General features: G+C 40.8%; 50 protein-coding genes and 2 pseudogenes (2 of these 52 running past the window's edge). 28 read left to right on the top strand and 24 right to left on the bottom strand.

What is annotated here, in order from left to right:
• The 4 genes from RBI_RS01555 to RBI_RS01570 form a co-directional block, all read left to right on the top strand.
• On the top strand, positions 1-496 hold the 3' portion of the coding sequence (locus RBI_RS01555; protein ID WP_038670547.1) for a hypothetical protein. Its footprint begins 494 nt before the window's first position; the window shows 496 of its 990 coding nt (coding positions 495-990); its start codon lies off the left edge, out of view; it ends in the stop codon at positions 494-496.
• Positions 497-505: 9 nt separating this feature from the next.
• Positions 506-1,063: a FumA C-terminus/TtdB family hydratase beta subunit gene (locus RBI_RS01560; protein ID WP_022288361.1), complete on the top strand. Its 558-nt coding sequence runs from the start codon at positions 506-508 to the stop codon at positions 1,061-1,063.
• A 236-nt stretch (positions 1,064-1,299) separates the two neighbouring features.
• The gene (locus RBI_RS01565) at positions 1,300-1,860 is read left to right on the top strand and encodes a sigma-70 family RNA polymerase sigma factor (RefSeq protein WP_038670549.1); all 561 of its coding nucleotides are present in this window, start codon (positions 1,300-1,302) and stop codon (positions 1,858-1,860) included.
• Between the two features lie 96 nt (positions 1,861-1,956).
• The gene (locus tag RBI_RS01570) at positions 1,957-2,235 is read left to right on the top strand and encodes a zinc-ribbon domain containing protein (RefSeq protein WP_022288363.1); all 279 of its coding nucleotides are present in this window, start codon (positions 1,957-1,959) and stop codon (positions 2,233-2,235) included.
• Between the two features lie 49 nt (positions 2,236-2,284).
• On the opposite strand, the gene RBI_RS01575 is transcribed toward RBI_RS01570, so the two are convergent.
• On the bottom strand, positions 2,285-3,139 hold the full coding sequence (locus RBI_RS01575) for an AraC family transcriptional regulator (RefSeq protein ID WP_242843654.1): 855 nt from the start codon (positions 3,137-3,139) through the stop codon (positions 2,285-2,287).
• Positions 3,140-3,209: 70 nt separating this feature from the next.
• On the opposite strand from RBI_RS01575, the gene RBI_RS01580 reads away from it, so the two are divergent.
• The 4 genes from RBI_RS01580 to RBI_RS15350 are packed head-to-tail and all read left to right on the top strand — an operon-like array spanning position 3,210 to position 9,706.
• Positions 3,210-6,212, top strand: a complete 3,003-nt coding sequence (locus RBI_RS01580) for a glycoside hydrolase family 2 (protein WP_051706267.1) — start codon at positions 3,210-3,212, stop codon at positions 6,210-6,212.
• 10 nt (positions 6,213-6,222) lie between these two features.
• Positions 6,223-6,510, top strand: a complete 288-nt coding sequence (locus RBI_RS15155; protein ID WP_242843655.1) for a sugar-binding domain-containing protein — start codon at positions 6,223-6,225, stop codon at positions 6,508-6,510.
• Positions 6,511-6,531: 21 nt separating this feature from the next.
• A complete protein-coding gene (locus RBI_RS15345) occupies positions 6,532-8,394 on the top strand; it encodes a glycoside hydrolase family 2 TIM barrel-domain containing protein (protein WP_272481042.1) in 1,863 nt (620 codons plus the stop codon).
• On the top strand, positions 8,372-9,706 hold the full coding sequence (locus RBI_RS15350; RefSeq protein ID WP_272481046.1) for a hypothetical protein: 1,335 nt from the start codon (positions 8,372-8,374) through the stop codon (positions 9,704-9,706). Before RBI_RS15345 ends, RBI_RS15350 begins: the two co-directional genes overlap by 23 nt.
• A gap of 37 nt (positions 9,707-9,743) precedes the next feature.
• Here RBI_RS15350 and bsh read toward each other — a convergent pair whose 3' ends face one another.
• Positions 9,744-10,718 carry a choloylglycine hydrolase gene (bsh, locus tag RBI_RS01590; RefSeq protein WP_038670553.1) on the bottom strand — a complete coding sequence of 325 codons (975 nt, stop codon included), beginning with the start codon at positions 10,716-10,718 and terminating at the stop codon, positions 9,744-9,746.
• Positions 10,719-10,935: 217 nt separating this feature from the next.
• Between bsh and cls the strand changes: the two genes are divergently transcribed.
• From cls to RBI_RS01640, 9 genes are all read left to right on the top strand, one after another.
• A complete protein-coding gene (cls, locus tag RBI_RS01595) occupies positions 10,936-12,465 on the top strand; it encodes a cardiolipin synthase (protein WP_038670555.1) in 1,530 nt (509 codons plus the stop codon).
• A 290-nt stretch (positions 12,466-12,755) separates the two neighbouring features.
• On the top strand, positions 12,756-14,186 hold the full coding sequence (gene mgtE, locus RBI_RS01600) for a magnesium transporter (protein ID WP_051706269.1): 1,431 nt from the start codon (positions 12,756-12,758) through the stop codon (positions 14,184-14,186).
• A gap of 558 nt (positions 14,187-14,744) precedes the next feature.
• Positions 14,745-15,281 carry an RNA polymerase sigma factor gene (locus RBI_RS01610; RefSeq protein ID WP_022288371.1) on the top strand — a complete coding sequence of 179 codons (537 nt, stop codon included), beginning with the start codon at positions 14,745-14,747 and terminating at the stop codon, positions 15,279-15,281.
• On the top strand, positions 15,274-15,945 hold the full coding sequence (locus RBI_RS01615; RefSeq protein WP_038670559.1) for a DUF4367 domain-containing protein: 672 nt from the start codon (positions 15,274-15,276) through the stop codon (positions 15,943-15,945). Before RBI_RS01610 ends, RBI_RS01615 begins: the two co-directional genes overlap by 8 nt.
• An 88-nt stretch (positions 15,946-16,033) precedes the next feature.
• Positions 16,034-16,456: a hypothetical protein gene (locus RBI_RS01620; protein WP_022288373.1), complete on the top strand. Its 423-nt coding sequence runs from the start codon at positions 16,034-16,036 to the stop codon at positions 16,454-16,456.
• Positions 16,457-16,565: 109 nt separating this feature from the next.
• Complete coding sequence (locus RBI_RS01625) at positions 16,566-17,012, top strand: hypothetical protein (RefSeq protein WP_022288374.1); 447 nt, start codon at positions 16,566-16,568, stop codon at positions 17,010-17,012.
• A 15-nt stretch (positions 17,013-17,027) separates the two neighbouring features.
• Positions 17,028-18,239, top strand: coding sequence for an ABC transporter permease (locus RBI_RS01630; protein ID WP_022288375.1), 1,212 nt, complete (start codon positions 17,028-17,030; stop codon positions 18,237-18,239).
• A 1-nt stretch (position 18,240) separates the two neighbouring features.
• Positions 18,241-19,518, top strand: a complete 1,278-nt coding sequence (locus RBI_RS01635) for a hypothetical protein (RefSeq protein WP_038670560.1) — start codon at positions 18,241-18,243, stop codon at positions 19,516-19,518.
• Positions 19,519-19,531: 13 nt separating this feature from the next.
• Entirely contained in the window at positions 19,532-20,194 is a 663-nt protein-coding gene (locus tag RBI_RS01640) for an ABC transporter ATP-binding protein (protein WP_022288376.1), read from the top strand.
• A gap of 216 nt (positions 20,195-20,410) precedes the next feature.
• Here the strand turns inward: RBI_RS01640 and RBI_RS15355 are convergent, their stop codons facing one another.
• From RBI_RS15355 to RBI_RS14875, 3 genes are read right to left on the bottom strand one after another with little or no spacing between them, the layout of a single operon-like run.
• Positions 20,411-20,995 (bottom strand): AAA family ATPase, encoded by a 585-nt coding sequence (locus RBI_RS15355; protein ID WP_038670563.1) that lies wholly within the window; start codon positions 20,993-20,995, stop codon positions 20,411-20,413.
• Positions 20,943-22,271, bottom strand: coding sequence for an AAA family ATPase (locus tag RBI_RS15360; protein ID WP_038670565.1), 1,329 nt, complete (start codon positions 22,269-22,271; stop codon positions 20,943-20,945). Before RBI_RS15360 ends, RBI_RS15355 begins: the two co-directional genes overlap by 53 nt.
• A gap of 2 nt (positions 22,272-22,273) precedes the next feature.
• Positions 22,274-22,435, bottom strand: a complete 162-nt coding sequence (locus tag RBI_RS14875; protein WP_158455041.1) for a hypothetical protein — start codon at positions 22,433-22,435, stop codon at positions 22,274-22,276.
• 293 nt (positions 22,436-22,728) lie between these two features.
• On the opposite strand from RBI_RS14875, the gene RBI_RS01655 reads away from it, so the two are divergent.
• Positions 22,729-23,790 (top strand): hypothetical protein, encoded by a 1,062-nt coding sequence (locus RBI_RS01655; RefSeq protein ID WP_038670567.1) that lies wholly within the window; start codon positions 22,729-22,731, stop codon positions 23,788-23,790.
• 462 nt (positions 23,791-24,252) lie between these two features.
• Complete coding sequence (locus RBI_RS01660; RefSeq protein WP_051706274.1) at positions 24,253-25,230, top strand: reverse transcriptase family protein; 978 nt, start codon at positions 24,253-24,255, stop codon at positions 25,228-25,230.
• A 645-nt stretch (positions 25,231-25,875) separates the two neighbouring features.
• On the opposite strand, the gene RBI_RS01665 is transcribed toward RBI_RS01660, so the two are convergent.
• The 10 genes from RBI_RS01665 to RBI_RS01715 all read right to left on the bottom strand — a co-directional run bounded on the left by RBI_RS01665 (position 25,876) and on the right by RBI_RS01715 (position 33,611).
• A complete protein-coding gene (locus RBI_RS01665; RefSeq protein ID WP_022127451.1) occupies positions 25,876-26,604 on the bottom strand; it encodes a hypothetical protein in 729 nt (242 codons plus the stop codon).
• Position 26,605: 1 nt separating this feature from the next.
• On the bottom strand, positions 26,606-27,241 hold the full coding sequence (locus RBI_RS01670) for an ABC transporter ATP-binding protein (protein ID WP_022127450.1): 636 nt from the start codon (positions 27,239-27,241) through the stop codon (positions 26,606-26,608).
• A 10-nt stretch (positions 27,242-27,251) separates the two neighbouring features.
• Positions 27,252-28,007: a DUF2705 family protein gene (locus tag RBI_RS01675; protein WP_022127449.1), complete on the bottom strand. Its 756-nt coding sequence runs from the start codon at positions 28,005-28,007 to the stop codon at positions 27,252-27,254.
• Between the two features lie 11 nt (positions 28,008-28,018).
• Positions 28,019-28,909, bottom strand: coding sequence for a hypothetical protein (locus RBI_RS01680; protein WP_022127448.1), 891 nt, complete (start codon positions 28,907-28,909; stop codon positions 28,019-28,021).
• 69 nt (positions 28,910-28,978) lie between these two features.
• Complete coding sequence (locus tag RBI_RS01685; RefSeq protein WP_022127447.1) at positions 28,979-29,383, bottom strand: hypothetical protein; 405 nt, start codon at positions 29,381-29,383, stop codon at positions 28,979-28,981.
• Positions 29,384-29,551: 168 nt separating this feature from the next.
• Positions 29,552-29,977 carry a hypothetical protein gene (locus tag RBI_RS01690; protein WP_022127446.1) on the bottom strand — a complete coding sequence of 142 codons (426 nt, stop codon included), beginning with the start codon at positions 29,975-29,977 and terminating at the stop codon, positions 29,552-29,554.
• 95 nt (positions 29,978-30,072) lie between these two features.
• Positions 30,073-30,750: a DUF4367 domain-containing protein gene (locus RBI_RS01695; protein ID WP_022127445.1), complete on the bottom strand. Its 678-nt coding sequence runs from the start codon at positions 30,748-30,750 to the stop codon at positions 30,073-30,075.
• Positions 30,743-31,276 carry an RNA polymerase sigma factor gene (locus tag RBI_RS01700; protein ID WP_022127444.1) on the bottom strand — a complete coding sequence of 178 codons (534 nt, stop codon included), beginning with the start codon at positions 31,274-31,276 and terminating at the stop codon, positions 30,743-30,745. Before RBI_RS01700 ends, RBI_RS01695 begins: the two co-directional genes overlap by 8 nt.
• 25 nt (positions 31,277-31,301) lie before the next feature.
• Entirely contained in the window at positions 31,302-32,027 is a 726-nt protein-coding gene (locus RBI_RS14880; RefSeq protein ID WP_158455044.1) for a DUF6076 domain-containing protein, read from the bottom strand.
• A 651-nt stretch (positions 32,028-32,678) separates the two neighbouring features.
• Entirely contained in the window at positions 32,679-33,611 is a 933-nt protein-coding gene (locus RBI_RS01715; protein WP_022126623.1) for a site-specific integrase, read from the bottom strand.
• A gap of 63 nt (positions 33,612-33,674) precedes the next feature.
• Between RBI_RS01715 and RBI_RS01720 the strand changes: the two genes are divergently transcribed.
• Entirely contained in the window at positions 33,675-34,244 is a 570-nt protein-coding gene (locus RBI_RS01720; RefSeq protein ID WP_038672914.1) for a restriction endonuclease subunit S, read from the top strand.
• A 31-nt stretch (positions 34,245-34,275) separates the two neighbouring features.
• Here RBI_RS01720 and RBI_RS15495 read toward each other — a convergent pair whose 3' ends face one another.
• From RBI_RS15495 to RBI_RS01730, 3 genes and pseudogenes are all read right to left on the bottom strand, one after another.
• Positions 34,276-35,055, bottom strand: a complete 780-nt coding sequence (locus RBI_RS15495; RefSeq protein ID WP_337400626.1) for a type I restriction endonuclease subunit R, EcoR124 family — start codon at positions 35,053-35,055, stop codon at positions 34,276-34,278.
• 1 nt (position 35,056) lies between these two features.
• Positions 35,057-37,426, bottom strand: a complete 2,370-nt coding sequence (locus tag RBI_RS01725; protein WP_022126699.1) for a type I restriction endonuclease subunit R — start codon at positions 37,424-37,426, stop codon at positions 35,057-35,059.
• Positions 37,427-37,527: 101 nt separating this feature from the next.
• Positions 37,528-38,091 (bottom strand): annotated as a pseudogene (locus RBI_RS01730) (restriction endonuclease subunit S); the annotation flags it as partial.
• 117 nt (positions 38,092-38,208) lie between these two features.
• Here RBI_RS01730 and RBI_RS01735 point away from each other — a divergent pair.
• Positions 38,209-40,707, top strand: a pseudogene (locus RBI_RS01735) (type I restriction-modification system subunit M).
• A 1-nt stretch (position 40,708) separates the two neighbouring features.
• Entirely contained in the window at positions 40,709-41,320 is a 612-nt protein-coding gene (locus RBI_RS01740; RefSeq protein ID WP_051706279.1) for a restriction endonuclease subunit S, read from the top strand.
• Between the two features lie 802 nt (positions 41,321-42,122).
• On the opposite strand, the gene RBI_RS01745 is transcribed toward RBI_RS01740, so the two are convergent.
• Positions 42,123-42,860 (bottom strand): sigma-70 family RNA polymerase sigma factor, encoded by a 738-nt coding sequence (locus tag RBI_RS01745; protein WP_022286572.1) that lies wholly within the window; start codon positions 42,858-42,860, stop codon positions 42,123-42,125.
• Entirely contained in the window at positions 42,857-44,008 is a 1,152-nt protein-coding gene (locus RBI_RS01750) for a DUF6076 domain-containing protein (RefSeq protein WP_038670579.1), read from the bottom strand. Before RBI_RS01750 ends, RBI_RS01745 begins: the two co-directional genes overlap by 4 nt.
• A 590-nt stretch (positions 44,009-44,598) precedes the next feature.
• On the opposite strand from RBI_RS01750, the gene RBI_RS01755 reads away from it, so the two are divergent.
• The 4 genes from RBI_RS01755 to RBI_RS01770 all read left to right on the top strand — a co-directional run bounded on the left by RBI_RS01755 (position 44,599) and on the right by RBI_RS01770 (position 49,306).
• Positions 44,599-46,416 carry a DUF927 domain-containing protein gene (locus RBI_RS01755; RefSeq protein ID WP_038670581.1) on the top strand — a complete coding sequence of 606 codons (1,818 nt, stop codon included), beginning with the start codon at positions 44,599-44,601 and terminating at the stop codon, positions 46,414-46,416.
• A 476-nt stretch (positions 46,417-46,892) separates the two neighbouring features.
• Positions 46,893-47,078 (top strand): excisionase family DNA-binding protein, encoded by a 186-nt coding sequence (locus RBI_RS01760; protein WP_038670583.1) that lies wholly within the window; start codon positions 46,893-46,895, stop codon positions 47,076-47,078.
• 122 nt (positions 47,079-47,200) lie between these two features.
• Positions 47,201-48,475: a site-specific integrase gene (locus RBI_RS01765; protein ID WP_081855909.1), complete on the top strand. Its 1,275-nt coding sequence runs from the start codon at positions 47,201-47,203 to the stop codon at positions 48,473-48,475.
• 414 nt (positions 48,476-48,889) lie between these two features.
• Positions 48,890-49,306, top strand: a complete 417-nt coding sequence (locus RBI_RS01770) for a hypothetical protein (protein WP_038670586.1) — start codon at positions 48,890-48,892, stop codon at positions 49,304-49,306.
• 44 nt (positions 49,307-49,350) lie between these two features.
• Here RBI_RS01770 and RBI_RS01775 read toward each other — a convergent pair whose 3' ends face one another.
• Positions 49,351-50,859 carry an ATP-dependent nuclease gene (locus RBI_RS01775; protein ID WP_038670588.1) on the bottom strand — a complete coding sequence of 503 codons (1,509 nt, stop codon included), beginning with the start codon at positions 50,857-50,859 and terminating at the stop codon, positions 49,351-49,353.
• A gap of 279 nt (positions 50,860-51,138) precedes the next feature.
• On the opposite strand from RBI_RS01775, the gene RBI_RS01780 reads away from it, so the two are divergent.
• Positions 51,139-52,329, top strand: a complete 1,191-nt coding sequence (locus tag RBI_RS01780) for an IS110 family transposase (protein ID WP_038670590.1) — start codon at positions 51,139-51,141, stop codon at positions 52,327-52,329.
• Positions 52,330-52,544: 215 nt separating this feature from the next.
• On the opposite strand, the gene RBI_RS15065 is transcribed toward RBI_RS01780, so the two are convergent.
• The 3 genes from RBI_RS15065 to RBI_RS01795 all read right to left on the bottom strand — a co-directional run bounded on the left by RBI_RS15065 (position 52,545) and on the right by RBI_RS01795 (position 57,472).
• On the bottom strand, positions 52,545-54,035 hold the full coding sequence (locus RBI_RS15065) for a hypothetical protein (RefSeq protein WP_038670592.1): 1,491 nt from the start codon (positions 54,033-54,035) through the stop codon (positions 52,545-52,547).
• Positions 54,036-54,043: 8 nt separating this feature from the next.
• Positions 54,044-56,566, bottom strand: a complete 2,523-nt coding sequence (locus tag RBI_RS01790; protein ID WP_051706282.1) for an HsdM family class I SAM-dependent methyltransferase — start codon at positions 56,564-56,566, stop codon at positions 54,044-54,046.
• Between the two features lie 198 nt (positions 56,567-56,764).
• Complete coding sequence (locus tag RBI_RS01795; RefSeq protein ID WP_038670594.1) at positions 56,765-57,472, bottom strand: helix-turn-helix domain-containing protein; 708 nt, start codon at positions 57,470-57,472, stop codon at positions 56,765-56,767.
• A gap of 197 nt (positions 57,473-57,669) precedes the next feature.
• On the opposite strand from RBI_RS01795, the gene RBI_RS01800 reads away from it, so the two are divergent.
• Positions 57,670-57,671: a 2-nt sliver of a YfjI family protein gene (locus tag RBI_RS01800; protein ID WP_038670596.1), read on the top strand. The gene runs 1,444 nt beyond the window's last position; just 2 of its 1,446 coding nucleotides fall inside the window; only part of the start codon is in view: it crosses the right edge, with 2 bases visible at positions 57,670-57,671; its stop codon lies off the right edge, out of view.

Here is a 57,671-nt window from a genome sequence, read left to right on the forward strand (position 1 = left end):
GCTTCAGGATCAGGTTCTTGCTGACGCAAACGCACAGGCACAGAAGCTTGTTACAAATGCTCAGACAGAGGCTGATACTACACTTCAGACAGCTAAGTCAAGCGCTGCCGCAATGACAGCTGCCGCTAAGCAGGAGGCTGAAGCTGTTACAAGTGCTGCAAACAAGCAGGCTGCCGAGGTAACTTCTAAGGCTAACGCAGAGGCAGAGGCTGTTACATCAAAGGCTAACGCAGAAGCCGCTGACGTAACATCAAAGGCAAATGCCGAGGCTGCAAAGGTAGTAAGCGACGCTAAGAACGAAGCTAAGAACATCAGAGCACAGTCTGCTGATCTGAGAGAGTCTGTTAAGACACAATTCACAAGTCTGAGCGAAACTGTTCAGCAGCTCGTTACATCACTTAACGATCTGTATGGCAATAGTATCGGTGCTGTAAACACTGCAAGAGATCTTATTGACGATGGTCTTTCTCTTGTAAGCGATGATGACGCTGAATAACAGTTTGTCATGTCGGAAATAAGAAAGGTACGTTCCGAGGAGCTTAAAGCGGTGAGCGGAGAGCTTAAATGCGGTGACAAGATATTGCTTTCGGGCGTTGTGTACACTGCAAGGGACGCTGCACATAAAAGATTCAATGCTTTGCTTGACGAGGGAAAGGAGCTTCCTATCCCTTTGAAAGACGCTGTTATCTACTATGCCGGACCTACTCCTGCACCTGAGGGAAAGCCTATCGGTTCATGCGGACCGACCACTTCAGGAAGAATGGACAGGTTTGCACCGAGGTTGCTTGATCTTGGATTGGGCGGAATGATCGGCAAGGGCGAGAGATCACAAGAGGTAAGGGACGCCGTGATAAGAAATGGTGCGGTCTATCTCTGTGCTATAGGCGGTGCGGGCGCACTTGCCTGCAACTGCATAAAGTCTTGTGAGGTAGTGGCTTTTGAGGAACTGGGCTGTGAATCTGTGAAAAAACTTTACGTTGAGGATTTTCCTCTTGTTGTGGCTGACGATTGCCATGGAGGGGATATTTTCAGCGATGGCAGAGCAAAATACTGCCGTGTATAACATCAAAGTTGCGTAAATTGCGGTCAGCCGTGTATTTCGACACGGCTGACTTTTTGTTTGTTGAAAATCACAAGAATACATTCTTAAAACTGTGGTATGTTACAAATATTTTCACAGGGACGGCGGATTTCGTCAATTCTCTTGACTTTTATGGTCTAAAATGGTATTATAACATTACGCAGTGGCGTCAGAATGGGGCTTTGCGGGAATTTCTACGATTAGGTGGGCGGTATTTTTTGAGAGGCGATCGGCAGGATCAGCAGAAAAAGCTTTCAGATGAGCAGCTTGTGCTAAATGCACAGAGTGACAAAACGGCTATCGGTGAGCTTATTGCGAGATATATCTGTACGGTGGAGTTTCTGGCAAAAAAATATGGCGCCGAGGTTCATGAAGATCTTGTCCAAGAGGGGCTTATGGGGCTTCTGGGTGCGGTTAGGACCTATCGTGAAGACAAAAATGCGAAGTTTTCAACTTACGCTACAAAATGTATAAAAAATAAGATCATTTCGTCTGTTCACAGAAATGCACTTCTTTCAGGCGGCGAGGAAGCTGACCTTGAGGCTATTCTTGGCGGCGGTGGCACTGTACCTGAGGAGGTCGTAGTGGAGCGTGAGGAGCTGAATGAGCTTTATGATAAGATCACTTCTGCACTTTCGGAGCAGGAATGGCAGGTATTTCAATCGTTTTTGAGAGAAATGTCATACAATCAGATAGCATTAGGCTTGGGCACGTCGGAAAAGGCGGTAGACAATGCAATGCAGAGAGTCAGACGGAAATTGAGATCACTGTTGAGATAGGAATATGGCCGTATAGCTTAATAGCAGAGCGTTGTTTATTCAAAGGTGTCGGTGCAAATCCGACTAGGCACAATTTTATGTAATGAGGTAAGAACCATGTACGAAGACAAGACATTAGTATGTAAGGAGTGCGGAAACGAGTTCGTTTTCACAGCAGGCGAGCAGGAGTTCTATGCTGAGAAAGGTTTCGTAAATGAGCCACAGAGATGTAAAGCTTGCAGAGATGCAAGAAAAGCTGCTACAAAGTCTGAAAGACAGACTTACACAGCAACTTGTGCTTCTTGCGGCGGCGAGGCTGTTATTCCTTTCAAGCCAAGAGAGGACAGACCTGTTTACTGCAGCGAGTGTTTCGCTAAGATGAAGGAGCAGGGCTAATTTTCTGCATAATTGAGCTGCCTTTGGGCGGCTCTTTTTTTGTTTGTTGTTATTTGATCTGGCGGAAAGCGGAGGGGGTCATGCCCTCGTATCTTTTGAAAAGCTTGCAGAAATAGCTTTCTGAGCAAAAGCCTGTTTCCTCGGCTACCTGCTCGATGCTTTTTTCTGTACCGGTGAGCAGGGCTTTGGCTTCTTGGATACGACGTTTTGCGATGTATTCCATTGGACGCATACTGAGTTTTTTGCGAAAAAGCAGACAAAGGTGCTGTTTAGTTACTCCTGACACACTGCAAAGCTCGTCCATTGTGATAGGTGAAAAATAGTTGTAGTTTATATAGTCCAGTGCTTTCATAAGGGCGGAGGATACTGATGTGGCAGGGTCTTTGTAGGCGATAAGGCGGTAAAACTCCATAAGAAAATCATACAAATAGCCAGAGGCTTTGTAATTGCCGAAAATACTGTCGGTTCGCAGAGCATTGTGCATTTTGCGGAAAATATGCTCGAGCATTTTTGTGTCGCTGAGGTGAAAGGTTTTAAGCTCGGTAAGGCCGAACTGGGTAAGGATATCCTTGGCGGCATATCCGCAGGGGACTATCCAGTGGATATCCCATATATCCTCTTCTGGATAGTATTCGTGGGGCGTTTCAGCGGGTATGAATATGGCGGTATCATGTGGTATGGGAATGGCTTTGTTCTCAAAGATAAGCGTGCCGCTGCCTTTGGTGCAGTAGAGTATCTGGTCATAGTGATAGCCCTCGGGTCTTATAAGGTGATCCTGACAGTGATGATGACCCATATTTTGCAGATATAGTGGCAGGGACTTTTCGTTTCCCAGGATAGGATAATCGGCAAAGAACAAAAATATCAACTCCATATTCATATTGTTATAAATTAATAATATCATTCATTGACTTGCCTGTCAATAGCTGATAAAATAATTACAGTAATTTATAAACTTGTAAAGGAGAACATCTATGGATATTTTAAAGCTTGCGGCGGAAAATTCGCCAAGATCGAAAATGATATATCATGAGGATACTCAGGCGCTGCACATTGGCACGCTTGATAAGCACTGCTATTTTGTGCCGTTTGCAAAGGGGCAGGATCCTTTTGAGGGCCGTAAAAATTCTCAGCGAATGGAGCTTTTAAACGGCAACTGGGGTTTTCGTTATTATGACAGCATAATAGACCTAGAGGACGATTTTATTCACGAAAAGTTTGAGAACACTATCCCGGTGCCGTCAAACTGGCAGCTTTACGGCTATGACAAGCCGCAGTATACGAACGTGTGCTATCCAATACCATTTGACCCGCCTTTTGTGCCTGACGATATACCTGTGGGAGTTTATCAGCGTGAATATGATTATTCCCCTGACGGCATGGACAGGGTGCTTGTGTTCGAGGGCGTGGATAGCTGTGTTTATTTGTATGTTAACGACAGCTTTGTGGGATATTCACAGGTTTCTCACGCTACGGCTGAGTTTAATATCACACCATATCTCGCTGAGGGCAGGAATATCATTACTGCCGCTGTGCTGAAATGGTGCGACGGAACTTATCTTGAAGATCAGGACAAGATAAGGCTTTCGGGAATTTTCAGAGATGTTTATGTGCTGTCAAGACCGAAAATGCGTCTTGAAAATTATATTGTGAAAACTATTCTCGGTGAAAATGGCTCTGCAAGGCTGGAGTTTACGGTATTCGGCTGTGATGTTTTTGCAAAGCTTTGCGATGATGATGGTGTTACAATGGCTCAGTTTTCGGCTTATGACGGTGAGAGCGTTGAGATAAAGTTAGAGAACGTCAAGCTTTGGAGTGCTGAAACACCTTATCTTTACAGGCTTACTATCAATGCAGGCGACGAGGTTATCGGCGAGGAGGTTGGCTTCAGAGATGTAAAGGTGGATAAGGGCGTTGTTAAGATAAACGGCAGGGCGGTGAAGTTCAAGGGTGTAAATCGTCATGACAGCTATCCTGACACGGGATATTATGCTTCTTATGAGCAGATGAGAGCTGACCTTGTGCTTATGAAAAAGCACAACATAAACGCTGTGAGAACGTCACATTATCCTAACTCCCCTATGTTTTATCAGCTTTGCGACAGGCTGGGGCTTTATGTTATTGATGAAGCGGATCTGGAGTCACATGGCTGTGTGGAGGTCTATTATGACTACAAGTGGGACTATTCAGATTACAACGGCATTGCGATGCTTGCCTCTGACGAGAGGTTTGGCAATGCCATAAAAGATCGTGCGGAATGTCTTGTAAAGCGTGACATAAACCGCCCTTGCGTGGTGTTCTGGTCATTGGGCAATGAGAGCGGATATGGCAAAAATATGCTTGATGAAGCTGAGCTTATAAAGAGGCTTGATGATACAAGGCTTGTGCATTATGAAAGCACACACTGCCTTGACGGAACTTCCGACAGCGTGCTTGACGTAGTTTCGGGTATGTACTGGGATCTAAACGGAATGAAAGGCTATCTTGAAAAGCCTGAGGAAAACAGACCTCTTGTGCAGTGTGAATACTGCCATGCCATGGGAAATGGTCCGGGAGATCTGGAGGATTATCACAATGTGTTCTATTCCAATGAGCGTTTCTGCGGTGGCTTTGTGTGGGAGTGGTGCGACCATTCTGTACCGCTTGGTAAGACGGCTGAGGGTAAGATAAAATACGGCTACGGCGGAGATTTTGGGGAAAGACACAATGACGGAAATTTCTGCATGGATGGTCTTGTTTATCCTGACAGAACGCCACACACGGGACTGCTTGAGGTAAAGCAGGTATACAGACCTGTGCGAGTAACAAAAGGGAAAAGCGAGGGAAACTTTGTTTTTTCAAGCACGCTGGAGTTTGTGAACGCTGGGGATATTCTCGATTGTCGCTATGAGATAACGGACAAAAACGGTATTATACATATCGGCAGAGTGGATTTTGACATCGAGCCTATGGGAAGCACTGTGGTGAATGTTCCCAATGATACAGCGGAGTATGAAAATGAAACATTCATAAGGTTTATTTTCACTGCAAAGGAGGACACTGACTATTGTGAAAATGGCTATGAGGTGTGCTTTGATCAGCTTAGGATAGCAGAGGGCAAGGCTTGTAAGGTCGCTGAGGTGAAAGAAAATGTTGAGGCTGTGGAAACGCCTCTTGATATCACTGTGACAGTGGGAGATGTTGTTTACCGCTTTGACAAGCGTAAGTCAGCTTTTGTATCTGTGAAATTCGGCGGCAGAGAGCTTCTTGACAGACCTTTGCAGTATAACTTCTTCCGCGCGCCTACGGATAATGATGTCATGAAGTGCAATTGGTACAAGGTGCATCTTAATGACTTTGATGTGAAAAGCTACGGCTGTGAGCTTTCAGCGGGCGAGAACAGAGCGGAGATAAGCGTCACACAGTCTTTCGGCTGGTCCATACAACAGCCGTTTTGCAGGCTGAAAGCTGTTTATGTTATTGACGGCAGTGGGCTTGACATAAAATGCGAAGCGGAGTTTTCAAATAAGATAGATATGATTCCAAGGTTCGGTATAAGGCTTTTCATGCCAAAAGATTATTCAAGGGCGGAATATTTCGGATATGGTCCTACAGAAAGCTACATTGACAAGCGTCAGGCTTGCTATATGGGCAGATTTGCGGCTGATATTGGGGATATGCACGAGGACTATATCAGACCGCAGGAAAATTCATCACACTATGGCTGTCGATATCTCACTGTGAGCAGTGAGGACACAAGTGTGATGTTCACTGCGGGAGAGGAGTTTTCATTCAATGCGTCGCAGTTCACGCAGGAGGAGCTTGCGGCAAAGGCACATAACTATGAGCTTGAAAGGTGCGAGAGCAATGTTATCTGCGTTGACTATGCAATGGCAGGGGTAGGTTCTAACTCCTGCGGACCAAGGCTTGCGGAGAAATATCAGCTTGAAAAGCCTTTGATAAACGCACATTTTCATATTCAGATAAGTAAAATATAAAGGAGTTTTTATGGATATCTGTGAAACATACTCAGACAGAAAGCTTTTTTGCAACGATTGGGAATTTTACAAGGCGGCTTTCGGCTCTGACTACTCAGAGGACTTTGCTTTCAAGCCTGTGGACATTCCTCACGATTGGCTTATTTATAATACAAATGACCTATATGAAACTTCTACAGGCTGGTACAAAAAGAATTTCTCTTACCAAAAGAAAGAGGGCATACGCACTTTTATCCGCTTTGACGGAGTTTACATGGACAGCAAGGTGTATGTGAACGGTGCTTTGGCAGGGGAGTGAAAATACGGCTACTCTGCATTTATGTTCGATATCACCGACCTTGTCAAGGATGGAGAGAACATTATTACTGTCCGTGTGGATCACCATTCGCCAAACTCCAGATGGTATTCAGGAGCGGGCATTTTCAGAAAGGTTTGGCTTTGCGAAAGCCCTGAGATACGCTTCGGCAATGACGGCATTTATATCACCACGTCAAAGCAGGAGGACGGCTGGCAGGTGACTGTGCAGGCTGAGATGCTTCGTCCTGAGGGTACGCCTCTTGGTGGAATCCGCATCAGGAACACCATTTTTGACAAGGACGGCAAAGAGGTGGCAAGCTATGAGTCTGACGCTTGTGGGGCGGATATTTCCTGCATACCTGAGGCGGTGCGTGTGAAAGGCGTGAGCTATTCTCTCACCGCTCAGACCATGACAGTGAAAGACCCTGAGCTTTGGGATATCACCTCGCCTGTGCTTTACACTATGGTGTCGGAAATTCTTGTGGACGGCGGCTGTGTACAGCGTGTAAGTCAGAAATTCGGCTTCAGGACTATCAAATTCAAGTGCGACAGCGGTTTTTATCTCAATGGCAGACACGTTAAGCTCCACGGCTCATGCGAACACCATGACAACGGCTGTCTTGGGGCAGTTTCCAATCCTGCGGCTATAAGGAGAAGATTTAAAAAGCTACGCAAAATGGGCATCAACGCTATCAGGACTTCTCACAATATGCCTGCGGAGGAGTTTATGGACATCGCTGACGAAACAGGTATGCTCATTCTCTCTGAGGGCTTTGATATGTGGGAGAGGTCAAAGACCGACTATGACTATGCTAGATTTTTTGATGAGTGGGTAGAAAAGGACGTTGCTTCATGGGTGCGCCGTGACAGAAACCGCCCTTCTATCATAGGCTGGAGTGTGGGAAATGAGATTTTTGACACTCACGCTGACGAGAGAGGTCAGGAGGTAACGGCTTGGCTCAAAAGGCTCGTTAGGCTCCATGACCCTGAGGGCAACGGCTATGTCACATTCGGCTCTAACTATATGCAGTGGGAGAACGGTCAGAAATGCGCTGATATTCTCAAGCTTGCAGGCTATAACTACGGTGAAAGACTTTATGAGGAACACCACGCCGCTCACCCTGACTGGATGATATACGGAAGCGAAACGGCGTCGGTGGTGCAGAGCCGTGGAATTTATCATTTCCCGCTGTCTGAAACCTTGCTAACTGACGATGACGAGCAGTGTTCATCTTTGGGCAATAGCTGCACAGGCTGGGGTGCAAAGAATACCGAGGCTTGCATTATCCCTGACCGTGACGCTGAATACTGTGCAGGTCAGTTCATTTGGACAGGCTTTGACTACATAGGCGAGCCTACTCCATACAGCACGAAAAACTCATACTTTGGTCAGTTCGACACAGCAGGCTTTGCAAAAGACAGCGCATATGTTTTCCGTGCAGAGTGGACAGACTATAAGGACGACCCGTTCGTGCATATTTTCCCATACTGGGATTTCAGCGACGGTCTGCCTTGTGATGTGAGAGTTTGCTCAAACGCTCCGAGAGTTGAGCTTTTCAAGGACGGCGTTTCAATGGGTGCATATGATATCGACCACAAGCATGGCAAGGAGCTGACAGCGAACTATGTCATACCATATGAAAAGGGCGAGCTTAAAGCTGTTGCATATGACGAGAATGGAAAAATCATCGCAGAGGATATACAGCGTTCATTCGGGGACGCTGTTAGGATAGAAGCTGTCCCTGACAAGACAGAGATACTTGCAGACGGCTCTGACCTTGTTTATATTGAAATATCCGCATTTGACAAGGACGGTACTTTCTGCGCAAATGCCAACAATCGTGTGAACGTCAGCGTTGAGGGTGCGGCAAGGCTTATGTCTTGACAACGGCGACAGCACAGACTATGACCAGTATAAAGGCACATCACGCAGACTTTTCTCAGGAAAAATGCTTGCTGTTATTGGTGTGGCTGATAAGACGGGGGAGATAAAGGTAACGCTCACATCAAAGGGTCTGCCTGACTGTGTTGTTACCCTTGAGGCTGTTAAGGCGGAATATGACAGCGGCACATCATCGCTGGAGAATGTGGGCTTTGCTCCTACCGAGTGCGGCAGGACAGACGAGATACCGGTGAGAAAGATAGAACTTTATACTGATACTCTTACTCTTGACAAGGATAACCCTGAGATAACAGTGAAATATAAGGCGCTCCCTGCCAATTCGGACTATGCTGAGGATATAGAGTTCAGGGTAACAAATGAAAAGGGCATAACATCTAATCTTGCAGAGTGCGAGGTAACAGCAGACAGCATTAAGGTGAAAGCAAAGGGTGACGGAAGCTTCTGGCTTCGTGCAATGTGCAAAAATGGCACTGAGCGTTATCACATCATTTCTATGCTCAAATTCACTGCACAGGGTCTTGGAAACGCACTTACCGACCCATATCAGTTCGTTATCGGCGGACTTTTCACAAGGGCAAGCGACAACATTTCAAGCGGCATGAAGAAGGGTGTAGGCTTTGCCATGGGCAAGGTAACATCATGGGCGGCATATGATAATCTGGACTTCGGCAGTGCAGGCTCTGACACTGTTACGGTGCAGATATGGGCGAACACCCTTGACCCTGTTAAAATAAGCTTCTATGACGGAATACCTGAGGAGAGCGGAAAGCTTCTTGGCACGTTTTGTTATCACAAAGAGCCTGAGTGGATGATCTTCAAGCCTGAAACTTTCAAGCTTTCAAGAAAGCTCAAGGGTATTGAGACCCTTTGTATCCTTACTGAGGATGGTTTCCAAGTGGGCGGTTTCAACTTTGAAAAGGTGAGCCGTGAGTTTGCGGTGAATAATGCGGCTGATGCTGACAACATTTATGGTGACAAGTTCACAAAGGGCGAAAAGTGTGTGACCGAGATAGGCAACAATGTTATGCTTGATTTCGGTGAGTTCGATTTCTCTGAAAAACAGCCGAGCAGGCTCGTTATAAGTGGAAAGTCACCGCTTGCCCTCAACAGCATACATCTTATCCTGAATGGCAGCGAGGGCGAAAACCGAATACTCTGCGAGTTCAGGACAGATGACAGCGAAAATTATGCCCAGAAGAGCTTCGATATCTCAGGTATCAGCGGCAAACAGAAGGTTTCATTTGCGTTCCTGCCGGGAAGCAACTTTGACTTTGAATATTTCAGATTTGAGTAATAAAAACGCTCCGTACAGATTTTGTACGGAGCGTTTGCTAGTTCTGAAAGTTTATTATCTCGTTGGTTATCATAGGGTAGGCAATAAGCTTGGCGGAATCAAGGTCTTCTTTGTGCATATCAACAGCGGATATCTGATGTCCGTTGTAGGTGGTGTAATAGTATATGCCCTTGTCAGTATTGCAGCAGCTTGTATAAATGGTTATCTCATACTTGCCCTCTGCCACCTGGCAGCAGCCTCTTTGCTGGTCAACTGAGTTTAAGATGTGGAAAAATTGACTTACGCTGTCCTGCTCGTCTGCACCTGAGCGTGAGTTCATTTTCACAAATGCGGCTCTTACAAATCTTGACTGTGAGGATAAGTCACCTGGCAGACCCATTGCACCCATGCCACGGCTGTAGGAAGTAAGGTCAAGCTTGTCTGAAAAAGTGTTTTCAGGCTGTTTTGGAGAAAGTCCACGGAAATCGTTGAGCCTGAACATCTGCATATCGAATGGAGGATTGTTCGTGAGCACTCCCACTGGGTCGTCATAGACGTTTATGCCCTCTTTTACAGACTCGACCACTATGCAGTCGTTCTTGTCTGCTATTATCCAATGGAGCTGACCTGACGGCATTTGCGGGCTGAACTGAGTTTTGGTTATGTTTATCTTTTCTATAAGCGTCCTTGCTTCTGTCACGTTTGCACACTGACAGAGTATCCATGGGATAAACTCAAACTGCGCAACGTTGTCCCTGCCGCCGATATCATCACGGTAAAAGGCATTGCCAACAAAGTTAAGACCTGCCATGGCAAGACCTTTTTCGTTTGCGGCGTCATAGAAAAGAGGATAATCCTGAGCAACATGAGCTGTGCCTATTACCGCATAATGGGTAGCTATCCTGCCCATATTAACAAAGTTAAGGGGAAAGTTTCTTGGCATTATGACTATTTCCTCGCCGTAGGAGCTTTCATAGTCAAGGGTTCTTCCAAAATAAAAATCGTTCGTTTTATAAGTTGCCGCAGTACACATTTTGTTACCTCCAATTATATTATTATCGTAGGGGCGAACAGTTTGCCCGCCCGCTGACAAAGCTATCCGCAGGACTCGTTATATTTAATATAACACTTTTTGCAGTTAAAATCAATGGCGTTGACTTATGTTAAAAAAATTGTTATAATAGTGGTAACATCGCATAATGATAGTGTTGTGTTACCCTAAGATGATAAATGAAAGGAGCGAAACGGAGTTGACGTGGAACAATGTAAAGAAAATAGCAGGCAGAGTGGTGGCGGTGATAGTTCCTGTGGCGATGCAGTTTTTGTGGTATCTTCTTATACTTAAATGGCTCAGCAAGGCGGCAGGGCTTCTCAGCATCGTGCTTACTGTGCTGTCATTTCTGTTTGTGCTTTATATCAACACAAAGCGTGAGGAGAGCAGCTACAAGACCCTTTGGCTTATTGTGATACTTACTTTTCCTGTGCTTGGTGCAGTTATGTATATAATTTTCGGCAATAACAATACTGCGAAAAAGCTTGAAAAGAATATCACAAAGGCAAGGCTTCACATGGACTATGAGCTTCCTGACGGGGAAAAGTGCATAGGGGAGCTTGAACGTGAGGACAAAAGGCTTGCTCAATCGGTGAAAAGAATAAGCGATGCAACGGGTTTTCCTATGGTGAAGCTTGATAGCGCAGAGTATTTTTCCGTGGGCGAGGAAATGTTCGCTGATATGTGCAAGGAGCTTGAAAAGGCTGAGAAATATATTTTTGCGGAGTATTTTATTTTGCAAAACGGCAAGTTTCTTAACACTGTGGTGGATATCATGGCGAAAAAGGCGGCTCAGGGCGTTGACGTCAGGATAATGTATGACGACCTTGGAAGTATAGCAACATATTCTCTTGCAGACGCTTTGAAGCTTGGTGAGAAAGGTATAAAATGTGTGCCTTTCAATCCGTTCCTTTTTATAAAATCACAGCTCAACAACCGTGACCACAGAAAAATAATGGTAATAGACGGCAGAGTTGCATACAGCGGCGGAATAAATCTTTCGGACGAGTATATAAACATAGGCTCGAAATATGGTCACTGGAAAGATATCGGCTTTAAGATAACAGGCGAGGGCGTAAAAAGCTACACCTATATGTTTATGGAGTTCTGGAACGCTTTTTCAAATGACATGATACCTCATGACCTTGTGGGGGAGAGCTTTGAAAAAGAGGGCAAGGGTGGCGACGGCTATGTTTTGCCTTATTATGATTCCCCTATGGTGGACGAAAATGTGAGCAACACGTTTTTTTCTGAGATGCTCTATGCCGCAAGCGATTATGTGTGGTTCTACACACCGTATCTTATGCTTGGTGACAGCCTTTTTGACGCTTTTATAAGGGCGGCTAAACGTGGGGTCGACGTGCGCATCATAATGCCCGGTATCGCTGACAAAAAGGTGGTTTTCAGGCTTTCGAGAAGCTATTATCGTCAGCTTATCGAGGCAGGAGTGAAGATATATGAATACACCCCTGGGTTTGTTCACGCAAAGGGCTGTATATGCGATGACAAGCTTGCGGTGCTTGGTTCGGTAAATCTTGACTATAGAAGTCTTTTCCTGCATTTTGAGTGCAGTTCTATATTCTATGATTCGTCTATAATAAAGACTTTCAAGGCGGACATTCTGGACACTCAGAGCAAGTGCAGACAGCGCACGCTTGAGGACACAAAGCGTGGTTTCTTTGGTCGGCTCATTGACGGCGTGCTAAGGATATTTGCACCATTGCTTTAACAGCTTTTTAATATTAAAATAAGATTTTGGGTGTTGATAGATCTTTGCTAAAATGGTATAATATCAAAGGACTAAGATAATACGGAGGTGAATAAAGTGGCAAACTGCGACAGTTGCGGGTCTAACGGGCGATTATGTATATATGTGAACACAGCCGACGGGCTTCGCTTTGCGTTGCCGTTTTATTCGTTGTGATCTGATATATCTGCCCGTGTGTGACCTGTCATGCACGGGCATTTTTATGCCTGTTTGTCCCTCACGTCATAAAAAATGAAACGGAGGACAAGCAAATGAAGAAAAATGAACTGAACAAAAATGTAATTTTAAACGAGGACGCAGTAAAGAACATTCACTGCGACGAGATAACCGCTGTCATCAACAGCAATGATTCCCCGAAAGCAATGATGAACAAGCTTGACGATTATCATGGCAGTGATATCGCAGAGGTAATAAGTACGTTTTCTGTTCTCAACAGAAGGAAATTCTATCGTGTGTGCAGTCTTGAAATGCTGGCAGAGATATTTGAATATCTTGACGAAAAGCAGGCAGGGGAGTATCTCAGGGAAATGGATATCCACAAGGCTTCGGAGCTTATATCGGAGCTTGACACTGATACAGCGGTGAATATTCTGTCTGAAACAGATAAGGACAGGAGAAGCCTTATTATAGACGCTGTTGCACCTGATGTACGCAGTGAACTCAAGCTTATCGCTTCATTTGATGAGGAAGAGATAGGAAGCAGAATGACTACGAACTGCATTATCATTGACGAAGACATGACTGTAAAGCAGGCAATGAACGCTCTTGTTAGTCAGGCGAGAAAAAATGACAACATCTCAACGCTGTTCGTGGTGGACGAAAATAAGGTTTTCAGCGGAGCTATAGATCTGAAGGATCTTATCACGGCTGACAGCGAGGTGGAACTTGAGAGCATAACGGCAACTTCTTTCCCATATGTTTACGCCAACGAGCAGACTGCCAATTGTATCGAAAAACTGAAGGATTATTCAGAGTATATTATACCGGTGCTTGACGATTCAAACAGACTGCTGGGAGTTATCACGGCGCAAAATATCATCGAGGCGTCGGATGATGAAATGGGCGAGGATTATGCAAAGCTTGGTGGTCTTTCTGCAGAGGAGGATCTTAACGAGCCTGTGTTGCAGAGTGTGAAAAAGAGATTGCCATGGCTCCTTGTGCTGTTGGGACTTGGCATGGTGGTGTCAACAGTGGTGGGAGCATTTGAGAAAGTTGTTGCACAGCTCACTCTTATTGTGGCGTTTCAATCGCTGATACTTGACATGGCAGGAAATGTTGGTACACAATCCCTTGCAGTGACTATCCGTGTGCTTACAGACGGAGGCCTTACTGCAAAGCAGAAGTTTCGCCTTGTGTCAAAAGAAATGCGAGTTGGACTTCTAAACGGCACTCTTATAGGCGTGCTGTCGTTCATAGCAGTGGGGCTGTATATTTTCTTCTTCAAGGGCAAGGGGCTGGTATACTCTTTTGCAATGTCGGGCTGTATAGGCATTTCACTTATACTTGCCATAATAGTATCCAGTGCAGTGGGAACGCTCACACCGCTTTTCTTCAAGAAAATAAAGATAGACCCTGCCGTTGCGTCAGGCCCTATGATAACCACGCTGAACGATCTGGTGGCAGTTGTGGCTTACTATGGAACTAGCTGGATATTCTTGCTGAATGTTTTGAAGCTGGGGTAGAAAAATAGAATAAGATAAAAAAGCCGATCGCATCCATTTGGGTGCGGTTGGCTTTTTCGGGTTTGGCTATTAGATTCAAGGTAATGCCTATCTTATTGAATAATTTTGCATTTGGAGTTTTCTTCAATTTCTGAAAAGACCTTTTTTTGATCGATTATTGAATCATAGTATGACTTCCTTATTTCTTTGACCAAAACTAATTTGTTATTCTCAATTTTTTTGAATTGATAAATGCCATAGATCTTATGGTTGAAAAGCAAGAGTGAACCATACGTTACAAAGAAAAAAGCGGATATTAATATGTTTGCTAATACCAATTTATTTTAGTCTTACACTATAAATAATAGCGAAAGTAGTCGTTTCGTGCATCATATTGTTGATTTATATTTGAATTTTTGTAGCTTTAACTAAATTGAATGGCTCAATCATGTTAGTTTTATACAAGTATAAATTGCAAAATGTATTATAATTTCGGGTTATAAGTTTATTTGTTTGTATCTTGAAAAGTATGTCAATATGTGTTATACTTAGTAACATAAGTAACTCAGGGGGAATCAAATGTTAGCTGTATGTATGACCTTGATAGACAACGATAAGGATCAGACGTCTTTTGAAGATTTTTATTACAGAAATCGTCAGATAGCCTATGCTTTTGCATACAAGATCTTGAATAATTCTGCGCTGGCAGAAGAGGCTTGTGCAAATGCTTTTTTCAGCATCGCAAAATGTTTTAAAAAAATTCACAATTATTCTTTGCACGATATGGACGCATATCTTATTAGAACTATTAGAAACGCCTGTTATGCGATCTACAATAAGGAAAATCAAAATCCAACATCGTCTATATTTGATCTTAAGGTGGAAGATGAGCCGAGTGAGGATTTTTATGATGATATTGACTTAGATCTGCTTATAGATGCGGTAAGAAAGCTGGATGATAAACTAAAGTCTGTGATAGCATATAAGGTCTATTATGATCTGACTGCTGATGAGATCGCACAGATCATGGGCATTTCTAAGAGAACGGTATTTAATTATCTGAACAAAGCCAAAAGACAAATTTTAGATTTGATCGGTGGTGATCGTTTTGAATGATAAGTTAAGACGGGCAATAAAAACAGGCATAATTGATGAAGACTATAAGGATTATTTGGCTGTTGAGAAAATTCCACATGATTTTTCGGAAAAATATGAGCAGAGAATTGGCGAGCTGATAAAAACTAACAGAAAAAGCGGTCACAGACATATAAAGATCACTCTAAGATTTGCTGCGGCGATAATAGCTACGGTGCTTGCAGTCGGCTCTGTGACAGTTGCCGCCGTACCGCCGCTGCGTGAATGGTTTGTTGGAGTTTTTGTACAGGATAATAATAGAAACGCTGAAATAACGCATATAAAAGATAATTCTTTGGACGATTTTAGCATTTATAATTTTGTTAAGTATGTACCGACATTCGTACCTAGCGAATTTGAAATCAAATCTGTTGTCACTACCGATACAAGGCATGAAATACATTATATATCAGGCGATAAATACATAAACTATTCGCAAAGTTCTTTGACAGTGTCTAATCAGGTAGATACCGAAAATATGAAGACTGAATGGGTAGATATTAACGGCAAAAAAGCATTCATTTCATATGACAGTGAATATACAATAATTGCATGGACAGATGGAACTTATGCTTTTGAAATAGACGGTAATTTGTGCAAAGATGACATAATTCGTATGGCAAATTCAGTTAAGTCTACAAATTAAAAATATTTTCGATAATTATTGTCAAAAAACAGCGTGCTTTCATGTTTTAATTTATGTGGAAGGTTTTTATGGGAAAGGAGGTGATCTTATGTTAAAAAAATTTATTTCTACACTTGTTCTTATATGTGTGATGACTTGCTGCTTTAGTTTTAATGTTTTTGCTGAAACAACAGTTGATGATGAAATAGCATTAATGAATTTATATACGAACAAAATCAGCACAAACATCACACGTTCCAGCTCTAAGAAAATTTCATATGATTGTTCCGTTACAGGAAAATCAACGGCTACAAAGATAACAGTTTATCTTTATCTTCAGGAAAATGTGAATGGTTCATGGAGAAATGTTCACGTTTTAAGAAAAGAGGTCAACGGGAAATACTTGACAGCAACTGATTCCTACTCTAGTGCGATCTCAGGTCATAAATATCGTACGGAATTACAGGTGTATACCTACAGTGGAAGTAAGTCAGAATACTTAGAACTTCATAGTACTGTGTTGAATTTTTGATGAAATTCAAGTGGGCATGAAGATATTCTAAGTTAAGCACAGGTCATAAAATTATTAGTTGTATAATTAAAAATTCGTGATTTATTGCGAAACGAGAAAGGAAATAAGTATGATTATTAAGAAAATTGTTACGGGAATTGTTGCATTGGCTATTGTAAGCACTATGGCTGTTACTACTGCATTAGCAACTACGTCAGCAACCAAAGAGGTATATGGTCAGTCATATGCTTATTCAGGAAAGCTTGGAAATAATAGTTATGTGAGCTGGAATATTAAGGGCGATTCTTCAACTGCAATGACTACTGCGGGAAAAACAGAAAGTAAGTTTCAACGTTACATAAAGGTATCGGTTGAATGCAGAAATACAGCAAATAATGCTGTTATATCAAATCAGACAAATGAGATAACAACAAAAAATGCCGGAACAGGTATTGGAATTAAAAGAAACAAGAATAATTCATATGTTTATTATATCCATCGTGTAAAAGTTAAAACCGATAAGGATAATCAGTATACTATAGACGATGTTTATTATCGTATAAATCAAAATAAGTAATATTAAGAGGACTAAATGAAATACGTTTTTATTAACCTGAAAAATTTTGCCGTAAAGAATGTGCTTATCTTTATTCTATTTATTGTTTGCGCCGTTACTGATGTGCTTATAATATTGTTTTCACATGGTGCATTTCAGAATTTTAAAGCAAGCAAGGATTTTGAAAAGCAAAAGAAGTATGTATTTAACTATACTTTTTCATTTGGCGATATAATAGATACTCAGGAAGACAGTGATGGCAGGATCTTGTCTTATTTTGGAACAGATTCTATAACTCCTGTTCAGCTTCGGGAGGTGCTTGACAAGCTTGATGATAATTCTAAAGCGTCAATGCCGGGTATGTATTTTAGTTTAATGTTTGATCAAGACGAGCTTAAAATTGATGAGTGTTTTGACGACGGTCAACCGTATCTTATGTCTGCGGTGCGCATTCAATATGATGAGGAGCTGAATGATTATAGTTTATACGAATCGTATGTCGACAACATGAGTATACGCAAAGGCAGATATTTTACTAAGGAAGAATATGCTTCAGACGAAAATCTGGTCGTGCTGCCTAGCGGTGCAAAAGACGATATGATCGGCAAGAATGTTGAACTGCTTGGCAAAAGCTATAAGGTCATAGGCATATTTGGTAATACTGTACAAGAGGAATTTCAGGTGCCATTTAAAACGTTGGGTGATAACTGCACTATTTCAAGCATAAGTTTTCTTGATGACAATGCTCTCGATACAGAAAGCTTTTTTAAGCTGAAAAAAGCTTTCAGCGAAGTTCTAACGTGTAATGTTAATTTTCCTCCGATAGACACGATCGATATGACTGAAATAAAATTCTACAATTCCGTTATATTTATGTCCGTAGCCGTTGCGATAGCTTCTGCAATAAACCTTGCAATGCTTTTCAGATACATAATAAGATCCCGTGCTAAACAGACTGCTATATTCATGCTGTGTGGCTGCACGTCAAATAAAATAAGACGGATGTATATAGCCGAGATAGGTATGATATCAGTGACGATATATGTGATATTTGCATTGGTATTCAATTATGCGCTGCTTCCTAAGCTTACTTTGTTTTTTGAGTATATCAAGGTCGCATATAATTTCAGGGTATATATGACCATATTTGGAATATATATTATTTCTATTTATTTGTTCCTTAACATTGTGATATTGTTTACCAATAAAAGATCCCCTGTGAAAATGATGAAAGAGAGGGGAAAATAATATGATAAAATATGGTTTAAAAGAATTTGCAAGAAATATCTACAGCAATATTTTTATCGCTGTTCAGCTCGCCATTGCATTTATTATAATGACGGCGGCTGTTTCTTCTGTTCTTTCAAGAATAGAGATGTATACTCCTGTAAAGAAATACTTTCCTGATGGCAAGGGACTATATATATGTAATATATATGATACTGCTCCTCTTGACAGTGAGCTTAAAAATATTGATGATGTGGAGTCGGTGACAAGCGGATATGATACAAGCTTGTATTATTCTCCGTCATCAAAAGATCTATCTAATGGACTTGGTGACGATAGAATGAGCGTTAATGCTTTATCTGAAGATATGATAAAGTCATTTACGCCGCAGATGAGTTCGGGAAAATGGCTGCCTAATGCGTCGGCTAACGGAGATTTAATACCTGCTGTTGTGACTGAAAACAGCAACTACAAAACGGGTGACATAGTTACCATTATGCACAAAGAGAAAGTAGGGGAGATGTCCCCTGATGATGAGGATTTTGACTATGCTGATCCTTATAAGTATGAGTATGTTAAGAACAAGGTGGAAATTGTCGGTGTCATAGCTGACGGCTCACAGTTGCTGGGATTTTCATCTGCATATTTAGGCACTGAGGATAGTATAAAAGAAAAGCCTGATTTCAGAGATCTTTATGCTAATGTCAATAAGCATGGCAACATGATGCTGATAGTTCCGACAGACTGTCTTAAAGATATAAACTGTAAAATATATCCTTGCGGCAATCAAATAGTAACGTTAAAGGATAATGTAAGCAATGAGCGTTTTAAGGAGCTTGAATTATATCTGAGGGATTATGGCAGGGTTTTTGACTTTGAGGATTTCAGAGAAAATTCGCTTGTCTATATTAATGGTCAGCTTATCAAGCTTGTTCCAATGCTTATATGCGTGATAGTTCTTGTTATTGTAAGCTCAGTTTCGGCTTCGGCAGTGAACATAAAAAAGAGACTTGGAGATTATGGTATCTATTATCTCTGCGGAGCAAAGTGGAACGCATATATCAAGATAGATCTTGTGTGTGATCTTATGACCGCAGTTATGGCAGCCGCCATTGCAGTGTGTATTTCAAATGTTCTTACTATGAGCGAATTTATGGGAAATACAGTGATAAGTTTTGGTTGGCTGCACTTGATTGGCTGTGTATGTATCGTTATCTTGAACATTCTGATCTCACTTTTGATACCGGGCGTTATAATGAGACGAAATACACCAAATGAGATCTTGATGATAAATGAATAAGAGAGGCATTATAATGATAAAGCTTGATAAAATAATAAAGATATATAATCCAAAGAAAGCCAATGAATATGAGGCTTTGCATGGGGTATCATGCGAGATATCAGACGGTGAAATGGTAGCGATAATTGGAAAATCAGGCGCAGGAAAATCCACACTTTTGCATATCCTTGCCTGCATAGACAGCTATCAGAGCGGTGAGTACACAATTGACGGCACTTTGGTAAAAAATTTATCAGAGGGGCAGTATGCACAGATAAGGAATGAAAAGATAGGCATTGTAATGCAGGACTTTGCACTTGTTGAGGATTTTTCTGCCCTTGAAAACGTATTGATTCCATTGGATTTTGCAAAGAAAAAGATAAAGAATAAAAAAGAAAAAGCTCTTGAAGCATTAAAAGCTGTTGGTATGGGGGATCTTTCTAAGAAGCCTTGCAACAAGCTTTCGGGAGGACAGAAGCAGCGTGTTGCTATAGCCAGAGCAATTGTCAACGAGCCTGCCATGATACTTGCGGACGAGCCTACAGGAGCGCTGGACACAAAGACCTCGGCCGAGATAATGGAGCTTTTCAAACGCCTTAACAAAGAGGGAAAAACAGTCGTTATCGTTACTCACGATCCAAAAGTCGCAGAACAATGCAGTCGTGTTATCGAAGTGTCTGACGGTAAGATCATATAGAAAAAATCCAATTCCCGCACATCAAATGCAAAAATCACATTTTGATATCGGCTGTTTAGCGTGATATTTTGTGGGTGTGACGTATCCTAATAACATAATTCGAGCTTTTTTTATCTTTCTTTTCTTTATATCTGTTTAATAAGAGTAAAATTGTCAGAAGTAAAAAAATGACCGCACCCGTGAAAGGTGCGGTCATTAGTATTTTGTGGCGGAGCGTTAGTTTTGGTTTGGTCTGTATGTTTTTGCCATGCGTGAGAAGTTTGAAAGAAGTTTGCTGTCGATGAACTTGCTTACTGCTGTGGTGGCAGGTCTTGCACCTGATTTGATGTTGTAGGTGTCGGCTGTTATCTTATCTACTGCCTTTGCAAGCTCGTCTGCACTGAACAGGGAGTCCATATTCAGCTCAGGGCGAAGCCTTTTGATGACTTTTATCTCGCTCACAAGTCTATTTTCCACTATCTTTCTGTACACCGACCTTGATATCTCGCTGAAAGTGTATTTCTGTGAGAAGCGGTTGATAAGCTCAACGTCAAAATAGTCGGAAAGGTCGCTTATGAGCTGTGTGTCTGATGTGCTGTCTGAGTTGAAGCCAATGCTTCTGCTCTTTGCGGTACAGCTTGCATTGGTGGTGGCTATTATTATGGACTTCGAGAAGTCTATAACACTTCCTTGACTTGTGGTGAGAATGCCCTCGTCAAAGACAGACATGAATAGTCTTTGCACGGATCTGTCGCACTTTTCAAACTCGTCAAGGAGTATCACCTGATAGGGATTTGAGCTTATCAAAGGGCAGTTCAACATTGCTGTCGCTTCCAAGATAGCCTGCAGGCGAGCCTATAATGCGGTTTATGCCTGCGTCATAATAGAATTCCGACATATTCAGTGTGATAGGTTTCTCGCCTGCACAGTTTTTGGCTATTATCTTTGCGACCTCTGTTTTGCCCACCCCGCTTGGTCCGATAAAAAGCATTGTAAAAGGCTTTTTGGTCGGCCTGATGTGGAGAGAGTGGAGCTTAAGCACATTGACAAGATCGTCTATGATAGCTTCCTGACCGCAGACGGCTGAGAGGTCACGGCGAAAGGCTCTCTCGTTAAAGGCGTGGGGCGTGCTGTGACCTGATGTCATGTGGAAAGCCGTTTCTTTTATATGGCGGTCGGTGAGAGTAATTTTCATCTTCTTGTCAGAAGCGTTCTTCACCACGGCGGAAGCTATGGAGCGGTCAAGTAGCGTTATGGCATTGTCAGGGCGGTGTGAGCCTGAGTAGCAAAATTCGTCTGCGATATCAACAATGTGCTCTGCCTTGCTTCTGCTCAAAGCGAATGAGATGTTATAGTGTTTGGCAAAATGCTGGTTCATGCTGAGAAGGATCTCCACTGTCTGCTCATGGTCTGCTTCGTCAACTATTATCTTTGTCATACGCCTGCAAAAGGCAGGGTCGCTGTCGATGAGATTTGCTTCCTGGGTCGTTGTCGCTCCTATGAGCTTTATTTTCCCACGGCTCAGAGCAGGCTTCAAGATCTGAGCGACGATCCGATATGCCTTTTCCTGAAAAAGCATATGTATTTCGTCGATAAACAAAATTCGCTTCTCGTCCTGGTCGCTCATATAGTTTATGAGCATTTTGACCTTGTTTTCAAGGTCGCCCATAAGACCTGAATCTGCCACGATATCAGAGAGCTGGAGGGCATATATCCTATAGCCTTTGAGCTGTGGTACGATGTTCTCGCTGTTTTTGAGCCTGTAGGCAAGCTCCTCCACTATTTTGGTTTTTCCACAGCCTGCAGGACCGCAGAGCAGTGCGTTGGGCTTGTCCGAGCTTATGAGAACAGACATCATCATAGAGAGTATGTTCTCTCTGAATTTTGTTTCTGTCTTTCTTGCTTCGGCAAGGTCGAAAAACATTGTTTCGGGGTCAAATACCTTTGCTGTAAATGGATTTTGGCTCGTGTTTTGAATCTCCACAGGATCAGGCTCGTAAAGCTCGTCCAGTGGGTCAAAATCATCGTCCTCGGAGTCGTTGATACAATCATACGCCTCATATTTCTTGATGTATTCTATATCTTCTGTTTGTGGCATTTTTATTCCACTTCTTTCTTGGTGTTTTGTTGACGTCTTCTGCGCCTTTTGAAATTTTCACGCATACGGGCAATGCTGAACGGTGCTAATATCAGCTCCTCGAATATCATGTATGCGCAGTTGCTTGGAATAGTATCCCTCACAGTGGCGAGCATTTTGCCCACTGTACAGCCACCATGATCTTCATTTTGGTAGTTACCCGACCACGCTTTTTGATATGATAATACTCTGTACAGTCACATTCCAGACAAACCAAACCTTATGGAAAACGCAATTCAAATAGAAACTCAAGGCATTTGTCTTTTGAGTTCAATTTCATCTAAAAAACTATGATGCTGAGCTTGCTTTTGAGTGTGTTTCTTTTAGGCATAACGATTTTACCTCACTTTTTGTTGTTATGCCTATATTATATCATACTATCTGTCCATTTGTTTGGACTTTTGCTTGCTGAGAAAAAATGATAGTCATAAAGAAAAATAAGGATCGTTGGTTATATATAGACAAGAAAATAAACAGGCTTTTGGGAGAGAAAGAGATACAAGGGCTTTATGACGGGCTGTCAGGCAAAAGAAACGATCAAGAGGACTATAACTACAGAGTAGCTTTTGTGAAAGGTCAGCGCAGAAATGATATCTGTTGTACCTTATGGTATCAAGACTGCACGGCTTATGAAAAAGCACCGCTGACATACTTTGATATGTGTGTTTTTGACGCTGTTTGCACTATATGGAATAATAACAGAAAGGAGTTTTATCTCAACACCATATGGGAACTTCTCAGCGGAAACGAGGACATTAGATTTTCACGAAATGCACTTAAAGACAAGCTAAGAGAAAGCGTGGAAAAGCTCCAAAGGCTGAGGATCTTTATAGCCAGCACTGAAAATGCTCCGCAGAAAGTAAGTGACGGCATTTGGGAACGTTTTATCAACGTGCAAAGTGGCGAGGATTCCAGCGGCAGAGAGGTCTATGAGATAAAGTCCTGCCCGAGGCTGTGGACATATGCAGTGGAGGCGCAGGAAGGGCAGATAGCACGAGTGCCTTTATACAAACTAGACGGGCGGAGATATTTCAAGTTGGACAGTGGGCAGGACGGTTTCGATTGTTCTAATATCTCAGCACTGTGCGACCTTTTGAATGATCCCGATGAACGTATTAAGATCATCAGGAGAATGAAAAAAGAGTCAATACTTGACCCAGAATACAAATGCAGCATATGGAAAGTTGTTTTGCATTTTTATCTTGCCTACAGGCTGTCCATAATAAAAAGAAAGAACAAGATGAGATTTATAAGCTATGATACGATAGTGAAGCTTATGGAGGACTATTTACCTGAAAGTCTGAAAAACGGCAAGAAGAAGGAATTGCTTCGCCAGTGGAGCTTTTGCTATATGACGTGGGCGACCCTGCCAAGGCAAGAGTATCATTGGTGGGTCTGCGAGGAATATTTTGACGAAAAAACGGATAGCCCGGTGGGGATAGTGATAAAAAGGAAAAAGCTCGAGAGGTGGGGGAATTGAGAGGTGATAAAAGCAAGGCTCGGCTTTTTTTCCTATCTTCGTGTGGTTTTTTGTGTATTCATATAAAATATTGGCGCTTGGCGTAAAATGTCAGGATAACCCATTGACGTGTCGTGCATAAATTGGTAAAATGATATCAGAGTGTTTATATACAGCCATTTTTTTCGTTGTACTCTGCGAGATGCACCAATTGTTGTGCATTTCGCGTGATATAATTATCTCATAAAATAAACAAGGTGTTTATATAATGAGTACATAACATGGTTTGATAAAATATGACAAGCGTCAGCAGCGATATTGCAAAACGCATAACTACAGCGAGTCGCTGTGGAAGTTTCAGGGAATAGTAGCTTTGTCAAAAGCTTTTTCACCGAATCGGATTTAATTCCATTAAATAAAATTCGGCTCCAAAGCATTTGAATCTTGTGCTGACGCTTGTTATTATTTTTTTGAGGTGACAAAATGAATGATATTGATAATGATATCATAAGGATCTCAGAGGAGCTTGATGTTCCTTTAAAAAAGCTTTATATGCTTAGCAACAACCGAATACGCTATCATAAACGAAATCAGAAAAAGTGTTATTCAAATTACCGCAAGGTGATAATACATCGTGGCAGAGGGCATAAAAACAGGGTGTTAAAAGTGCCGAACGAATATCTCAAGCTCGTTCAAAGAAGGATACTTGAAAGGTATCTTTACACGCTGTCCGTATCTGAGTATGCCACTGCATATTGCAAAAACTCTTCGCTTTTGAAAAATGCAGAGCCGCATATTGGTCAACAGAGAGTGCTTAAACTCGATGTTTCAGGTTTTTTTGACAGCATTGATTTTGGCAAGGTCTATGGGGTCATGTGCGAGCTTGGATTTTCTAAGCCTGCCACAACGCTGCTGACAAATATATGCACTTATAATAGCATACTGCCGCAGGGTGCGCCAACATCTCCGCAGATATCGAATTTGATGATGAAAAGATTTGATGAGAGGATAGGCAAGTGGTGTGGAGAGCGTGGCATAAATTACACAAGATACTGTGATGATATGACATTTTCAGGTGGAAAAGCTGTGCTTAACGCCAAAGAGATAACGCAACTTGTGAGCAGGGCGTTGTGGAAAATGGGTTTTAAGCTGAACATGAAAAAAACGACGCTTATCGGTTCATCGCAACGTCAGCAGGTAACGGGGATAGTAGTCAACGAAAAGGCGCAGATCTCGTCGAAACAGCGTCGGGAGATACGTCAGGAAATATATTACTGTGAGAAATACGGAGTTTCCCAAAGCCTGTTTTTCAAAGGTGCTGACATTACGCCTGAGAAGTACATAAATTCGCTGCTTGGCAGGATATCCTTTGCATTGCAGATAGACCCTGCGGACGTGAAAATGCATGAGTATTTCAAGGTGGTGAAAAAACTCAAGAGTGAGGTGTGCGTGGAAAAGTAGGGCAGAACATGGAAGGTATGAAACTTCAGATAACAAAAGCTCGGAAACAACACAATGTGCTATCTCCGAGCTTTAAACTTTGGTGACCCGTACGGGAATTGAATTAAACCGCACACCTGATGTGGTCTTTAGTAAAATGCGAAAAAGCCCGATTTTGCGGCGTTTTTGAGCAATGCAATTGTAGTGATTTTAAGCCGATTTCGGTGATTTTTAGCACAAATAAGTGGCAAACAAGTGGTTGAAAGTGGCGCATTTCTACCAGGAAGAGTACCGTATGCGTAATGACAGCAGGCGGTCGTTTTTTTATTAATACTGCTTTTTTGTGAGATCAGAAACCAATTGTTTTCCATCTTCTTTCTCTTCTTCAAATAATTCCATAGCAATAGCTTCACGATCACACTTTAATTTATCAAGTATAAAACTATGTCATAATTCAAAACTTTTAATCACATCATCCCGTGTGAATGCATAAACTTCATATGTCGTTTGGATGCGGTGCAGATTTATTCGGCAGATTGTACTAAATTTTCGCAGGCATACTAGCGTATGTCATGGGAATTTTGGACAATATGACGGATAAAGATTTGCCGCAGATAAGCCAACAGAATTTAGAGATGACCACATATTAAGGAATCACTGAATAAATCACAGTACTATATTATAAGTTTTAAGTATATCGTCCTTTTTAGCGTAAAATGCTTCGATAATACTATGATCCGGCGAAAATATCTCATTATTGCAACATTCTGAATAAACATATTCTTCTTTCATAATCTTGCTCTCCGTTTCATCAAGACACAGCCAGCTTATCTGATAACCGTTTATCCTGTAAACAGTTTTTTCTTTAAAATCAAGAGTCTGCGCAATTATGAGATATTTCTTCCCTGGTACCATAAAATTCATGCCGCCAAAATCCAGCGAGAATAGTTTTTCAGAAGGTGTCTCTATCTCCATGTCCTCAGCATTCATTAACCGCTCTTTGAACTCAGCCTCTGTTTCGTAGTGAAAGCCGCCTTTGATTTCAACATCAATGCTGTCTGTTTTGATATTACCCTTTATGACCTTATCCACATCAAGGGTGCAGAAGGTACTGCCCTTTGAAAAGGAAAAGCTGTCCTGTGGAGTTCCTACAAATATGGCTGTTCCGTAAAGCCCAATGCCGTAGTCTGCATTCTCACTGTCAAACTGAGAAAAGCGATCATACAGTTCCTCTGTATCATGGATCACAGCAATATAGTCACAATTGCTGTTATGTATCTTCTCGATAGTGTCCATGCGGGTTATTCCTACATCCTCTGACAAGCCCCTTGCATGTAAGCAAAGCAGAAGGGTGACTGCAATCAAAGCCGCCTGTAAGGTCAAAAATACTTTCATATCATTCCTCCCGGACAGCGCCATTGTCAACTCTGAATATCTTATCGCTCAGAAGGGCGATATCCTCCTTGTTGTGACTTGCAACACAGACTATTGCCCCTCGCTTTGCCTGTGCAGAGATCAGCTTTCTGATTTCGTCAACACCGCTGTCATCAAGACCATTTGTAGGTTCATCGAGGAGCAGCACATCGGGTTCCTCCATAATAGCCTGTGCAATAAGTATCCTCTGCCGCATACCGAGGGAATATTTTCTGATCGGGCGCTTATCGTCGGGATCAAGCCCTACCTCCGAGATAGTCTCACGAATTTTGTCTTTGCTTATCTTCTTTTTTATCCCTGCCAGCAGCTTCAGATTTTTATATCCCGACAAGTCCGGAAATAGTCCTGCATTTTCAATAGCAATACCCACACTGGGCAGAGCGTCAATGTCCTTGTGCAGCACCTTGCCGTCTATCTCAATGCTGCCGCTTGTAAGATGTATAAGCCCCGATATCGCACGGAAAAGCATGGTCTTACCGCTGCCGTTTCGCCCTACAAATCCGTAGATATTTCCGCCCTCCAGTGTAAGAGACACATTGTCGATCACTGTGCTGTTTTTGAATTTTTTAACTGCATTTTTAACTGTTATCGTTGACATTTCTATCCCCTCACACTAATATCTCTTTGTTGTTAAGGCTAACATCAGATCTGTTCACATAGGTGCAGAATATGACACACACCGCAAATAAGATCACTCCCATTACTATTACTGACGTTACAATGCTCCGCCTGTTTTCTGACATATTAAAAATGACAGCCAAAGGGTTTATGTTTTTTATGAGGGTATTCTCAAAGCCGTACCTTGCAGATATAACAAAGGCATAATGTGCTGCCGCTCCGACAGATAATCCGATAGTACTGCCGAACAATGCCGAGAAAAGATTTGTGGTGGTAATAAGTATCCAAATGTACAGTATCATCATCATGGTTATCCCAACTATTTTTCCTATATCCCCGGGCTGATTTGCAACGCCCATTTTGGCAGTCATTAACCATATCACAACCACGTTGACAAGGACTATAACAGCGCTCTGCAAATATATACGAGCCGAGTTTTTGACGAACCATTTTGTTCTCTTGTTCTCTCGGATAAAAACATAAATATCGCTGACGTTCAGGTTATCAGACATGGTATGTCCGAACATAAAAAGATAGACAACAGCCACAGTCAATGTGTACAGCATAAAGGGCAGGCTTGCATCACGAAGTGCTGTAAAACCGAAAGCGTTTCCGATAAACAAAAGATCAAAACTCTCATCGTATTCTCCCAGACTGCGCTCTGCGAGAATGTTGAAAAAATTACGACCGTTGAATATCAGTGACAATGGGACAATAGATGCGATCATTAGAAGCATTTTCTTCATTCTCTCACTCCCTAGATATAGTCTTTTCTGCCACAGAAAAGCAGCAGAGCCGAACTCACGACTATCACCGCACCCATAGCAATGAAAAACGCTAAATAGTTCACTCCACTCCTGCCGTCACAGTAATAGTAAGTAACATATTTGAATGGATCGAGTGCGGTATATTTTTTATCTATATCATCATTCATGCTGTAGTTTTCAAGGAACTGCATTATGTTTATGATAAGAAATCCGACCCCGAAGGTCAGCACTTTGTTCCTTCTGCAAAACACCGAACAGGCAAGAGCAAGCACCCCGAACACTCCCGACATCAGAGAAAACATAAAAGCATGAAGCATACTGTACAGAAAGGGCGCAGCCGCCAGCAGTTCTCCAAAGGGAGCATTGGGGTAGTCTGTGGCACGCATAACGCCGAAGCCGTTAAAACGCCAGTTCGGGTTGAATAGATTTGCTCCCATGGAATTATCGAAGATGAGATAATTAAGACAGCCGTTTATCATCAGCGGAACGAAAAATATCAGAAATGAGCCGATAAATGCAGCTGTGATCTTTGATATGATGTACCTTCGTTTACCGCAGTAGGCACACAACAGAGTATCCGTGTTGGCTGCCTTGTCGGTAAGTATCGAAAAAGAAAAGGGCAAAGCACACAGGAATGGGAACAGCAGCTCAAGATAGCTGAGCAGTCCTGAGGGTACACAGAGGATAAATGCTTCAAAGGAAGTTATGACCGACGATGGGTCGTTCCCGGGAAAGCCGTCTCCTTCCATTCGTAGGGCGGTAACACCGTATGAACTGAAAACAACCTCTAAGAGACATATCATCATCATTGCCGAAAAGCCGAACATAAAGCCCTTTTTGTTAAGCATTATTTTTGTTTGGGTAAGTATACTTTTGATCATATATTTGCCTCCGTAGGTTTATATTAATACATAGAGGAGAAGATTCACTTCTCCTCCGATGTATTATCCTTACATAAACCTGAATTCACCAGACACCTTGCATTTGCAGCCTGAAGTCTTGTTCTTAACATATCCATAATAGGTTTTATTACCTCTGCACATGGATGAATCAAACGAATATAACTGGTTAGTGTTATATACATCAACATAATCGGAATAGCCCCCCGTCTTAACCTTAAATCGGGGTGTTCCTTTGCTATAGCCGCTTACGCTTGAAATTGATGTTGCCCATACACCATACGCATAGTCAATTGAATAGCCTGATGTAGTTGTAATAGGGTTATAGTCGTCAGAATGTGCAAGTTCATTGCTGAACGAAGCTGTACCATAAGCGTTTACACCTATAGCCGACATCGATGCCATCATCATAACAGCAGCACCCATAGCTGCAATTCTCTTAACGATCTTTTTCATATTAAACGTCCTTTCTCAATATAAGTGTAATTTTCTTTAAGTTTTGTTGCAGAGTATTTTAATTTCATCATATCACACAATTATTGCAATGAATAATTGTGCAAAATAAATATTCACATCTTCATTGGATTCACCAAACCTTTCTATTTTTATTACACCAGTTATGTATCAGAAAATCAACGTTCCGCTGTTGACTTCCAGATACTCGTATTTACTTCCGCTGTAAACATATACATGAGCTTCAGTACGATATTTTCTTCCTGATACCGCCGATGAATAGGTATCGCTGACGTATGCGCTGCGTCCGTTCACTGCTTTTGTAACAACATCAACATTACTCCAAGCACCGTTTGAATATTCCTGTAGATACAGATAAATGCTTATCTTTGTTGCTGTGGATTTGCCCTTAGCATCACATTTATAAGCTATATTTGAGCCTGAACGATATACACTTGTACTAACATTGTCTGTGTACAGATACATTAATTCTATACCCGGTTCTACATAATCGATTACGCTATTCGCCGAAACACTCATACTAAGCGAACACATCATAATGCATATAGCCATTATCGCAGAAATCATTTTCTTCATAAAAAATGTGCACTCCTTTCCTCAAAATTTTGTTCCCTTTATATACTGAGATACAAGTTTGAGTAAATTTGTACACACTTTTCGTAAAAAATATTTTATTTTGTAGGATTAACCGAATTTGCCATTTCAATTATGTCATTTTTGCACAAATCTCCGTTTATGGAATATACATAATTTCCATCATTCCAAACAATGATAGATGAGTTGTCATCATAGGATAAAAACGCTTCACAGCCTGATACGGTAACATATTCTGTTTTCCTATTTTCAGTATCAATATTATGGGTTGCCGTTAATGGACTTTGAGAATAAAAAATGATTTTATTTTTGAAACGATAATCAATGCCTAAATGTGCAATATCCTTAATTCTGCTTTCTTCTACAAATCCTTTTGGAATAAACGTCGGCTCATAATAGATAAATTCATCGTTCATATCATCTGCGGGAATAGCTCCTTGAACAGCATGCACATCAGCGTTATTTTCATTTTGCGAGACAAACAAACCTACGAACCATTCTCTTAACTGTGGAACAGCGGCAACTGTAATTGTACTCATCATTAAAACTGCCGCTATAATAAAAATAGTCTTCCTCAGAGTTGTTTTTATCAAAGGATAATACGGTCTGCTTCTGTCCTTTATCAGCCTGTTTACTTTCTTTTTGTAAGTCTCTGAAAAATCACATTCGACATCTGCGATAGATTCCATTTCTCCTGCACACGGCAGTATTACCGCTTGTTCGATAGCTCTATACAATGCTGTATTTTCATTCACTAATATCACCTCGTAATTTTTCAAACAAAATCTGTTCAGCCTTTCTCAGATATTTATATACAGCGTTCCGTGAAACTCCCATAAGTTTGGCGGTTTCATCGGCATTGTGTCCGTAATAATAAAAATATGTAATTGCGACTTTGTATTTTTCTTCCAGTTCGCTGATTGCCTTAGATAAATCGGCAACATTATAATCGTTAAATTCATCGGCGGAAGGAATATCTCTCATTTCTTCATGAATGTCATTGTAGAAATGCTTTTTTTCTTTGTTATAAAGTCTATAAGAAGCGTTTCTAATAGTTATAATCAAGTAAGCTTCCATTTTGTACACGGGTAAATTGTGAATTTTATGAAAATTATCGGCTATTCTATAAAATGTTTCCCATACAGCTTCTTCCGCTAATTCATGTGATCTTAAAATCTTAAACGACTCGGTATATAGCTTTTTTTCAAACTTTTTTACTAGTTGTTCAAAACTTTTTTTATCTTCATCATCGTTTATCAATGCCAGACAAATGGCTAACATAATATCACCCCTTTAACTTCATTTGTTAGTATATAACAAGTATATCACTAAAAGTTAAATATTTCAAGCGTAAAGATACAGAAAACTCAGACTTAGCCACATGTAAATTCTTCAGCCAATCGGAATACTCATAACGGGTAATATCCTTGCCCTGCTTGCAGGTGCGCCTATCGTCAGCCTGACCCGATCGTCCTTTCCTTGGAGGTTCCATGCCACATAACCTGTACAAACTCGCAGAGCTTAACTGTTGTTCAAATTCATCGTTTGTAAATTCCGGTGAGGTCATAGCGGAATGGTAAAGTTTCTCTGATTTAGCCAAAAGTGTTCGCTTCTCGGCATTTTTCTCTTTGGGCTTTTTCTTGGCAAAATCCATCTGATTGCACGTTCTGTTTGGATTTTCAGGCGAAGGCATATCGCAGTATTTTGTCTTATAGCCGCCGTTCACAATAAAAAATCTGTTGCAGTTCAGACACCTGCGTATCTGATGCCCGACCATAAGACCTTTGAAAAAATCAACTTTCAGAAGCGATTGCAGTCGCTTGGCGTGGTAATATTCGGCAATAAGATACTCTCCGCTGCCCTCTGCCTTCTCTCTCGGAACAAGGTTCATATCGAGATTGTCGGTAAGATCATAGCTCATCCATGGGTCATTGATTGGATTGGCTATTTTCTTGTACGAAAGGCGAAGCACCACGAGGAGTAGTATTCCGTTGACACCAAGAAGTTCACAGAGGGCAGATTTCGTTTGCATGAGCTTACCCGTGAGATGTGCCTGGAGCTGATCGAGTATATCACCCTTGATGCCTATGTGGAGGGGCAGCCTCGTGAAATCTACATCTACTACAAGCTGCTCGACGAACCTCTGAAAGATAAAAGAAGCCTATTTAAAGGCGTATTTACGTTATTTACCCAGCATATGAAAGTGTGTTACTATTTGGCAAGACGACAACGCTTTCTGTCTACAGTCATATGTTTCAGGAGTATCAGGTCAAAGCTTGCGATGCTGTTGCAAACGCTTTGAAGTTCAATAGCGGCTCATAACAGCAAAAAATCTGAAGTCGGAGCTTCGGATTTACATACTTATTTTGCAGAAAAATACTTCGATTTTGCGACGTTTTTGAGCAATGCAATTGTAGTGATTTTAAGCCGATTTCGGTGATTTTTAGCACAAATAAGTGGCAAACAAGTGGTTGAAAGTGGTGCATTTCTACCAGGAAGAGTACCGTATGCGTAATGACAGCAGGCGGTTAATTTTTAATTAAAAGCTATGCGACGAGGGCAAGCTTGTGTGCGAGATTGACAAGAGCGAGCCGCCTCGGCATTGTTATGTGGCGAGAAGGATGTAGTACTTCATAGGCATATCCATAGCAAAAGGCGGACTAAACATCCGCCTTTTTGTTTGTTATGACAGTTCAGAAAGTGATCTCATCACAAGGTCAATATCCTTGCTTTCGAGCTCTTGTATGATATGTAAATACGTTTTCTGTGTTGTTGTCATGCTTGCGTGACCAAGTCGTCTTGCTACACTTGCGATTGAAACGCCCGCAAAAAGTAAAAGCGAGGCGTGGGTATGACGAAGTCCGTGTACCGAAATAACAGGTACATTAGCTTTTTTACAGTGTCTTTCCAAAATGTCATTGACTGTTGAATTGTATATTTTCGAGCCGCATTTGACAAATATCGGTTCGTCTCCGGGCAACTTCTTAACCAATCTAGAGAACTGAATTACCGTCATCCAGTCCATCTGTATCTTACGTACGGATGACTGATTTTTGGTAGGCAGAAAACCGCCGTCACCTTTATAATTCCATGTCTTGCTGACAGATAGTGTCTGACGCGGAAAATCAAAATCTTTGGGAGTAAGTGCAAGCGCTTCCGAAAAACGCATTCCTGTCTTGGCAACAAGAAGAATAAACCAGTCCCAATTAATTTCAGGCTCAAGATTAAGAGTGTTAAGCAGTGTATGCAATTCAAACTGATTAAGGTACTTTACCTTCTTTGCTTTGGGCGGTCTGCCTTTAATAATTACTTTGCGCGTCGGATCACGCTCGATTAAACCCTCATCCACCGCGTCAAGTATTGCACATTTCAGCTGATGATGAAAATCCATCGTAGTCTGTTTCTCGTGGTAAACCGCATAATCATTTATCAACTGCTGATATGTGATTCTCGAGAGTTCATGCACCTTTAAATCGGGTGCTAAACGCTTAAGCCAGGACTGCGTCATAAGATACTTGTCCATCGTGACCTTGCGTATTGCTCCCTCCTTGTAAACTCTTATCCACTGTGCATAATATTCATGGAATAAGGCGTCCTTGGTGATTGACTTTAACATTTTATACCTCCTATTATTTCGGCTTATAGCCGTTTTTAACTGGTTTTATTAATTGAATGAATAATTGCAAACAAATTTACTGACGCTTGGGAACAGCGTAAGTTCTCGGAATTGACTGAAATTAGGTCTGCTTCAAGAGTTCATAAAGAAGAATGGCAGTCAAGCGGAGTACCATTTTATAGGTCAAGTGATGTTATGGCTGCATTAAATGGAACAGAAAATGAAAAGGCATTTATCTCAGAAGAACTATATGAAAAACTGTCAGCCGTATCCGGTAAATTAGAAAAGGGAGATATACTTGTAACTGGCGGTGGTTCTGTTGGAAAGCCTTATATAGTGCCAAATAACGAGCCTTTATATACAAAAGATGCTGACTTATTATGGGTAAAAAACAATGAGAAATTAGTTCCGTATTTTATTTATACGTTCTTCTTTTCACCTGCTTTTTCAGATTATCTTAATAGTGTCTCTCATGTTGGAACAATCGCACATTATACAATTACTCAACTTGAAGAAACTCCGATAACGCTCCCTTGTGTATCAGAGCAACAGAAAATCGGAGACTATTTCCGCAACATCGACTCCCTTATCACCCTTCATCAGCGTAAGCAAAAAAACAGGAGCCAAGAATGAATCTTGACTCCATACGGCTCACATTATGTTATTATTCATTAGTTGAAATTTCAAAGCCGCCGCTCAGGATGAACTCTCTTAAAAGTTTATCCAGCTTTGAGCGAACCTTTCGCTTGGGGATTTCGGTTTTCTCTGCTTTCTCGAAATATTCTTTTGCCACATCAATATTAACCTGCTCAACAAGCTTATCATATCTACCGAAAGCATTTATATCCTCTTCCGTAACGTGCAATGACATGAACTTCTTCAAAGCAGTTTCGTTAATGCCCAGGTTTCTTGCAAAATTACAGAACTGGTCACTTTTTGCTCTTGACTGATATTCGGTGATGTAATCAAGAATTGTTTTGTCATCATCAATAACAAGCTCAGCATTCTGAATATCCTTCAAAAGAATGTTGGCATACTTCTGCTGATCTTGCGATAGGTTGGCAAATGATTTATGCAGCTCGTTTAACATGACATTTCGTGTTTGTTCATCAGTGCCGTCACCCATCATCTTGATATACTTTCTGAAACGGGAATTCATATATTCGGCATCAATTTTATCCGTAGAAAGCGACATCAGATAAGGTTCAATATCATACGGCTCATCGTCGGAACCGCCCGATCCACCCGTGCGCAGCTCTTTGTAACGCCTCAGAAGAATGTTATAAATGTTCTCATCAAATAAAAGCGTTACAATGTCCTTGTTTCCGTTATCGTCTTCAAATTCATAGTCACGTTTCTCCCAAACAAAGCCCTGAACCCTTGCCGATTCAAGGAATTTGTTGAGCTCCTTAAACAGTTTTGAAAACTTTCTTTTCTCCGTCACATCATCGGGAAGTCTTGAAAAAATCAGGGATTCCTGCAATCTTGAATATATCATTGATATCCGAAAAAGCAGCATTCATATTTTCAAGATTTTGTATGAGCTTTGCTACGAAAATGCCGTAAGGCTTTTGTCCCGAATATTGCTCGAAAGCATATTCTATAATATTTTTCATAGTGTATGGTCTGCGATAGTAACGAATGATTCCATGGGGCTTATCATCATTGAACACACGGTTTGTTCTCGAAAATGCCTGAATAATCATTTCGATATTTGACCACTTATAAAACTTATCCATATACAACGTGTTAAGCCACTTGGAATCGTAACCCGTAAGCATCTGATCTACAACAATGAGAATGTCAAGACACTTAGACGGCTCATTTTCTACAGCGGTATAGGGTGTTTTATGTGCCAATCTTGCACACACGTCACGCTTAAATGAGGCGTATCCCGAGATATTAAAGCACGTACCGAATAGACTGTTATAGTCTTCGAGCATCTGGGCTATACCATCAATTTTTTCGATAGAGCTTTCGTTGTTTCCATCGCTGGGATCAAAAACGGCAGTTGTTTTCAAACCGCAGTCACGCTGGGCAAACAATTTGTAATACTTGATTGCCTCGGGGATGCTGCTTGTTGCGAGTATTGCATGAAACTTTCCGTTGTGGCTCTGGCTCACCCAATTATCTAGAATATCATCAATTACTGCTTTTCTGTGTTCATCACGGTTATACTGTGCATCTGTAAGACATCCCTCGATACTTTCTAGCGAATCGCCGTCATCATCAAGCTGTTCTCCCATAGGTACGTCATACATCCAATGCATATAAATTTTTTTCTTGCTGTCATTGGCAAAGACTTCGGTTTCATCCTGTGCTTTTGCCTTTTCAAGTGCAACCGCTTTTCGCAGGTCTTTGTCTTTATATGTAGGCTGAGGAACGCTGTCAAATCCGAGGACATTGCCGTCACGCATACCGTCGGCAACCGTATACCTTGTGCCCTCAAGTTCATCGCCGAATACATCAGCTGTGGTGGAATCCTTTTTCTTGTTGATTTCAAGAATCGGAGTGCCCGAAAAACCTATGAAAATCGCGCGTGGGAATGTGTATTTTATAGATGAAAGCATACGGCCGAATACACTTCTGTGGCACTCGTCAACGATGAAAACAATACGCTTGTTATTAATTTTTTCAATATCATCATTGTTTATTCCGTCTTCTGCCTTGATACGGCTCATTTTCTGAATAGAGGTTACAATCAGAGTGTCGCCTACATTATCACTTTTCAGCTTGGAAATCAGCACTTCAGTATTTTCAGTTGACTGAACGTCATCTGTTTCATCGGCAAAACCTCTGTATTCACGCAGCGACTGCATTCCAAGTTCAATTCTGTCCATAAGGAAAACTACCTTGTCGGCATCCTTGGAATTTGCAATAAGCTGTGCGGATTTGAAACTTGTCATGGTCTTACCCGAACCGGTTGTGTGCCATACATAACCGCCGTAAATGCTTTTATCGTCCCACTTCATCTCACTGACACGACGGGAAATCTTACTTGCAGCATAATACTGATAGCTTCTCATAACTTTAAGTGTGTTGTCGGTCTGATCTGCAACCGTATAGAAACCTATCATCTCGTGCGCCATAGGAATTGACAAAAGCCGCTCGGCAATCATATTCCAATCATTAATCGGATTGTTATATTTATCTGCCCAATGAAAGCAGAAAGTTTTTCTGAACTTATCATCACTTCCTGGGTTGGCAAAATAGGTACATTCTTCGGGATTCATTGCAACAAACACCTGCACAAGTGAAAACAGCCCCGTAAACACACCTTCGTAGAGATATTTACGAATCTGATACTGTGCTTCACTGACAGGTACGTTGCTTTTTTTCAGTTCAACGTGAATGACAGGCATTCCGTTAATCAGCAGACAGAAATCGCCGCGGCGATTGGGATAAATGCTGTTCTTCGCCTTGAATTTCGGCTGCTGTGCAATCTGATAACGAGTTCTGCCTGCGGCTATTTCATTGCGGTCAAAGATTTTGAGCGATATCGTCTTCTTGAAATTGTGCGTGTCATTTTCGTTGTCACGGATAATCTGCACAGTTCCGCCATTAATAAATCCGTTTAGATTCAAAGGCGTGCGAAGCTTGGCTATCTGCCCCATAATCTGTGCCATTTCACCATCTGTCATCGGGAAATCGCCCAAACGGTCAATATCTCTGTTGTTTTCAAAGATGATTTTTGCCCAGTTATCAAGCAAATCTTTTTCGGTAGGATATTTTATTACGCCGTCTTTCCAGCCCTTTTCTTCCACAAGACATTTTATCAAGGCACTTTCAAACGCTGTCTCACTGTCAAATCCCATTAGTAGTCACTCCCTTATGCAGCATAATTACTGCTTTTCTTTTTTATTTTCTATCATGCGATCAATATTGTCGTATGCATCTTCAATTTAATCGATTTTCCTTACACAAACATCTTTTCAAGGCAAGATTTTTTGATATTTTTAAGTTTTTCAAGCTTACGCTGATGAAGGGTGATAAGGGAGTCGAGATGAGAGAAATAAGCTCCGATTTTCTTCTGTTCAGCAAGACTTGGAACAGATAATGCAAAATTAGCATACTCCTGAGCATTGACACCAGGCTGTCCGGAACGCTGAGAAGTGATACGAATATAGCTATCATAACTGTCTGTCAAAGTATTCTGAAACACAAAATCCGCATCATAATCGCTTTTGATTTTTGCTCGGATAAGGAAGCCTGCAAAATACAAATCACCGTCAGAACGGCGATAAATATAGGTTTTTCCTACACTCGCTCCGGTTCTTGCAAATAGAACATCGCCCTCTTGCAGTAAATAATCATCTGCGGTTGAAAAGTCTATGTCGGGTGATGTGAGATCATCTTGCAAGAATAGATGTGTCGAATCATCTATGTCTGTAATTCGTATATATTTATGCTTGCCGTCATATTCAGTGGCGGCAGCGTTTAGACCATATTCAAATGATTCTGAAATCTCGCCCAACTTACGCTGTTCCCAAGCGTCAGCTAATAAGCACGGCTATAAAAACACTTAAAAATATATATTTAGGAGGAAACTATGAATAAACAGCAACTTGCAAACAAAATATGGGAGTAAGCAAATAAAATGCGCTCCAAAATTGAGGCGAATGAGTACAAGGACTATATTCTTGGCTTTATTTTTTATAAATTTCTTTCCGATAAGGAAGTTGAGTATCTGAAAAAGAATGACTGGGAAGATGCAGATCTGTCCGAACTCGTTGAGGAAGATACCGACATTGTCGAACAGTGCAAGAAGAATATAGGCTATTTTATTTCATATGAAAATCTTTTTTCAACTTGGCTGAAAAAAGGCAAAGATTTCGATGTTTCCAACATTACAGATGCATTATCGGCGTTTGACCGTCTGATTGACAGCACTCACAGAAAAGTTTTTGACAAGATTTTTGATACTTTGCAGACCGGACTTTCTAAACTAGGTGAGACAAGCGGTGCAAGAACAAAGGCAATCAGTGACTTGCTTGGACTGATAAAGGATATCCCGATGGATGAAAGACAGGGATATGACGTGCTTGGTTTCATCTATGAGTATCTGATTTCCAATTTTGCAGCGAACGCAGGAAAAAAGGCAGGCGAATTCTATACTCCGCACGAGGTGTCGCTGCTTATGTCCGAAATCGTTGCAAATCACCTTAAAAGCAAGGAAAATATTGCTATATATGACCCAACCTCCGGTTCAGGCTCACTCCTTATAAATATTGGACGCAGTGCCGCAAAATATATGGATAGCGAGCAGGTTCAGTATTATGCGCAGGAGTTGAAAGAGAATACATACAACTTGACAAGAATGAATCTCGTAATGCGCGGAATTACACCGGCAAACATCTTTACAAGAAATGCGGACACCCTTGAAGATGACTGGCCGATTGATTTGGACAGCTATCCGCCTGTACTGCGTGTTGACGCCGTTGTTTCAAATCCGCCATACTCTCAGCCGTGGAATCCCGAAGGAAAGGACTCCGATCCTAGATATAGTGAATACGGTCTTGCACCAAAGAGCAAGGCGGACTATGCGTTTTTACTGCATGATTTGTATCATATCAAACCCGATGGAATTATGACAATTGTTCTGCCACATGGCGTTCTGTTCCGTGGCGGTGAGTAAGGTGAAATCCGTAAGAACCTTATCGAGAAGAACCAGATCGACACAATTATCGGACTCCCTGCAAATATATTCTTTGGAACGGGTATACCGACAATCATTATGGTTCTGAAGCAACAGCGTGGCGACTGCAACGACGTTCTGATTATTGACGCATCAAAAGGCTTTGAAAAGATTGGAAAGAACAACAAACTGCGTTCATCTGATATTAAGCGTATTGTTGATACCGTAAGTGCACGCAAGAATGTGGACAAGTTTTCAAGGACTGTCAGCCGTGAAGAAATCAGAAAAAATGATTATAACCTGAACATCCCACGTTATGTGGATTCTTCCGAGAATGCTGAAAGCTGGGATATTTATGCGTCTATGTTCGGTGGAATTCCTGCCAAAGAGCTTGATGGACTTTCGACTTATTGGAATGCTTTTCCGAACCTGAGAAGTGCGCTGTTTGGTGATAACGGTGCGGAGTATGTCCACTTTTCTGTAGAGGACATAAAAAAGGCTGTACACGAACATTCCGATGTAACCGGCTTTGCAAGCTTGTTTGAAACAGCTTTTGCAGATCTTGATACTTATCTTTATGATGAACTGATCGGCTGTGACCAGACCGCAATTAACACATCTAAGGAAGAAAGCACTCTTTCTGACAATATTTTTGCAAGACTTGCTGACATTCCTCTAGTGGACGTTTATGAGGCTTACCAGATACTTGATAACGAGTGGAGCAGAATCGCAATTGACCTTGAAATCATTCAGACAGAGGGATTTGGTGCTGCAAGACAGGTCGATCCCAATATGGTTATCAAGAGGAAAGACAATAAAGAAATCGAAGTTCAGGAAGGCTGGATAGGACACGTTATTCCGTTCGGTCTTGTTCAGTCTGCGTATTTTTTCGATGAACTTTCAAAGCTGAATGAATATGAAACAAGGCTCTCCAAAATTGCATCCGAATATGAGAAACTGCTTGACGGACTTAGCGAAGAGGACAAGTCAAGGGCTTTCGTAAATGATGACAAAACTGCTTTTGTTGCGGCGGAGGTTAAAAAGTCAATAAAGGTGAGAGATGTTGAAGACGAGATCATTGCTGTACTCAAGAAATATACCGATCTTGCCAAAGAGGAAAAGACTTTGAAAAAGCAAATCAAGGAAGACAATGCGGCTTTGATTATAAAAACAAAGGCGGCGATCGAACAGCTGACCGACGAGCAGATCAGAGAATTCCTGAAAGCAAAATGGATCACCCCTGTTGTGACCGAGCTTTTTAAGCTACCCGTTAATATTGTAAACGAGTTGATTTCAAAGCTTGAGGTGCTTTCCAAGAAATATGAAACCACTTTTGAAGAGGTTGACGAAGAAATCAAAGAGACCGAAAAATCACTTTGTACAATGATTGACGATTTAGTCGGCAACGATTTTGATATGCAAGGTCTGGCAGAACTGAAAAAACTGCTGGGAGGTGTGTAAAATGACGAAAAAATCGAACGTTCCAGCAATAAGATTCAAGGATTTCACTGATACTTGGGAACAGCGTAAGTTCTCGGAATTGACTGAAATTAGGTCTGCTTCAAGAGTTCATAAAGAAGAATGGCAGTCAAGCGGAGTACCATTTTATAGGTCAAGTGATGTTATGGCTGCATTAAATGGAACAGAAAATGAAAAGGCATTTATCTCAGAAGAACTATATGAAAAACTGTCAGCCGTATCCGGTAAATTAGAAAAGGGAGATATACTTGTAACTGGCGGTGGTTCTGTTGGAAAGCCTTATATAGTGCCAAATAACGAGCCTTTATATACAAAAGATGCTGACTTATTATGGGTAAAAAACAATGAGAAATTAGTTCCGTATTTTATTTATACGTTCTTCTTTTCACCTGCTTTTTCAGATTATCTTAATAGTGTCTCTCATGTTGGAACAATCGCACATTATACAATTACTCAACTTGAAGAAACTCCGATAACGCTCCCTTGTGTATCAGAGCAACAGAAAATCGGAGACTATTTCCGCAACATCGACTCCCTTATCACCCTTCATCAGCGTAAGCTTGAAAAAGTCATTTTTGCATTCATTTCATTGTAGCATACTTTTCATATTTTTTCAATATATGTTTACATTTTTTAACGTAAATGTAACACACACCTGCCTTTAACAGTGGCTAAAACGCCAGTTGAACAGTAAAATGATTCTAATTTATCACTTCTCCCCAAATCCACCACTCAATTTTCATCACATCTGCCACTACCATTCCACGAATAATTGTGATATACCGTACTTCCAAACCAATCACGGAGGTATCAAAAATGAACTATATAAAAGACCTTTACTACGGCAATTTAGGCTTTTCGACGCAAAAATTCGGGACAATTCGCAGTATGCCAAGCTGATGAAAACCGAGGCTGATCTGTATGACCAGATAATCAAAATTCTCGGAGATGAAAACGGTGAACTGCTCAAAAAGATATGTGACACCCAGTTTTAGCTTAACGATGTAATGTCCGTGGATAACTACTCAGCCGGATTCCGTGACGGCGAAAAGCTGATGATTGACGTGCTCCTCGGCAAGAATGAAAATCTGAGTAAGGTGTAGCTCTCCGTCAAAATCTGCCGTACAAAGCTTACATTCTCGCAAGTGCCGTAAAACCCGCACTTTATGAGTAATACCACGCCTCAAAAAAAGCATACAATAGCGTACAAGCGTACTACAGCCACTCCGTTGTAATATGCTTGTTTGTTTTGTGTTATGCAAATGTAATGCGAGCCGAAACCTCGCAAAACGCTGAGAATACTGGGCAAATAGCTCTTTGTAATGCGGTAATACGGAGCAAAAATGGAGTACGCATACTACCTGAATTCCCATTCTGGAAACTCGATAGAACATAGGTCAGTCAATATACTCTTTCAACTTTTTCAGAGCCGACTTAACGCCCTTTTCCACCGTGCCGGCGTTAACGCAGAACTCCTCCCCAATTTGTTCAAAGGTCTGCGGAGCGCACCCGATGCCAAAATACATTCGGATATATTCCGCTTGCCGATGACTTAGAATGTCGTCCAGACTGTCCGCCAACAGCATGGCAAAAGCCTGATTTTCCTGCTCCAGCATTAGATCTTCGGGATTCAGACAATCGGACCTAAGCTTATCTTCAAGCTTGTCATCCTGCATACCCTCACCACTTTCAAGCATTGATTGGTACTCATCAATGCTTGTTTTCTCTTTTGTGCTTAAAATCAGCAACTCCTCGGATTTGTCCGCTGATATTTTGAGTATTTGACTTACGATTTCAATAAGTTCGGATGTGTTGCTTTCGGCATTGGCTGAAACGATTTTCCTCACCTTTCCTATCTGCTTGTTCAAATAAGGCGAAATACTCACCGTATCGAGAATAAAGCGGAGTTCTTCGAGCATTTTCAACTTAACACCCTTACAGGCATATGTCCAAAAAGGCACACCGCTGTTCTCGTCAAAGGTCTTCGACTGCTCAATCAGTGAAATGTAGCCGACCTTCTGCAAGTCCTCAAAAGCCTCAAATGCAAGATTGTATGATTTTGCAAGAGAATGTGCAAGTGCGTATACGTTGCGGTAATTATCCTGAATCAGCTGTTCATTTGTGTTCTTGGTCATTGTTCTCCCCCGATATTTAATGTCTTGTAAAGCGTGTCCTTTTCAAAAAGCTGTTCGAGCGTTTTGTACGTTATCAGATTTCCATTCTCGTCACTTTTGCCCCGAATTGCCTTGTCACGCATGGTTTCAAGGTAGTGCAGAATTTTGTCGTAATCCGCATCCGAAATACTTCCTCGGAATTTCTGCTGATAATATTTGTTCCTCGCCTTGTGGTAGGTCTGGATAATCGGATTGTTCTCAGCCTTTTCCTTGTGCTTGTTTTTCGCGCCAATCTGACGGCAGGTTCTGTTGGGATTTTCGGGAGACTTTTCATTGCAGTAAAACGTTTTGTAGCTGTCAGTCGCAAGGAAAAAACGTCCGCAGTGGTGACAGCGAAAAGGCGCTCTGCCATACTGCATTCCTCTGAAAAAATCGTACTGAATAACGCTTTGCGCATTATGAAATTCGCAGGTATCAACCACCCATGTCTTGTCTTTATCATCGGGATCGATCATTCCCGAAACGCCGATATTTACGTCCATGGTTTCACGAACTCTTGCCTTTTCATAGTACGGCACGCTCGCCATCAGCTCACTCGAAAGAGTGGAATATTCGTTAAACGCACCCCACGCAATCGCATAGTTGCTTTCGTCACGTTTCTTAAGCCGTGTAAAATATTCATCTGACATTTCGGCTATACAGCAGGCAATTATGTAAAGCCCAATCCCGTACCCCGAAAACAACTTTTTGTACCTCTCATACTCCGCAAACTCCTCCGACGTCATATCATACAGCCTGCCGTAGAAAGCCTTGCTTTTCATTATTTCGGCACGCTGTTTTTCTTTTTCCAGGTCAATATTCACATAGCAGTACGGTGGTAAAGTCACCGCAATTTGTTCGATTTCGATTATGCGGTCAACAAATTCCGTCATAGTCTGCTCGTTTTTCATCGCCATATTATTATCTGCAAACCCCGCAAAAGAGACGGTTAAGTCATAAATCTTTTTCATATCCTCAGCTTTCATATTCAGCAGAGCCGTTGTGATTTCGCCAACCTTCAAAGCTATTTTTGTTGTGAAAATTCTATTCTTGTGAATAAGAAAATAGAAATTAAAAAAGCTGTCGTCGGGCATATCGTAATTCGGATTGTTTGAAATTGCATTGTTCATGTCAAGTACCCCTCAAAAGTGTATCTATAGGTCAGCTCTAAAATCCTATGCCGCAGATGTGCGGTGGAGGTTTTTAGCGGTGACCTGTATTTATTATATCACACTTTTTCAGATTTGTGGTAACTTTTATTGTACAATTGATATAAGCATTTGAAACCATGTAGTGAATGGATTTTTTGCCTGTAATGCGATTTGATAAATTAGAAAAAATTCGCCTAATTAATATACAGAGCGAATGATTGACGGAATCTTGAAAATTGAATAATCGGTAACCGAATACGTTATTTCTGACGGAGGGGTGATGAACTGTTCCAGCTACTGAAGATGTACGCCATGACTTTTGTATTTCAAAACGAGCGACAAATACAATCTTCAACCTGCATCTAGCAACTGCAGTTGGCGATGAAAATCAGAAACGGATACTTACGTTTCAGCTTGCTGACATTGCACGTTCTCAAGCGTGATACCAACCGTCGCAAGCAATAGGAACGCTGCTCTATGAGCCTGATAAGCTGTCGGGCGTTCGGCTACTGTTTGAAAGCGCAGGACACACTACAACAACTACATAAATTAAAAAAGGAGTGATGCCAATGTCAGAAATCATGACAGAAGGAAAAAAAGCAAAACTGATTGATGAAACAGTCTACAATGATCCCTACGTTGTTAAAAGCAATTGCCTTTATGAAATGGTTCAGGTGAAAGATCAGGTCGTTCCAATGAAACTTGCAGACTTTGTTCCCACACTTATTTCGGAAATCACCAGAGATGACGGCACAGAGCAAAAGAAAATGTTCAAGGTCGGTGCGGTTCACAAGTCGGGAATTAAACTGTCGGAGCAGATTGTTTCCGCAGACGAAATGCAAAACATGAAATGGCTCTTAAACCGCTGGGGTGCATTGGGTGCTGCACAGCCTAAGCAAAACGTGCTAAGTAAAATCTGCCACGCAATTATGTTAACGAAAGGTGAGGTGAAATTTGAAACTATGTATCTCCAAACTGGTTGGAAGAAGATAAACGGTGAGTATGTGTTCCTGATGCCGACGCAGAACAGTCCGTTTACCGTTGAACTGCAGGGCAAGCTGAAAAACTATTCTTTCACTGAAAAGGGTTCGCAGGAGGACTTGATTTACTTGTCTGCAATGCTTGAAAACAGTTTTGCACCGCAGTGTGTTATGCTACCGCTGCTGGCGGTAACGTTTCTGTGTCCGCTCAATCACTTTCTGAAAAGTGCAGGCTGTGAGCCAAAGTTTGTGACTGCGCTGATTGGTAAGACGGGTAGTCGTAAATCCACACTTGCAGCGCTGTTCCTTTCGTTCTTCGGAAAGTTTTCAGCAAGCGACCTACCGATGTCATTCCACGACACAGCGAATAGCATTTTGAGCAACATATACTATTTAAAAGACGTGTTGACTTGCATTGACGATTTTCATCCGAGCGGAATGTTTCACGAACAGGAGATGAAAAGCATTGCGCAGAATATTTCGCGATACTACGGTGATAGAATTGGTCGTGCGCGACTAAATTCAAAAGCGGAGTTACAATCTTCAAAACCGCCTACAGGCAATGCAATTATCACAGCGGAGTACACTCCTGAAATTTCCGTGTCGGGTTCGGCGAGATACTTCAATATTGAACTTAATGAAAACGATGTTCAGCTTGATGACCTGTCAGAATATCAGCAGTTAGCAAATGACGGAGTGCTGTGTGGGATTATGCAAAGCTACATTGAGTGGATTAAAAATGTGTATCTTGATGATGAAAGTGCTTTTGTAAAAACACTCGAAGATGTGTTTTTGAAATACCGCAAGTTTTATCTGGACAGGCTGTGTGCAAACAGAATTAAGTTTCACAACCGCACACCCGACATGCTTGCACACTTGAAAATCGGGTTTGCATTTCTGCTTGTGTTTCTTAAATCGAAAAATCAAATCAACAAGTCGGAGCTTGATAAATTTGAAAAGGTGTTCGACGAGATCGTTTTGAAAGCTGTGTCTGCAAACGCAGAAATCATCGAGCTTGAAAATCCGACCACTCGCTTCTGTGAGAAGCTGAAAAGTCTGCTGGACAGCGGCAGGTGCTATGTAGAAACAAAAGGGCTTGACTCCACGCCCCGTCAGAGAAACTGCATCGGCTTGCAGGACGATGAGCACTACTACCTGTTCGCAGACACAACACACTCCGAGGTGCGAAAGCTGTGCGCCGAGCAGGGCGAGCATTTTTCTATTAGCAAAAATGAGCTACTCCGTCAGCTTCGTAAAGAGGGCTTGCTGCTGTCAAGGACAAGCCGCAACACGGTCTCGGTCAGGGATAACTCCAACACAGTAGTGAATGTGGCGATGCTGAATAAGCTAAAGATGGAAGAACGGCTATCGGGCGATTTGTACCGCCCCACAGCCGAGGTCGGATAGTTTAACCAACGAGCCAACAAAACGCCGCTGTGAGCGATTTGTCGGCGTTTGTGAGCGAGGTACAGCAAGATATTTTTTGCAGAAGGAAGATGAGAAAAATGGAGTAAAATCGGCTGTCGGCATATTGCACGGGCCGGGTAAATTCCAAGCGGTTATGACGTAGAGGAATAAGATTGCAAGTTAAAGTTTCGGGGTCACAGCCCCCGAAACACTCACAGCGGACGAGCAAAGCTCGCCGCAAAAGTGCCGAAAATACGCAGTTTCAGCAAAATGATTGTGCATAATTTTTATGGGGTCATAAATTTGAGCTTTGAATGATTCAGGGGTCGCAAGGGCTGAAAAGTGCGTAAAATCGGCGTGATTACAGGCGTTGTCGATGACGTCTAAGAGAATATCAGGAAAGGACTGTTTAAAATGATCGGAAGAAAAATCAAAGGCAGAACAATCGGAAAGACAACAAGGAGGGGGATAACAGAATGGATAACAACACAAAGATCACAATGCTTACAATCAAGGAGGCGGCAGCGCTTGTCGAAGGACTGACAGAGTATAGAGTCCGCCAGATGTGTATCAACAATCAGATCCCACACATCATGGCAGGAAAAAAGTATCTCATCAATCGGGATAAGTTTTTGAGTTATCTCCGTGGCGAAACTGTGTGAGAAATTTTGTTGATTAGGTAGAATTTAATAACGAAGGCGCATTTCTGTTAGACATTTCCGCAGAGATGTAGTATAATGTCGGTTGCAGAAATGCGCCATAGTTTTGAAACGGAGGTTTATATATGGCGACAATAAGACGGCGTCCCAACGGGACTTACGAAATTAAAGTGTCATGCGGTTACGGCGTGGACGGAAAGCAGCGCAACCAGTACAAAAGCTACAAGCCTGAACCGGGTATGACGAAAAGGCAGATAGAAAAGGAGATGCAAAGGCAGGCTATACTGTTCGAAGAAGACTGCAAGCGTGGACAGATAACTGCGGCAGTAAAGTTTGAAACATTTGCTGAGCAGTGGTTTGAGGAATATGCAAAAGTCAATCTTCGCCCTACATCATACGCACGAATGAAACAGCTTACCAAGCGGGTATATCCTGCGATCGGTCACAAGCGGCTTGATAAAATAACAGCGCGTGACATCCAAAAGTTTATAACCGATATGCTTACCAACGGCAGGAATTTGAATAACGGCAAGCCTCTGTCAAGAAAGACCGCAGTGCATCATCTAAGCTTCATAAGCGACGTATTCAGCTACGCTGTACGTATGGGAATGCTGTGCGACAACCCTTGCAGGCGAGTATTCGTGCCGAAACAAGAGCAGGAGGAAAAGCAGATCTACACGATCGAGCAAGTAAAGATACTTTATGAAAATCTGAAAAGCGAGCCTATGAAATATCAGGCGTACCTGCTTCTATCGATATACAGCGGTTATCGTCGCAGCGAGATGTTAGGACTCGAGTGGAAGGATATTGACTTTGAGCATGATCTGATACACGTTCGTCGCACCTCGCAGTACACTTCGGAAAAAGGGATATACACCGACACCACCAAGACAAGAAAATCAAAACGTGTATCCAAAATGCCTGCTTCGATAATGAACTTGCTCCGGCAGTTCAAAGCAGATCAGAATGAAGAAGCAAGGCGGCTTGGAACGAAATGGGAAGATTACGACAGGCTGTTCACCAAATGGAACGGCGCGCCCATGAATCCGCAGACTCCTTTTGAGTGGCTAAAAGGCTACTGCGAGCGAATAGGAATACCGTTTAGAAATATTCATTCTCTACGTCACTTGCACGCCTCACTTCTGATTTTTGAGGGCGTGGATGTTGTAGCGGTATCAGAAGATATGGGTCATAGCGTCGTCGGAACGACTTTGAACTTGTACAGTCATATGTTCCAAGAGGCTAAAGCAAGAAACTGCGATGCGATAAGCAATGCGCTGAGCTTCACAAACGAGGCAAACACAGAGGAAGAAAAGCCTGCCAAGGATAGCTATGAAGATATATATGTAAATGAGGACGAGCAAGAGGAAGAACAACTCGGACAAGTTTTTGGGACATAAAAATCACCCGCAAGACAGCGTCCTGCGAGTGACACAATAACATATCTTTAAACAGTGATTTTCAAAACAAGTGGCAGATAAGTGGTTGAGAACAAATTCCGAATAAATAAAAACTCGGAAACAGCGATATTACGCTGTTTCCGAGACTATTGATTGGTGACCCGTACGGGAATTGAATTAAATTTTTCACATTTTCTAACCTGCCGTGATATGGGAAATAGCCCGTATTTACGGCGTTTTTCAACCTTTACTCGTTTTATTATGCTGTCCTTTATTCTATCTTTTTGAAACTTGTAAAGGACAAACAAAGGACAACGTTATGGTCATACTCCTGTTATTATAATTTCAAATCACGGAATACATTTTTGAACACCGTGAATCCAATCATTATAAAGCATAACGGAGGTAATAACTATGAGCAGATATAAAAGTGAACAAACCGCTTACAATCCACTGAAAAAGAAATCAGTTCCGCTGTGGAGACTTGACACCAATACCGTGACCGTCACACACTTCAACACCGATACGCAGACCGAGGAGAGCAAGACATACCACACCGACTTTATCAGGTATCATCTTCATTTCTCTGACAGTCATTGCCCCGACAGGCTTCGCAGGCTCGTCAATGAGGGCAAGATCATGCAGTACCTTGATGATATGGAACGGAAAGTCAGTGAAGCTATCTCACGTCAGGTTGAGCTTTGGAAACAGACTGACAGTTGCTATCAGAAAGCTGTCCTCAGCGGTGATTCTGAGAAGATGCTAGGTCTGGAGAACTGCTTCGTCAACATGGCGAGAGAAACTGTGTTTGAGTGTATGGTTTATATTTGAGAGCAGACGGCTGTGCTTTTGGATTCAGCCGTTTTTGAATTAATTTATGAAAGTAATTTTCTTATCGATTCCACAAATTTTGTAGGTTTTTCATATTCGTAAATATCATTTGACAAATACTTAATAAAGTCTGATTCTGATATACCAATTCTATCCAAATTAGCGCATATGACCGAATAGAAATTTTTTCCGTCTTTGTCATTTGAAGATGACGTTCTATCATCATTTAAATAGTCTTTGATTATATCACTTAGCGAACGCTGATTGAAATACTTATCACCTAACAATTTTATGAAATTTTTATCTGGTGTATCAACTAACTTGGATTTTAGGTATTTCTCTACACTTGGAATGGGTAAAAAACACTTAGGCAATTGTTTATATTCTTCTTGCTTGGCTATATTTCCTTTCACATCTCCGTCAAAAATACTGATAATATGTTTCCCAACTCCTAAAGTATTGTATGTTACCATATCGTGGTGTAATTTCAACATTTGATTACAACCTCCAGAAGGAAGAATACATATTAATTTACTTGATGCAAGATTGTTTTCACGAATAACTTTGTCTACAATAGCTTTAGCCAATTCGTCTTCAACTAATAACAGGAAATCAAAACCATTTGGAATATAAAGACTCCTTATTGCATAATTTGGATAGCAAGGATTGATAATTTCAATAGTCTTAGTGTCGTTTTCTAATAAATATATATTTCGAGGAGCTATTCTGTGAATAAGTTCTGCAGAATGCGTTGAAAAATATACTATTATTTCAGAATCCGAATTTTTTATTAAATCCGATAAAAAGATGTGAAGTCTATCAATAGCAGCAGGATGTAAAGCTAATTCAACTTCATCAATTAATAATAATATTCGATCATAAGTATGCCTCTTTATGATGTTATTAATAAAATCTATCAATGATATTAGCATACTTTCGCCACTACTCATTTGATATTGGCTAATAAGTTTATTGTTTATTGTTCTTTCAATTTCATAAAAATATGGAATGCCAATAAAGCCTTCTTCTTTTGCAACTCTTTTAGATTTAATCTTTTTAAGTTTTTTATACCATTTTTTATCATTATGAAGAATATAACCTAAAGTTTCAGCAACAAAAGTATCTGCTTCAATTAGTTTTTCATGAATATCTGCTTTACCAATAAATTTTGTAACTTTATTATAATCAAAAAAACGTGTTCCATAAAAAATGCTACCTTCATAAAAGCCATTAAAACGAACATCTTGATTATAATAATATGAGCCGTCTTTACGTTTTACCTTTTTGCCAGTAGAAAGCTTATTATTCTTATCTGGTGTCCACCTATCAATTTTATCTCCGATAGAAATCTCAACATATGAATTTGGAGAAAGATCTTTAGATGTAATCATTTTCGCAGAAGAAGGCTTAATTACCAGAGATAATAGTAACATAAGTGTACTCTTACCACATCCGTTTTCTCCAACAAGAGCATACATACCTTTTTCAAATGGTAACGAAACATTCAAACTATTAATGTTTCTAATATCGCATATCCGTATATTTAGATTCATAATTATTCCTTTGGTATGATATTAGCATAGTCCAAACTGCTGACTACAGTGGTGACAGGCTATGCTTATTTTGATATAATAAGAAGGTAATGGACTGACGGTCACCCCCTTAGAACTAAGCGTTCGTAATAGAAAGTGTCAGCCGCCTTCTTGTTATAAAATTCGATTAAGCAGGTTGTACCTGCTGTGTTTACAGCAGCGTTCGCATCACTAACCAAAATGAATTTTAATAAGCTCCTGAGCGGAAACATTACAAAATATCAGAAAGAAGGATTTATCATGATTAGTGTAGGAATTGATGTATCAAAAGGAAAAAGTACTGTTTGCATTATGAAACCTTGCGGCGAAATACTTGAATCACCCTTTGACATTGGTCACACTGCCGATGAACTGGATTCTCTTATTTCTCTCATCAAATCATTCGATGAAGAAACCCGTGTTGTTATGGAAGATACAGGTCACTATCATCTTCCTGTTGCGACCTATTTATCTTCTCACAACATTTTTGTATGCTGTGTAAATGCCTTGCGTATGAAGAAGTTCTGCTCGCAAAGCATAAGACGAGCAAAAACCGATAAAATTGATTCGATTAAAATCGCATCTTTCGGTATTACATACTGGAACGAGCTTGTTAAGGCTTATCCCTCTAATGTTATATACGATGAACTTAAATTTCTTGCACGTCAGTATTATCAGGTTACAGGTATGCTTGTTAAATCAAAGGTGAACTTCTCCAATCTTCTTGACCAAGTTATGCCCAAAATCAATGATGTTCTTTCAAATCAAGGTGAAAATCACAAGCTGACCGAGTTTGTCAGTCGATATATTCATTTTCAGAATATTCTCGATATGGGAGAAATGAAATTTACATCTGATTACTGCAAATGGGCAAAGAAAAAGGGATACCGCTTAAACGAGCGTAAGGCAGCGGAAATCCTTGCCCTTGCTCAAAACGGTATCCCTACGCTTCCTAACTCCCAATCCGTCAAAATTGCCGTTAGTGAAGCCGTCAAGCTGATCCACTCAATAGAGGAATCACGCAATACCATTTTAGCACAAATGCAGGATCTTTGCAACACCTTGCCTGAATATTCTGTTGTCAAGGAAATGGATTGTATCGGAGATACACTTGCTCCACGTATCATTGCTGAAATTGGCGATGTACGCAGATTCAAAAACAAGCACTCTCTCATTGCCTATGCAGGCATTGACGCTCCGCCTTATCAGTCGGGTGCATTCCACGCTTCTGAGCGTCATATATCCAAGCGTGGAAACAGTTATCTGCGAAAAACAGGCTACGAGATCATGCAGTCCTTAATCAAACACAAACCTGCCGACAATGCTGTCTATGACTTTATTCAGAAGAAACGCAGCGAAGGGAAATGCGGCAAAGAAGCAATGATTGCGGGGCTTAACAAATTCCTTCGAGTTTACTACGGCAAGGTTATGGAGTTTTACTCCGAACATTAATTGTAGTCTCAGGTACATACTCATCGGGCGTTTGAATACTTCCTTCAAACGTCAGCTTTGCTATATCGTTTTTTCCTTTGCTTCTTTTCTCAACTTTGTTCATTTTGCCTATTGATTTTTCTTAGCAGGTTTCTGCTAAATAATTATATTCTTTATGTACTTTATTTATGAGATGCAACTCATATTCAAATCGCTTTTAGCTTTATCGTAATCTTCTACTTTATTATTGTTATTGTTCCGTTGTTTATTTCTGCGTTTCTTTTAGAAGTAATGGTATACGGAATATCCGTCACATCATTAAATAACAATATTATTGAAGGAAACGCAACAGAAGTATTGTGTTTGATATAATCAAAATGTATTTTTACTACATAGCATTTGTCAGTAGTATAAGTTTCAAATCCCCAAACATCTGATAAATAATCCGTAAAATCACCGGAATTATCATATGATGATCCAAATATACCTTGAATTGGTTTAACTGGTACTGAAACTTGTTTAGGAAGTTTAACTGAGTCTGCATAATCCAAAAATTCAGCCGTAGAAGGAATATGGAATATTTCATCTAAATCTCTATCATTCATTAGATAATTCTTATCATCTACACTCAACTCGGGAAATGTATCAACGGTAACAAGAGAGCCTTTGGGGAAATATAATGAAACTTCTACATCTTCATCATAGTCTGTTCCAGCATTTGTTAGAATTAGCCCGAGAGATTTCATTCCAGTTAATGCCTTGTCAGCCGAAATCCATTTTAGAAAATCTTTTATGGTGTCATATAGCTTGTATATTAAATGATATTTTCTTTCTTCTTGGTCAGAACCACTAACAGAGGAATACATTGGTAAGCCATCTAATGATTTATGTAGATTTCCAAGATCAAAGAAATTCTCATTTAATTCTATGTTGAGGTGTTTAGCAATTTCTGTGATGTATGTCTTAATATTATCACTAATCTCTGCTGGTGGCATAAAAGATAAAGTCCCAGTAAGCAAAGGATTTCCTGTAATTTTTGCTGTCTTAATTGAGTCGATTTCGGAATAGTATTCTCTAAGTTTAGCAATATACCCATTTTCGTCATATTCGCTTTTAAGTTTGAAATCCCTTATTACCGCATTATCAGAGATATGATTCTCTCGATCAAGCCCCTTTAACAATAGTGATGAATGTCTTTCATTATTTATTCTTTCAATAGTTTTTAAACTCAAAAAGTATTGTGACAAATGTGCAAAGAAATCTCGTTTAAAGTCATCAATCGAAGTGTATGTAGAATAAATACCCCTATCCTTATATTTGTCCTTAAATGCTTTAACCCGTTTGTATTCTTCTGAATCCATTTGTGACGGATTAAGTGGTTTGTCGCAAAAATACATAAAGACTTGTTTACCATCATGGAGCATTATCTCTATTTCTTCCTCGGTACCAGAACCATATTCATCTGTTGGCGTTCCGAACCTTGTCCACATGATGGCAATGGCTGCGTCACAATCATTTACAAATTGTTCATTAAGAAGTGCTTGTGGTTTACCACCAGATTGAGGATATGAGTTTTTACTCCAATGCTTAGTTCTAATTGAGATTCCAAGTGAATCTGCAAAAGTTGCATTGAATTGATCAACGACTTCTTTAATGCAATTAACCTCATCTTTAATATCACCAGGACAGGAGATTAAAAGATCATATTGAATTACACTTTTGGGCATAATACCTCCTATTCTTCAAATGCACTTACACTGGCTATATAGGTGAACTTATCATTACCTGTTGATAAAACAAATTCCTTTTTGGCAGTCGCTATACTTGTGAAGTAGTTTCTAAATGGAGCAGATACCGTTTCTGCCCATTCCTTAGAAATCGGTTGAGGAATAAGAATTTCTTTGTATCTTTGACCAACATCTTCTCTGTTAGTTTGCATTAGTGTAACTCTCTGCCATTGTTTACGGGTTTCGGTTAATGATAATGCCCATAATAAATAGAATGGAGAATAGCCAAGGTCATTTTCATGTACTCTGATTACAAACACTTCCTTGGTAAGTACAATCTGTTCCTCTCCAGGTAATAGAATAGCAAATTCACCTATATTACTGCTTGCACGGCTTGGAGATATAAGATCCCAAGCACATAAATTACTTTTTCCGTTATCTGTTTTCCAAAATCTCTTCGCCAATTCTATTGAGACGAGATTTGTAGGATTTACATTTATTCTCATATTTCTAATGTCAGATACTTTCACATAGGGAATATTTCCATTCCTCATATCATTACTTGGGCTTCCATGTCCACCTGATACAGTTATAATACCTTTATTAATCAGTTCTTCAATTGAGATTTGCTCGAATTTATGAGTGAGTTTTAATTCGTCAAATGGGCGCTGTAATGAGTAGTCATAATATTGAGGAACAAGAACATCAGCTTTATATGTATCTGCAAGTGGAACGGTGAACATCTCATCATTCTGCCCATTTTGATACTTAATTGCTAATCTTAACAATTCGTTATCGATTATTTTGGTTCTTTCTCCTGCACTATTAACGATAAACCTATCACTTCCGTTCTTATATATTCCACAAGTCTGAGGATTGAGGAATGTAACTAAATCTGATTCCAGGTTTACATTAGTTTTCTTTTTGTCGATTTTTTCAAAGATATAGAGATTAGTTTTTGCTCTACAAAAGCCTTGAAAAGCATCCATCGGTACATTGGCAACACAGATGGGTTTTAATCGATCTTTTACCCAATCACGTACAAATTTGTATGAAGGAGAGAAAAAATATGTTTCTGGAAGAACGATACATAACCTTCCTTTATCCTTTAATAAATCATAGCATCGATTAAACATTGCAAGTCCTAATTCAATATCTTTACCTGTATCAACATATTCTGTGATGCTTAATCCTGATTTCTTTGCGTCCTTATATTTAATCTTTAATGGCGCTCCAAAGGGAGGATTTGTAAACACCTTTGTAAATCTTCCGTTTTTAAAGGAATTTGTTAGTAAATGAGGATATTTACTTTCCCATGTATGAGTTAGAACACTATCACCTCTAACACAATGAGCAGAACCGTCGCCTAAAATCTGCATAATAGCTTTTGTCAGTTTAATGCCAATAGCGTCCTTGTCAATACCATGGAGATGAAGTTGAGCCCAACGAGAGATTTCTCTTTCTTGATTTGGATATAATTCTTTAAGTTCAATAAGAGCTTGAATAAGGAATCCACCAGTGCCACAAGCAGGGTCAATAATAATGTCATTGAGATTCAAGTCCATCAATTTCATTGCAGCTTGAATTACCTGTTTTGGCGTGAAATACTGACCCTCTTCTTGCTTTAATGCCGCACTTCTTAACACCTGAAAAGCAATAGATACCGTATCTGCTCCAATGTCAATAAAGTTGAATTTTGATATTTTTTCAACTATATCATGAATTGTAGCATTATCAAAACGGATTTCCTGATCAGATTGTGTTATGAATATATCCGGATAAATATCGGTGAAAGTACTGAATTTTTCCTTAATGTAATCGCCCGTACCACTTTCAGTAGCAAAAACTCGAAAATACACTTCGTTTTTTGGATCAATTTTACCCTGTTTATCACTATCAAGTTTTAAAAGTATTATATTACATAATTGATCGAGTTGTTCTTCTCTACGAGTAACGTTTCCATCTTGCGCAACAACTTTGTCTAATAATTTGGAGAATGTTTTGTATAACGTATCTTTTGTCGGTATTACTAAATCGTTAAAAGTAAGATTAACTGACGTTGGACTAATTGGAGCACCTATTAAGGGAATGTCTTTAACCGTTTTCTTTTTTGGGAAGCTCAATCCTTTAGCATCTTTATAAACAAATAATGTATCTGAAGAAATATCAGGATTATTCGCCCATATTCCAAGTTTAACATGAGGTTCTAAGGATAAATATGTTTCAAGTTGTTGTAATCCAACATCAATATTCGGCTGCTTGCATTCTATTAAAAATAGAAGATGACGATAATCTCCGCAAGTTTCTGGACTCTCAAATACCGCTATGTCAACTGGAAAATAATCAAATGAAGTCCCTTTTTCTCTTTTGGATGCTTCAGAAGGAGTTTTAGGAACTTTCCATTCATTTTTTCCGTAAACAATCTGCTCTATTTTCCAACCATTGGATACAAGACGTTCTACTAATGGACCAACAACTAATTCTTGCTCAGGACCGTCTTTAAGTTTTTCACGAATATAATCAGCTACCATTCTATATCCTTCCTAATACACAAATAATAAAAGAGTTTTAATATATTATTGTACCATTTTTCAGGCGTAATGTCAAGATTTCGAGAACTGTTTTAATGATCTTATCGGTCTTAGTCATTCAACTTCGACTCCACCGGAATCAAAGTTCCTCTCAAAAAGAAAAGAGCCAAATAGGAAATGCTTCTCAGCTCCATATCCTTATTCAATCCCCGTAAACATAATCTGATAACTCAGCCCCGTAAACTCCCTGAGAAAATCCATATCCGAGAAGTTCAGCCCGTAGTTATGCGTTTTACCGCTGTCCTTGCCCGTGTAAAGATACGCCATCTTCTCCTGATCGAGATGCTCGGTGCGGAGTGCTTCACGGTCAAAACCTTTTTCTTTCAGGTGATACAGCACGATGCGTGAAAGTTGCACCTGCACGATGCGATAGCTCTCGGTGTCGGCACAGTGATCGAGAATGCCCAGAATATCGAATATCGTTTCGGTGTCCTTCAAATGCTCGGTGTCATACTCAGCTTCGGGGACGTACTCAATATACTTATCATTATTCAGAAACTGCACCGTACAATTCACATAGGGAATGATCTTGAGCTGCATTTCCAGGCTGATCTCGCTTCCACGACGAAGGCTAACCCACCTCTGTGAAAGGGAGCTTACCGACTTGAACACACTTCTCTTCTTATTTGCCTGCGGAATGATCGGCGTATCGTCCTCGTTAATGAGATAATCTATCGGAACATCGAAGTATTCGGCTATTCTTGTTATCATATCGAGGTTAGGCATACCGTCATTCACCCATTTGGTGACGGTCGCAGCCGAAATGCCCAGCTCGGTGGCTAATGTTCTCGGCTTGATTCCTCGCTCATCACATAATTCATTGTATTTTCTCCAAAAGACAGTCATTTTGTGTCCCTCCAATTTGTGCAAAAGGCAGAACTTACTCGGTTCTGATTATTTTTGCTTGACGAATGCTACTTGAATAGCATATAATACACTTTAGAAATTGGAACGTGTTATTTCTTTTCTTATTATAGCATAGAAAACGCAATCTGTCAATAGAAATACAAGAAAAATTACAAAAGTAGAGGAAAACAAAACTTAT

The organism is Ruminococcus bicirculans (ex Wegman et al. 2014), from assembly GCF_000723465.1.
GTDB classification, from domain to species: Bacteria; Bacillota; Clostridia; order Oscillospirales; family Ruminococcaceae; genus Hominimerdicola; species Hominimerdicola aceti.

What these genes read in the sequence shown, in the direction of transcription:
- RBI_RS14880 (WP_158455044.1), bottom strand. Translation starts at nt 32,027, where the DNA reads ATGCAAACGAAATCTGCCCTCTGTGAACTTCTTGGTGTCAACGGAATA.
- RBI_RS01560 (WP_022288361.1), top strand. Translation starts at nt 506, where the DNA reads ATGTCGGAAATAAGAAAGGTACGTTCCGAGGAGCTTAAAGCGGTGAGC.
- RBI_RS01630 (WP_022288375.1), top strand. Translation starts at nt 17,028, where the DNA reads ATGAAATACGTTTTTATTAACCTGAAAAATTTTGCCGTAAAGAATGTG.
- RBI_RS01765 (WP_081855909.1), top strand. Translation starts at nt 47,201, where the DNA reads ATGGCGACAATAAGACGGCGTCCCAACGGGACTTACGAAATTAAAGTG.
- RBI_RS01670 (WP_022127450.1), bottom strand. Translation starts at nt 27,241, where the DNA reads ATGTCAACGATAACAGTTAAAAATGCAGTTAAAAAATTCAAAAACAGC.
- RBI_RS01655 (WP_038670567.1), top strand. Translation starts at nt 22,729, where the DNA reads ATGATAGTCATAAAGAAAAATAAGGATCGTTGGTTATATATAGACAAG.
- RBI_RS01725 (WP_022126699.1), bottom strand. Translation starts at nt 37,426, where the DNA reads ATGGGATTTGACAGTGAGACAGCGTTTGAAAGTGCCTTGATAAAATGT.
- RBI_RS15345 (WP_272481042.1), top strand. Translation starts at nt 6,532, where the DNA reads ATGTTCGATATCACCGACCTTGTCAAGGATGGAGAGAACATTATTACT.
- RBI_RS01570 (WP_022288363.1), top strand. Translation starts at nt 1,957, where the DNA reads ATGTACGAAGACAAGACATTAGTATGTAAGGAGTGCGGAAACGAGTTC.
- RBI_RS01665 (WP_022127451.1), bottom strand. Translation starts at nt 26,604, where the DNA reads ATGAAAGTATTTTTGACCTTACAGGCGGCTTTGATTGCAGTCACCCTT.
- RBI_RS01625 (WP_022288374.1), top strand. Translation starts at nt 16,566, where the DNA reads ATGATTATTAAGAAAATTGTTACGGGAATTGTTGCATTGGCTATTGTA.
- RBI_RS01790 (WP_051706282.1), bottom strand. Translation starts at nt 56,566, where the DNA reads ATGGTAGCTGATTATATTCGTGAAAAACTTAAAGACGGTCCTGAGCAA.
- RBI_RS01635 (WP_038670560.1), top strand. Translation starts at nt 18,241, where the DNA reads ATGATAAAATATGGTTTAAAAGAATTTGCAAGAAATATCTACAGCAAT.
- RBI_RS15360 (WP_038670565.1), bottom strand. Translation starts at nt 22,271, where the DNA reads ATGCCACAAACAGAAGATATAGAATACATCAAGAAATATGAGGCGTAT.
- RBI_RS01575 (WP_242843654.1), bottom strand. Translation starts at nt 3,139, where the DNA reads ATGATATTATTAATTTATAACAATATGAATATGGAGTTGATATTTTTG.
- RBI_RS01675 (WP_022127449.1), bottom strand. Translation starts at nt 28,007, where the DNA reads ATGAAGAAAATGCTTCTAATGATCGCATCTATTGTCCCATTGTCACTG.
- RBI_RS01690 (WP_022127446.1), bottom strand. Translation starts at nt 29,977, where the DNA reads ATGAAGAAAATGATTTCTGCGATAATGGCTATATGCATTATGATGTGT.
- RBI_RS01660 (WP_051706274.1), top strand. Translation starts at nt 24,253, where the DNA reads ATGAATGATATTGATAATGATATCATAAGGATCTCAGAGGAGCTTGAT.
- RBI_RS15355 (WP_038670563.1), bottom strand. Translation starts at nt 20,995, where the DNA reads ATGTTGAACTGCCCTTTGATAAGCTCAAATCCCTATCAGGTGATACTC.
- RBI_RS01620 (WP_022288373.1), top strand. Translation starts at nt 16,034, where the DNA reads ATGTTAAAAAAATTTATTTCTACACTTGTTCTTATATGTGTGATGACT.
- RBI_RS01750 (WP_038670579.1), bottom strand. Translation starts at nt 44,008, where the DNA reads ATGAACAATGCAATTTCAAACAATCCGAATTACGATATGCCCGACGAC.
- RBI_RS01745 (WP_022286572.1), bottom strand. Translation starts at nt 42,860, where the DNA reads ATGACCAAGAACACAAATGAACAGCTGATTCAGGATAATTACCGCAAC.
- RBI_RS01780 (WP_038670590.1), top strand. Translation starts at nt 51,139, where the DNA reads ATGATTAGTGTAGGAATTGATGTATCAAAAGGAAAAAGTACTGTTTGC.
- RBI_RS01770 (WP_038670586.1), top strand. Translation starts at nt 48,890, where the DNA reads ATGAGCAGATATAAAAGTGAACAAACCGCTTACAATCCACTGAAAAAG.
- RBI_RS01680 (WP_022127448.1), bottom strand. Translation starts at nt 28,909, where the DNA reads ATGATCAAAAGTATACTTACCCAAACAAAAATAATGCTTAACAAAAAG.
- RBI_RS01795 (WP_038670594.1), bottom strand. Translation starts at nt 57,472, where the DNA reads ATGACTGTCTTTTGGAGAAAATACAATGAATTATGTGATGAGCGAGGA.
- mgtE (WP_051706269.1), top strand. Translation starts at nt 12,756, where the DNA reads ATGAAGAAAAATGAACTGAACAAAAATGTAATTTTAAACGAGGACGCA.
- RBI_RS01700 (WP_022127444.1), bottom strand. Translation starts at nt 31,276, where the DNA reads ATGTTAGCCATTTGTCTGGCATTGATAAACGATGATGAAGATAAAAAA.
- RBI_RS01755 (WP_038670581.1), top strand. Translation starts at nt 44,599, where the DNA reads ATGTCAGAAATCATGACAGAAGGAAAAAAAGCAAAACTGATTGATGAA.
- RBI_RS01685 (WP_022127447.1), bottom strand. Translation starts at nt 29,383, where the DNA reads ATGAAAAAGATCGTTAAGAGAATTGCAGCTATGGGTGCTGCTGTTATG.
- RBI_RS01580 (WP_051706267.1), top strand. Translation starts at nt 3,210, where the DNA reads ATGGATATTTTAAAGCTTGCGGCGGAAAATTCGCCAAGATCGAAAATG.
- RBI_RS15065 (WP_038670592.1), bottom strand. Translation starts at nt 54,035, where the DNA reads ATGCCCAAAAGTGTAATTCAATATGATCTTTTAATCTCCTGTCCTGGT.
- RBI_RS01760 (WP_038670583.1), top strand. Translation starts at nt 46,893, where the DNA reads ATGGATAACAACACAAAGATCACAATGCTTACAATCAAGGAGGCGGCA.
- RBI_RS01715 (WP_022126623.1), bottom strand. Translation starts at nt 33,611, where the DNA reads ATGTTAAAGTCAATCACCAAGGACGCCTTATTCCATGAATATTATGCA.
- RBI_RS01640 (WP_022288376.1), top strand. Translation starts at nt 19,532, where the DNA reads ATGATAAAGCTTGATAAAATAATAAAGATATATAATCCAAAGAAAGCC.
- RBI_RS01610 (WP_022288371.1), top strand. Translation starts at nt 14,745, where the DNA reads ATGTTAGCTGTATGTATGACCTTGATAGACAACGATAAGGATCAGACG.
- bsh (WP_038670553.1), bottom strand. Translation starts at nt 10,718, where the DNA reads ATGTGTACTGCGGCAACTTATAAAACGAACGATTTTTATTTTGGAAGA.
- RBI_RS15155 (WP_242843655.1), top strand. Translation starts at nt 6,223, where the DNA reads ATGGATATCTGTGAAACATACTCAGACAGAAAGCTTTTTTGCAACGAT.
- RBI_RS01740 (WP_051706279.1), top strand. Translation starts at nt 40,709, where the DNA reads ATGACGAAAAAATCGAACGTTCCAGCAATAAGATTCAAGGATTTCACT.
- RBI_RS01775 (WP_038670588.1), bottom strand. Translation starts at nt 50,859, where the DNA reads ATGAATCTAAATATACGGATATGCGATATTAGAAACATTAATAGTTTG.